Annotated in this window: 55 protein-coding genes and 1 pseudogene (1 of these 56 cut by a window edge); 27 read left to right on the top strand and 29 right to left on the bottom strand. The window is 63.5% G+C overall.

Going from position 1 to position 56,299, the window contains the following annotated elements; all coding sequences use genetic code 11:
* Together AB1384_11490 and AB1384_11485 are read right to left on the bottom strand one after the other, a co-directional pair.
* Window positions 1-63, bottom strand: the 5' portion of a protein-coding gene (locus AB1384_11490) for a 4Fe-4S binding protein (protein ID MEW6554896.1). The gene continues 1,140 nt to the left of window position 1, outside the view; the window shows 63 of its 1,203 coding nt (coding positions 1-63); it begins with the start codon at window positions 61-63; the stop codon falls past the left edge of the window.
* Window positions 64-271: 208 nt separating this feature from the next.
* On the bottom strand, window positions 272-1,888 hold the full coding sequence (locus AB1384_11485) for an alpha-amylase family glycosyl hydrolase (GenBank protein MEW6554895.1): 1,617 nt from the start codon (window positions 1,886-1,888) through the stop codon (window positions 272-274).
* Window positions 1,889-2,059: 171 nt separating this feature from the next.
* On the opposite strand from AB1384_11485, the gene AB1384_11480 reads away from it, so the two are divergent.
* From AB1384_11480 to AB1384_11470, 3 genes are all read left to right on the top strand, one after another.
* The gene (locus AB1384_11480; GenBank protein ID MEW6554894.1) at window positions 2,060-2,947 is read left to right on the top strand and encodes a dihydrodipicolinate synthase family protein; all 888 of its coding nucleotides are present in this window, start codon (window positions 2,060-2,062) and stop codon (window positions 2,945-2,947) included.
* Between the two features lie 83 nt (window positions 2,948-3,030).
* Window positions 3,031-3,258 (top strand): hypothetical protein, encoded by a 228-nt coding sequence (locus tag AB1384_11475; protein ID MEW6554893.1) that lies wholly within the window; start codon window positions 3,031-3,033, stop codon window positions 3,256-3,258.
* A 149-nt stretch (window positions 3,259-3,407) separates the two neighbouring features.
* The gene (locus tag AB1384_11470; GenBank protein ID MEW6554892.1) at window positions 3,408-4,280 is read left to right on the top strand and encodes a glutaminyl-peptide cyclotransferase; all 873 of its coding nucleotides are present in this window, start codon (window positions 3,408-3,410) and stop codon (window positions 4,278-4,280) included.
* Window positions 4,281-4,394: 114 nt separating this feature from the next.
* On the opposite strand, the gene AB1384_11465 is transcribed toward AB1384_11470, so the two are convergent.
* Window positions 4,395-4,976, bottom strand: coding sequence for a flavodoxin family protein (locus tag AB1384_11465; protein ID MEW6554891.1), 582 nt, complete (start codon window positions 4,974-4,976; stop codon window positions 4,395-4,397).
* Between the two features lie 299 nt (window positions 4,977-5,275).
* Between AB1384_11465 and AB1384_11460 the strand changes: the two genes are divergently transcribed.
* Window positions 5,276-5,548, top strand: coding sequence for an RNA-binding protein (locus AB1384_11460; protein ID MEW6554890.1), 273 nt, complete (start codon window positions 5,276-5,278; stop codon window positions 5,546-5,548).
* Between the two features lie 151 nt (window positions 5,549-5,699).
* Here AB1384_11460 and AB1384_11455 read toward each other — a convergent pair whose 3' ends face one another.
* Complete coding sequence (locus AB1384_11455) at window positions 5,700-8,168, bottom strand: hypothetical protein (GenBank protein ID MEW6554889.1); 2,469 nt, start codon at window positions 8,166-8,168, stop codon at window positions 5,700-5,702.
* A 188-nt stretch (window positions 8,169-8,356) separates the two neighbouring features.
* Between AB1384_11455 and larB the strand changes: the two genes are divergently transcribed.
* A complete protein-coding gene (gene larB, locus AB1384_11450; GenBank protein ID MEW6554888.1) occupies window positions 8,357-9,124 on the top strand; it encodes a nickel pincer cofactor biosynthesis protein LarB in 768 nt (255 codons plus the stop codon).
* Window positions 9,125-9,225: 101 nt separating this feature from the next.
* Window positions 9,226-9,918, top strand: coding sequence for an acetolactate decarboxylase (budA, locus tag AB1384_11445; protein MEW6554887.1), 693 nt, complete (start codon window positions 9,226-9,228; stop codon window positions 9,916-9,918).
* Between the two features lie 8 nt (window positions 9,919-9,926).
* Here budA and AB1384_11440 read toward each other — a convergent pair whose 3' ends face one another.
* Window positions 9,927-10,508 (bottom strand): GNAT family N-acetyltransferase, encoded by a 582-nt coding sequence (locus AB1384_11440; GenBank protein ID MEW6554886.1) that lies wholly within the window; start codon window positions 10,506-10,508, stop codon window positions 9,927-9,929.
* A gap of 227 nt (window positions 10,509-10,735) precedes the next feature.
* Between AB1384_11440 and AB1384_11435 the strand changes: the two genes are divergently transcribed.
* On the top strand, window positions 10,736-11,548 hold the full coding sequence (locus AB1384_11435) for a 4Fe-4S binding protein (protein ID MEW6554885.1): 813 nt from the start codon (window positions 10,736-10,738) through the stop codon (window positions 11,546-11,548).
* Between the two features lie 278 nt (window positions 11,549-11,826).
* Here AB1384_11435 and AB1384_11430 read toward each other — a convergent pair whose 3' ends face one another.
* From AB1384_11430 to AB1384_11420, 3 genes are read right to left on the bottom strand one after another with little or no spacing between them, the layout of a single operon-like run.
* Window positions 11,827-12,162 (bottom strand): hypothetical protein, encoded by a 336-nt coding sequence (locus AB1384_11430; GenBank protein MEW6554884.1) that lies wholly within the window; start codon window positions 12,160-12,162, stop codon window positions 11,827-11,829.
* 51 nt (window positions 12,163-12,213) lie between these two features.
* The gene (locus AB1384_11425) at window positions 12,214-12,663 is read right to left on the bottom strand and encodes a hypothetical protein (GenBank protein MEW6554883.1); all 450 of its coding nucleotides are present in this window, start codon (window positions 12,661-12,663) and stop codon (window positions 12,214-12,216) included.
* Window positions 12,660-14,198: an NAD(P)/FAD-dependent oxidoreductase gene (locus tag AB1384_11420; protein ID MEW6554882.1), complete on the bottom strand. Its 1,539-nt coding sequence runs from the start codon at window positions 14,196-14,198 to the stop codon at window positions 12,660-12,662. The genes AB1384_11425 and AB1384_11420 overlap by 4 nt, the downstream gene beginning before the upstream one ends.
* Before the next feature lie 182 nt (window positions 14,199-14,380).
* On the opposite strand from AB1384_11420, the gene AB1384_11415 reads away from it, so the two are divergent.
* Together AB1384_11415 and AB1384_11410 are read left to right on the top strand one after the other, a co-directional pair.
* Window positions 14,381-15,016: a TetR/AcrR family transcriptional regulator gene (locus AB1384_11415; GenBank protein MEW6554881.1), complete on the top strand. Its 636-nt coding sequence runs from the start codon at window positions 14,381-14,383 to the stop codon at window positions 15,014-15,016.
* A 160-nt stretch (window positions 15,017-15,176) separates the two neighbouring features.
* The gene (locus AB1384_11410; protein MEW6554880.1) at window positions 15,177-15,668 is read left to right on the top strand and encodes a type 1 glutamine amidotransferase domain-containing protein; all 492 of its coding nucleotides are present in this window, start codon (window positions 15,177-15,179) and stop codon (window positions 15,666-15,668) included.
* Here the strand turns inward: AB1384_11410 and AB1384_11405 are convergent.
* Window positions 15,646-16,332: a DUF1122 family protein gene (locus tag AB1384_11405; protein MEW6554879.1), complete on the bottom strand. Its 687-nt coding sequence runs from the start codon at window positions 16,330-16,332 to the stop codon at window positions 15,646-15,648. The genes AB1384_11410 and AB1384_11405 overlap by 23 nt on opposite strands.
* A gap of 276 nt (window positions 16,333-16,608) precedes the next feature.
* On the opposite strand from AB1384_11405, the gene AB1384_11400 reads away from it, so the two are divergent.
* Window positions 16,609-17,112 carry a rubrerythrin family protein gene (locus AB1384_11400; protein ID MEW6554878.1) on the top strand — a complete coding sequence of 168 codons (504 nt, stop codon included), beginning with the start codon at window positions 16,609-16,611 and terminating at the stop codon, window positions 17,110-17,112.
* Window positions 17,113-17,166: 54 nt separating this feature from the next.
* Entirely contained in the window at window positions 17,167-17,544 is a 378-nt protein-coding gene (locus tag AB1384_11395) for a desulfoferrodoxin (protein ID MEW6554877.1), read from the top strand.
* 132 nt (window positions 17,545-17,676) lie between these two features.
* On the opposite strand, the gene AB1384_11390 is transcribed toward AB1384_11395, so the two are convergent.
* Entirely contained in the window at window positions 17,677-17,958 is a 282-nt protein-coding gene (locus AB1384_11390) for a ferritin family protein (protein MEW6554876.1), read from the bottom strand.
* A 245-nt stretch (window positions 17,959-18,203) separates the two neighbouring features.
* On the opposite strand from AB1384_11390, the gene AB1384_11385 reads away from it, so the two are divergent.
* From AB1384_11385 to AB1384_11360, 6 genes and pseudogenes are all read left to right on the top strand, one after another.
* Window positions 18,204-18,629: an Rrf2 family transcriptional regulator gene (locus AB1384_11385; GenBank protein ID MEW6554875.1), complete on the top strand. Its 426-nt coding sequence runs from the start codon at window positions 18,204-18,206 to the stop codon at window positions 18,627-18,629.
* A gap of 5 nt (window positions 18,630-18,634) precedes the next feature.
* Window positions 18,635-19,390 carry a 4Fe-4S binding protein gene (locus tag AB1384_11380; protein MEW6554874.1) on the top strand — a complete coding sequence of 252 codons (756 nt, stop codon included), beginning with the start codon at window positions 18,635-18,637 and terminating at the stop codon, window positions 19,388-19,390.
* Window positions 19,391-19,397: 7 nt separating this feature from the next.
* Entirely contained in the window at window positions 19,398-21,251 is a 1,854-nt protein-coding gene (gene ftsH, locus AB1384_11375; GenBank protein MEW6554873.1) for an ATP-dependent zinc metalloprotease FtsH, read from the top strand.
* A gap of 14 nt (window positions 21,252-21,265) precedes the next feature.
* Entirely contained in the window at window positions 21,266-22,192 is a 927-nt protein-coding gene (locus AB1384_11370) for an FAD-dependent oxidoreductase (protein ID MEW6554872.1), read from the top strand.
* A gap of 50 nt (window positions 22,193-22,242) precedes the next feature.
* Window positions 22,243-22,308: pseudogene (locus AB1384_11365) on the top strand (zinc-ribbon domain-containing protein).
* A gap of 165 nt (window positions 22,309-22,473) precedes the next feature.
* Window positions 22,474-22,776: a DUF4190 domain-containing protein gene (locus tag AB1384_11360; protein MEW6554871.1), complete on the top strand. Its 303-nt coding sequence runs from the start codon at window positions 22,474-22,476 to the stop codon at window positions 22,774-22,776.
* 37 nt (window positions 22,777-22,813) lie between these two features.
* Here AB1384_11360 and AB1384_11355 read toward each other — a convergent pair whose 3' ends face one another.
* Window positions 22,814-23,494 carry an RDD family protein gene (locus tag AB1384_11355; GenBank protein MEW6554870.1) on the bottom strand — a complete coding sequence of 227 codons (681 nt, stop codon included), beginning with the start codon at window positions 23,492-23,494 and terminating at the stop codon, window positions 22,814-22,816.
* A 224-nt stretch (window positions 23,495-23,718) separates the two neighbouring features.
* Here AB1384_11355 and AB1384_11350 point away from each other — a divergent pair, with 224 nt between their 5' ends.
* From AB1384_11350 to AB1384_11330, 5 genes are all read left to right on the top strand, one after another.
* The gene (locus tag AB1384_11350) at window positions 23,719-24,807 is read left to right on the top strand and encodes an FAD-dependent oxidoreductase (protein MEW6554869.1); all 1,089 of its coding nucleotides are present in this window, start codon (window positions 23,719-23,721) and stop codon (window positions 24,805-24,807) included.
* A 123-nt stretch (window positions 24,808-24,930) separates the two neighbouring features.
* Complete coding sequence (locus tag AB1384_11345) at window positions 24,931-26,034, top strand: cytochrome D1 domain-containing protein (GenBank protein ID MEW6554868.1); 1,104 nt, start codon at window positions 24,931-24,933, stop codon at window positions 26,032-26,034.
* A gap of 150 nt (window positions 26,035-26,184) precedes the next feature.
* Window positions 26,185-27,777, top strand: a complete 1,593-nt coding sequence (locus AB1384_11340; protein MEW6554867.1) for a hypothetical protein — start codon at window positions 26,185-26,187, stop codon at window positions 27,775-27,777.
* Between the two features lie 87 nt (window positions 27,778-27,864).
* Complete coding sequence (locus AB1384_11335; GenBank protein MEW6554866.1) at window positions 27,865-28,275, top strand: hypothetical protein; 411 nt, start codon at window positions 27,865-27,867, stop codon at window positions 28,273-28,275.
* Window positions 28,276-28,395: 120 nt separating this feature from the next.
* Entirely contained in the window at window positions 28,396-28,812 is a 417-nt protein-coding gene (locus AB1384_11330) for a hypothetical protein (protein MEW6554865.1), read from the top strand.
* Between the two features lie 93 nt (window positions 28,813-28,905).
* Here the strand turns inward: AB1384_11330 and AB1384_11325 are convergent, their stop codons facing one another.
* The 11 genes from AB1384_11325 to glyQ form a co-directional block, all read right to left on the bottom strand.
* On the bottom strand, window positions 28,906-30,087 hold the full coding sequence (locus AB1384_11325; protein MEW6554864.1) for a glycosyltransferase family 2 protein: 1,182 nt from the start codon (window positions 30,085-30,087) through the stop codon (window positions 28,906-28,908).
* A 444-nt stretch (window positions 30,088-30,531) separates the two neighbouring features.
* Window positions 30,532-31,731, bottom strand: coding sequence for an RNA polymerase sigma factor RpoD (gene rpoD, locus AB1384_11320; protein ID MEW6554863.1), 1,200 nt, complete (start codon window positions 31,729-31,731; stop codon window positions 30,532-30,534).
* Between the two features lie 66 nt (window positions 31,732-31,797).
* Window positions 31,798-33,618: a DNA primase gene (gene dnaG, locus AB1384_11315; GenBank protein ID MEW6554862.1), complete on the bottom strand. Its 1,821-nt coding sequence runs from the start codon at window positions 33,616-33,618 to the stop codon at window positions 31,798-31,800.
* A gap of 71 nt (window positions 33,619-33,689) precedes the next feature.
* Window positions 33,690-34,688: a deoxyguanosinetriphosphate triphosphohydrolase gene (locus AB1384_11310; GenBank protein MEW6554861.1), complete on the bottom strand. Its 999-nt coding sequence runs from the start codon at window positions 34,686-34,688 to the stop codon at window positions 33,690-33,692.
* Window positions 34,685-35,308: a flavodoxin family protein gene (locus tag AB1384_11305; GenBank protein MEW6554860.1), complete on the bottom strand. Its 624-nt coding sequence runs from the start codon at window positions 35,306-35,308 to the stop codon at window positions 34,685-34,687. Before AB1384_11305 ends, AB1384_11310 begins: the two co-directional genes overlap by 4 nt.
* A 56-nt stretch (window positions 35,309-35,364) precedes the next feature.
* The gene (gene ppdK, locus AB1384_11300; protein ID MEW6554859.1) at window positions 35,365-38,022 is read right to left on the bottom strand and encodes a pyruvate, phosphate dikinase; all 2,658 of its coding nucleotides are present in this window, start codon (window positions 38,020-38,022) and stop codon (window positions 35,365-35,367) included.
* A gap of 494 nt (window positions 38,023-38,516) precedes the next feature.
* Window positions 38,517-39,764, bottom strand: a complete 1,248-nt coding sequence (locus AB1384_11295) for an ABC transporter permease (GenBank protein MEW6554858.1) — start codon at window positions 39,762-39,764, stop codon at window positions 38,517-38,519.
* Window positions 39,761-40,477 (bottom strand): ABC transporter ATP-binding protein, encoded by a 717-nt coding sequence (locus AB1384_11290; protein ID MEW6554857.1) that lies wholly within the window; start codon window positions 40,475-40,477, stop codon window positions 39,761-39,763. The genes AB1384_11295 and AB1384_11290 overlap by 4 nt, the downstream gene beginning before the upstream one ends.
* Window positions 40,461-40,982: a MarR family transcriptional regulator gene (locus AB1384_11285; GenBank protein ID MEW6554856.1), complete on the bottom strand. Its 522-nt coding sequence runs from the start codon at window positions 40,980-40,982 to the stop codon at window positions 40,461-40,463. Before AB1384_11285 ends, AB1384_11290 begins: the two co-directional genes overlap by 17 nt.
* Before the next feature lie 259 nt (window positions 40,983-41,241).
* Window positions 41,242-43,308, bottom strand: a complete 2,067-nt coding sequence (gene glyS, locus AB1384_11280; protein ID MEW6554855.1) for a glycine--tRNA ligase subunit beta — start codon at window positions 43,306-43,308, stop codon at window positions 41,242-41,244.
* A complete protein-coding gene (glyQ, locus tag AB1384_11275; GenBank protein ID MEW6554854.1) occupies window positions 43,308-44,183 on the bottom strand; it encodes a glycine--tRNA ligase subunit alpha in 876 nt (291 codons plus the stop codon). The genes glyS and glyQ overlap by 1 nt, the downstream gene beginning before the upstream one ends.
* A 151-nt stretch (window positions 44,184-44,334) precedes the next feature.
* Between glyQ and AB1384_11270 the strand changes: the two genes are divergently transcribed.
* Together AB1384_11270 and AB1384_11265 are read left to right on the top strand one after the other, a co-directional pair.
* Window positions 44,335-44,796, top strand: coding sequence for a GNAT family N-acetyltransferase (locus AB1384_11270; GenBank protein MEW6554853.1), 462 nt, complete (start codon window positions 44,335-44,337; stop codon window positions 44,794-44,796).
* Window positions 44,796-45,503: a class I SAM-dependent methyltransferase gene (locus tag AB1384_11265; GenBank protein ID MEW6554852.1), complete on the top strand. Its 708-nt coding sequence runs from the start codon at window positions 44,796-44,798 to the stop codon at window positions 45,501-45,503. Before AB1384_11270 ends, AB1384_11265 begins: the two co-directional genes overlap by 1 nt.
* A gap of 109 nt (window positions 45,504-45,612) precedes the next feature.
* Here the strand turns inward: AB1384_11265 and AB1384_11260 are convergent, their stop codons facing one another.
* From AB1384_11260 to AB1384_11235, 6 genes are all read right to left on the bottom strand, one after another.
* A complete protein-coding gene (locus AB1384_11260) occupies window positions 45,613-46,425 on the bottom strand; it encodes a hypothetical protein (GenBank protein MEW6554851.1) in 813 nt (270 codons plus the stop codon).
* 18 nt (window positions 46,426-46,443) lie between these two features.
* On the bottom strand, window positions 46,444-47,307 hold the full coding sequence (locus AB1384_11255) for a hypothetical protein (protein ID MEW6554850.1): 864 nt from the start codon (window positions 47,305-47,307) through the stop codon (window positions 46,444-46,446).
* Between the two features lie 255 nt (window positions 47,308-47,562).
* Window positions 47,563-48,063 carry a DUF488 domain-containing protein gene (locus tag AB1384_11250; GenBank protein MEW6554849.1) on the bottom strand — a complete coding sequence of 167 codons (501 nt, stop codon included), beginning with the start codon at window positions 48,061-48,063 and terminating at the stop codon, window positions 47,563-47,565.
* Entirely contained in the window at window positions 48,063-48,491 is a 429-nt protein-coding gene (locus AB1384_11245; GenBank protein MEW6554848.1) for an ACT domain-containing protein, read from the bottom strand. The genes AB1384_11250 and AB1384_11245 overlap by 1 nt, the downstream gene beginning before the upstream one ends.
* Before the next feature lie 2 nt (window positions 48,492-48,493).
* Entirely contained in the window at window positions 48,494-49,819 is a 1,326-nt protein-coding gene (locus tag AB1384_11240; GenBank protein ID MEW6554847.1) for a phenylacetate--CoA ligase, read from the bottom strand.
* Window positions 49,820-49,892: 73 nt separating this feature from the next.
* Window positions 49,893-50,735: a GNAT family N-acetyltransferase gene (locus AB1384_11235; protein ID MEW6554846.1), complete on the bottom strand. Its 843-nt coding sequence runs from the start codon at window positions 50,733-50,735 to the stop codon at window positions 49,893-49,895.
* Between the two features lie 148 nt (window positions 50,736-50,883).
* Here AB1384_11235 and AB1384_11230 point away from each other — a divergent pair, with 148 nt between their 5' ends.
* The 3 genes from AB1384_11230 (at window position 50,884) to AB1384_11220 (ending at window position 55,307) form a co-directional block, all read left to right on the top strand.
* On the top strand, window positions 50,884-53,598 hold the full coding sequence (locus AB1384_11230; GenBank protein ID MEW6554845.1) for a DEAD/DEAH box helicase: 2,715 nt from the start codon (window positions 50,884-50,886) through the stop codon (window positions 53,596-53,598).
* Window positions 53,599-53,804: 206 nt separating this feature from the next.
* Complete coding sequence (locus AB1384_11225; GenBank protein MEW6554844.1) at window positions 53,805-54,473, top strand: hypothetical protein; 669 nt, start codon at window positions 53,805-53,807, stop codon at window positions 54,471-54,473.
* Between the two features lie 135 nt (window positions 54,474-54,608).
* Window positions 54,609-55,307, top strand: a complete 699-nt coding sequence (locus AB1384_11220) for a hypothetical protein (protein MEW6554843.1) — start codon at window positions 54,609-54,611, stop codon at window positions 55,305-55,307.
* 259 nt (window positions 55,308-55,566) lie between these two features.
* On the opposite strand, the gene AB1384_11215 is transcribed toward AB1384_11220, so the two are convergent.
* Window positions 55,567-56,299, bottom strand: a 733-nt coding sequence (locus AB1384_11215; protein ID MEW6554842.1) for a hypothetical protein, incomplete at its 5' end; no start/stop codon positions are given.

Here is a 56,299-nt window from a genome sequence, read left to right as displayed (position 1 = left end):
AAGGCGGTCCATGAAATCCCGCAGCCTGATGTATACGTCATCACCGGTTATCACTTCCGCCATGATGTCCCCCCTAGGACTCGCAACCATCCGCTATCTATCATTAGATACCAATAGACCACCGAACACAAAGCCTTCCGCCGCCTGGCGATCAGGTTGCTGGCTTCTTCTCACGGTTGCCCGGCCCGGTCCCGGTCGCCCCCACCGGAGAAGACGGTGAAGACCGGTGCCAGTACTACCGCTGCTGCTGGTGGCGTTCCCGGTATCGGGCCTATTTGACGACCCCCAGTATCAATACCTCGCTGGAGGAAAGCCCTGTCTTTTCCCTCGATAACTCCGTCCCTACGGCGCGATGGGTGGACAGGAGCGCGCGGCAAGGCACCAGTCCCTCCACAACACTCGTATCTACCATCACGCCGCGATGGTTGAAGTTCAGAAACACCGCTACCTTGTCATCTTCGCTTTCCCGCAGGTAGGCGTAGACGCCTTTTGGTGCGCCCGTGATGGCACGGTAGCTCCCAGCCTGCAGGGCGGGCCTCTCCCGGCGCAGGCGGATGAGGCTGCGGTACCAGTTGAGAAGGGAACCCGGATCGCTATCCTGCCGCTCGACGTTCTTCTCTGCATAGGAAGGGTCGACGGGAAGCCAGGGCTCGCTGGAAGTGAATCCCGCGTTCCTCTCCCCGCTCCACTGCATGGGGGTGCGCGAACCGTCCCTGCCCACCGGGAGTGGCCAGAACTTCTTGCCGAGGGGGTCGTCCATAGCCCTGCGGGGCACCTTGCTCGCGGGCATCCCGATCTCCTCCCCGTAGTAGACGATGGGGGTGCCCCTCAGGGTGAGCAGCATGGCCGCGGCCACCTTGGCCCTGGCCTCGGCATCTCCGCCCTTGCCGAGACGTGAATAAGTGCGCGGCAGGTCGTGGTTGTTCAAGTAGTAGCAGGGCCATCCCTCCGCGGGGATATGCTCCTCAAGCCAGCCCACCGACCCACGGAAAGCTTCCGCCTTCCACCTGCGCTGCGCGAAATCGAGATAGAAGGAGAGGTGAAGGGCGTCGCCGCCGTCTCCGAGGTAGGCCACCGCGTCCGCGGGGTCGTCCGTGAACACCTCGCCCATCATCATGCGCTCGGGGTAGGCATCGGTGACGCGGCGCATCTCCCTCGCCGTCTCCAGGCTCTCGGGACGCGAGCGGTCGTAAAGGTGCCGCTGCCAGTCGTAAGGCCGCAGGCCGAACTTGCGGGGGTTGTCCCGCAGCAGCTCGTCCTCGTAGAGGAAGTTGATGAGGTCGAGGCGGAAACCGTCCACTCCCCTGTCCAGCCAGAACCGCAGCACGTCCAGCATGGCCTCCTTCACCTCGGGGTTACGCCAGTTGAGGTCGGGCTGAAAGGGCAGGAAGGCGTGGTAGAAGAACTGGCGGGTGGCGTCGTCGTATTCCCAGGCACTGCCCTCAACCACCGCCCGCCAGCGGTTGGGGGGCCTGCCTGGCGCCCTGCCGTCGCGCCACACGTACCAGTCGCGCCTGGGGTCGTCTCGCGAGGAGCGCGATGCCGTGAACCAGGGGTGCTGGTCGGAGGTGTGGTTGAGCACCATGTCCATGATCACCCTGATGCCCCGGCGGTGGCACTCCCCGAGCAGCGAGTCGAGATCGTCCATGCTCCCGAAGACGGGGTTTATGGAGTAGTAATCGCTGATGTCGTATCCGAAATCCCGCCTGGGAGAGGCGTTGACGGGGGTGAGCCAGATGGCGTCCACGCCGAGAGCGCTGATATAGTCGAGTCTTTCGATGATGCCGGGCAGGTCTCCGGTGCCGTCGCCGTCGGAATCGGCGAAGCTGGCTACCGAGACCTGGTATATCACGCCCCCCTTCCACCAGGGAAGCTCAGAGATCCCCATGGACGTCTCCAGTGCTCTCACGGGCGGCGGCATGTGTTTGATCCCGCCGCGATGGGAAAATGATACCATAACGGGAACGCGGCTCTGGGAGGCGTTAACCGAGACGGGGACGTGGCCGATATCTTTAAGACCAGTCGGGTAATGCATCTAGCGAATGCGGGGTGATGGTTGATGAAGCGATTCGAGGGCATCTACGCGGTGATGCTGACCGCCTACGACGATTACGGCAACGTCGATCGGGAAGCGATGCGGGACATGACCGATCATCTGGTCGACGGCGGCGTGCACGGCCTGGTGGTGTTGGGGAGTAACGGAGAAAACCCCTATCTCACCCATCATCACCAGAAGGACGCCATAGACACCGTGGTCAACGAGTGCGCGCAGAGGGTGCCGGTCATCGTCGGGGTCAACAAGCGGGGTACAGAGCCGGCCATCGATATGGCGCAGTATGCCGAGGACGCCGGCGCCGACGGCCTGCTCCTGGCCCTGCACCGCTTCTACAACCTGGACGAGGACGCCGTGTACGGTTTCTACGAGGACGTATGCGGCAGTGTGGGCCTGCCCGTGCTCTTCTACAACTTCCCCTCCAACACCGGCCTGTCCCTGCCGCCCGAGAGCATCGCCCGCATCGCCGACATCGACAACCTGGTCGGTGCCAAGGAGACCATCTTCGACGTGGACGAGGTCCGCGGTCTGGTGGAGGCGACCGGCGAGGACTTCTGCGTCTTCACCGGCATGACCTTCAACCTCGTGGACACCATGGCCGTGGGCGCGTGCGGCGCCATCTGCCCCGTGCCCAACATCATCCCCGAGAAGACGGTGGAGCTATACGAAGCCTGCAGGAGCGGCGACGCGGCGAGGGCCGACGCGCTGCAGAAAGAGGTCTACGCGGTGGCGCCCCTCATCGCCTCGACCCCCACGCCACACGCCATGCAGAAAGAGGCCATGCGGCTGCTGGGGCACCCTGTAAAGCCGCACGTCAAGGGGCCCCTGCCCCGGCTCACATCCGAACAGGCCAAACTGGTGCGCGAGACCCTGGAGAACGCCGGCCTGATCTGAGGCCGATATGACCCATGTCGGCGCTTTACGATACGACTGTGGGTAAGATATCCGTATGAGTTGCGGATACAAGTGAGGTGATCATGGCCAAGACCTGGGGACTTTCTTTCGGTGAAGCGGAACGCATGGAGCTGGAGCGCATCGTGATGGACGGGGACCCCGACGGCGCCCTGGCCTTCCTGCGGGAGGTCATCTACGCGCAGGTGAAGGAGAGCGAGAAGCCGGGGAGCTGTTTCCACGACACCGCCAAGCCGGTGGAGCAGCTCGACAGGCCCGTGGACAAACACAAGAAGATGGGCGATTTCCGCTGATGGGGATGGTGATGAGGATGGGGTCAGCCCCTGACATTTGACATTTCAGCAAATAAAAGCCTGTTGGGTATCTAAACCAACGAGAAATGTCACAGGTCAGGGGCTGACCCCATCCTTACGAGGGCTGATCTCATATATATGGAGGGGCCATGCTGTCTGGGCGCCTGAACTCGACCGCCGTGACCTCGTTCACGCTCATCCTTGCCGCCCTTTTCGTCTGCATCCCCCTTACCCTGGGTGGCTGCGGCAATACCGCCGTGAAGGACAGCGTGGAGGAAGCGGCTGAGAAGCGGCAAGACCGCAGCCTCGAGTTCCTCGCCGGGAGGGACGCCCCGGTATATACGTACGAGGTCATCCGCTCCTACGACCACGACATCGGGAACTTCACGGAGGGACTGGTCCTGGACGGTGGCGTCCTCTTCGAGGGGACGGGCCTCAACGGGCGATCAAAGCTCATCAAGACCGACTTCCAGACCTGGGAGGTCCTGGGAACGGTCGCCCTCGCTCCCGAGTATTTCGGCGAGGGCGTAACCGTCATGAGTGACGAGGTCTTCCAACTCACCTACACCACCAACCTGGGCTTTGTCTACGACCGTGAGAGTTTGCGGCAGACCCGCACCTTCTCCTACCCGACCCAGGGCTGGGGGCTGACCCACGACGGCACCTCGCTGATCATGAGCGACGGCAGCGACACGCTCCACTTCATGGACCCAGCCAGCGGGACCGAGACCGGGCGTGTCAGCGTGTACGACAACCTGGGACCCGTGGTCAACCTCAACGAGCTGGAATATATCGAAGGGGTGGTCTATGCCAACGTCTGGAAGACCGACCTCATCGTCATCATCGACCCCACGTCCGGCGAGGTCACGGGCTGGATAGACCTGGCGGGATTGAGACCGGACACCGCGGACCCGACGGGCGAGAACGTCCTCAACGGCATCGCCTTCGACGCAAGGACCGGCCATCTCCTGGTGACCGGCAAATCCTGGCCCCACATCTACGAGATCGGGATCAGCCCCTGACATGTGACATGCAGGGTAGGCCCGAAGCTCTGGCTGCCGCTACGCAATACAAAGCCACATATCAGGGGCTGACCCCGTTTTTACCCGGGCTGGAAACGCAACAGAGGAGGACCGTTACCCTGCGGCCCGGGCCGCAATGGTATTGACCAGCCAGGCGACGTTCTCCGCGAACCTCCGCACCACCAGGATACCCTCCTCGTCGTCCCAGACCTCTCCCGCATCGCGGCCGAAGACCATGTTCCAGTAGTAGGAACCGGGAACGATCATGTCGTTGATGAGATAGAACATCAGCAGTTCCTGGATGGTAGCGGTATGACCTCCCCGCCGGGCCACGGCAATGGGCCCTCCCACCTTGCGGGAGAGGAAGTTATCGGTCGATTTGGAGACCATGCCGATCCTCTGTAGGGCGGACATGAGGTCTCCCCTGGCGGTGCCGAAGTAGACCGGCGTGCCCACGACAAAACCGTCGGCCTCCTTGACCCTGGCGAGGATGCTGTTGAGGCCGTCGTCCTGCACGCACTCTCCCAGTTCGGCACACTTGCCGCAGGCCAGGCAGGAGCGTATTTCCATGCCCGCCAGGGAGACGACCTCGGTCTCCGTCCCGTTCTCCGCGATGACCCTGGCGCACTCCTCGACCAGTTGCGCGGTGTTCCCCTTTTTGCGCGGGCTGGCAGAGACCAGCAATACCTTTCCCATTGTCCGCCTCCATTTCCATCAACGCCTCAAGCCTGTCCTTGAACCATTATTCCCCCGGTTGGAATGGATGGAACCCGGCATCATCCGTGGTTGCCGTCTCTCCCCGGGACCATCTGGCGGAGGCGCAGCGGTACGGTTCGAAGGAGCATTTCAAGGAGGTCAGCGGGCCGCGATATTTCTTTTGCTTAATTGCCCGCTTTTCATTACAATGTTAGCGATGCCCGCACGGGGGGCATTCTCTCTGCGCTAAGTACTGGTTATGCAGGGAGGGGCTGAGAAAGGAGCTGAGAGGTCGCAAGATGAACATCTACGTAGGCAACCTGAGTTACGGATCGACGGAGGAGACCATACGTGGGCTCTTCGAGGGCTATGGAACGGTCGATTCGGTAAGCATCATCATGGACCGCAACACCGGGCGTTCCCGCGGTTTCGGCTTTGTGGAGATGCCGAACGACGAGGAGGCGAAGGCCGCCATCGCGGAGTTGGATAACAAAGAGTTCGAGGGGCGCCAGCTGCGGGTGAACGAGGCTCGCCCGAAGCCCGAGCGCAAGTCGAGCTACGAGAGCTGGTAGACCAACGGGTTTAGAATAATATCCTCTGTGGGGCGCGTACTCCGCGCCCCCCATATTCTATTGCTTCCCACTAAGCGGCGGTGATTCCGCCATGCCCTTCTTCCGCCTGGCAGCCCGTCTTCCAGTCCGCTCCCGTTGGAGCGGTATTGCTCTACCGCTCGTCCCTTCCCACCATGACGTGGCCGCCCTGCACGCCGCCACCGGTATCGAAATACATGGGGCGCTCCACTACGATGGGCCTGCTGGATATCACGCGCGTGGAAAGCTGGTACCCGTTGCCCGCGTGGTCGTTGACGAAGACGGTCAGGCGCGTTCCCGCGGGCAGGTCCAGCAGGCGCGGCTCCAGGGGCCCCTCTTCCTCGGTGTAATAGACCACCATGACCTGCGCGGCGTCGATGCCCGGGTTGTGCAGGCACAACCAGGTATGGTAGCCCCCGCCCGTGTACCCCTCCGCCAGGAACCACTCCACCGCGGTGCGGCCTGCCCCGATGACACAGTCGCCGCCGGGCCATTCCGCCCCGTAACCGGTGTAGAGAAAGTACATGGGGCGTTCGGCGAGGAAGTATGCGGTAGAGGCGAGCACCACGCTCACGTCCCTCTCCTTCCCCACCTCGTCAGGGACATAGACCGTGCTCCTCCGGCCCGCCGGCACCGTGTAGGACTTGTTCACCGCCGCGCCCTGGCCGGGGCCCATCTGGTAGGAGGCATTCACGACGATGCTGACGGGGTTGGGGTTCTGCAGCGTCAGCCACTCCTCGAACCCGGAACGGGTAGTGCCCTCGGCGAAGAAGTAGAGCTGCGACAGCTCGGTCGCGCCCATCGCGCAATGGCCACCCTGCCAGTGATGGTCCTGGGTGCCGCGGTAGTCGAAGTACATGGGGCGCTCCGCGACCACGGGCGCGGACGCCTCCAGCTCGAGGGAGTTCTGCAGGTCGGTTCCGAGGATGTCGTTGACAAGGAAGCTCGCACGGGAGCGGGGGGATACGGAGAAGCCCGTCCTCACCTGCTCCCCGCTCTCCTGGGTCTGGAAGCGGAAGGTGAGTTCGGACCTCGTCTCAGAGGGGTTGAGCACGCATATCCACTCGTGAAAACCGCTCCCGGTATAGCCTTCGGCGAAGTACCAGGTGGTGGAGGGGGACGGGGCCCCCATGGCGTCGTGTCCTCCCCTCCAGTCGCCGCCATAGGTAAAGTACATGGGACGCTCGGCGGCCAGGGCCAGGTCCGACTCCAGTTCCACCGCCACCTCCCTGTCCTCACTCACATCGGTGTTGACGAAGACGGTCAGGCGTGACTCGGCGGGGATCGCTACCTTTCTGGAAAGGCTGGTCGCGTCGGTGAAGAGGTAGGTGATGGACGCCCTCGCCTCCCGGGGGTGTGGGTTCCCCAGGCAGAGGTATTCCTGGAAGCCCCCGCCGGTATAGCCCTCCGCGAAATAGAGGTGGCTGGAGACCTGCGCTTCCCAGGCCTGGCACCCCTCCTCGCACTGCGTGCCCACCAAGAGGTCCGAGCCCGACAGGAGCATGGACAGCACCGCGACGTTACCGGCATCCCCGAAGCCGCCCTGGCCCTCCCGGTCCCATCCCGCGCCGTCATAGCGCCAGACCTCGCAGCCGGTGTCCTCGTTATAGGTGCCGGCGTAGAGGTCCAGCCCCCCGGCGACCAGGCACTCCGCCGCCAGGTTCGAGGTATCTCCGAAACCGCCATCGCCGGTTCTGGTCCAGTTGGCGCCGTCGAAGAACCACACCTGGCAGCCGCTGCCGCCCGACGAATCGTAGGTGCCGACATACAGGCCGTAGTCGTAGACGGCCATGGAGGCCGCCCTGCGGTTGTTGCTGTCCCCGAAGCCGGGGCCGATGGGCGTACCCGCGCCGCCCTGCCCCACCTGCTGGGTCCAGTCCTCGCCGTCATAGGACCACACCTGGCATCCGGAAGAATAGTCGTTGTTCAGGGTGCCCACGTAGAGGTCCTGGAAATAGACGGCCATGGAGGTGGCGCCGAGGTTGTCCGCGTCCCCGAATCCCCCTTCCGCCACGCGCTTCCAGGCAGTGCCGTCATACGACCACACCTGGCAACCGCCGGCATTGTAAGTGCCGGCGTAGAGGAGACCTTCCATCACCGCCATGCTGGTGACGTCGTTGTTGCCGCTGTCGCCGAAGCCGGGGCCGGTGGGGGTGCCGGCGCCGCCCCCTCCCACCTCCTGGGTCCAGCCCTCGCCGTCATACGACCACACCTGGCAGCCCTGACCCGGATTGCGCACTCCCGCGTAGAGCCTGGATCCGTAGACGGCCAGGGAAGAGACGTTGACGTTGCCGGCGTTCCCGAAGCCGGGGCCGGTGGGGGTCCCGGCGCCGCCCCCTCCAACCTCCTGGGTCCAGGAGATGCCGCTCGTTGACCACACCTGGCAGCCCCTGGCGTTATAGGTACCCGCGTAGATGCGCCCTTCGTATTCCGCCATGGCTCCAGCGGCGGTGTTGGCGGCCCCGCCGAATCCGCCCACGGCGGTGCGCGTCCATCCGAAGGCGGCAGCGGTCTCGGCATGCAGAAACGTGGGGCAGGCCAGGGCCACGAGCGCGATTATCACCCTGAGGCGAGCGGCGTATCCGCCTCGCTTCCTGGACATGCGTGTCCCTTCCGGTCTCTCCGATGGATACCCGTCACAGGGATTATTCCAGGCCCCCTCCGTCGATACCTTCGCCCGTCTTTCTCCCGGCTGATCGCAAACAATCCATCCACCAGGGCAGATACCCTATAATATGAGCAAGGACCCTGGCATGAGCGGGAGTCCTGTTTTCGGGCGAGGAGAGCACCATGCGCAAGGAGGAGCTGGCTGAGATACTGGAGAAGGTGCGGCAGGGTGAGATGGATCCCGGCGAGGCCGCATCGCGCATCGCTGTCGAGCCCGTTACCGATCTCGGTTTCGCCGTGCTCGACCACCACCGTGAGCTGCGCAAAGGTCTCCCGGAAGTCGTATATTGCGAGGGCAAGCACACGGACACCATCCGCCCCATCGTGGAAGCCCTGCTCGAGAAGAACCAGGGCAATATCCTGCTAACACGCGCCCGCGACGAGGTGTACGAGGAGGTGAAGAAGGCCTGCCCGGAGGCGGAGTACCATAGCCTCGCCCGTTTCATCCTCATCCGCAGGGAGAACAAGGAGCTGGTGGGAAAGATCGCGGTCATCACCGCAGGTACCGCGGACATCCCCGTGGCGGAGGAGGCGGCTATCGTGGCCGAGCTCACGGGGAACGCGGTGGAGAAGCTCTACGATGTGGGAGTATCCGGGATGCACCGCATCCTCACCCGTACCGATTCCCTTATCGGGGCCAACGTGATCGTGGTGGTGGCGGGGATGGAGGGGGCCCTTCCCAGCATAGTGGGGGGGCTGGTGGAATGCCCGGTGATCGCGGTGCCCACCTCCATCGGATACGGCGCCAACCTGGGCGGTATGGCGGCCCTCCTGGGCATGCTCAACTCCTGCGCCCTGGGCGTGGCGGTGATGAACATAGACAACGGCTTCGGGGCAGGCTATTTCGCCAACCTCATCAACCAGGCGGCCGTGAGGGGTGGAGGCAAGTGAGCCGTCACGCCCCGCATTCAGTCCTGCCTGCCCTGATATCGGCCCTGGTCCTGGCCTTCTCCGCCGCGGCGTTCGGCGGCTGCGCACGGGAGGCATCGCCTGTGGAAACGCAGGCTGACCGGGAGACCTTCTACCAGGTATCCACCTTGGGAGCGCTGAAGTCCGGCTTCTACGACGGCGTTGTCTCGTACGCGGAACTGGGCAAGCATGGCGATACCGGCATCGGCACCCTCGAGGGGCTGGACGGAGAGATGATCGCCGTGGACGGCTCCTTCTACCAGATAAGGTACGACGGTACGGTCCACGCCATCGACGGGTCGGCCATCACTCCCTTCGCCATGGTCACCTTCTTCGACCGCGATAGAGAGATAACCCCTCCTGCAGGCCTGGACTACGCCGGCCTGCAGGATCTCCTCAACGCCAACCTCCCGTCCGAGAACGTCTTCTACGCCATCAGGATCGAGGGCAGGTTCGAACACGTGCGGGCCAGGAGCGTGCCTGCCCAGGAGAAGCCCTATCCGCCCCTGAGCGAGGCCATCGCCGCGCAGGCGGTCTTCGAGCTGGATGACGTGGAGGGGACCATGGTCGGGTTCTGGTGCCCCTCATATATGGGGGACATCAACGCCCCCGGGTACCACCTGCATTTCCTCACCGCCGGCCAAGGGGCGGGAGGCCACGTGCTGGACCTGCTCCTTGGCGAGGTCAGGGTCTACCTCGACGAGACGCCGGGATTCCTCCTGCAGCTGCCGGAGATGGAGGAGTTTTTGGAAGCGGACATCACTCCCCCTTCATGAACGCCTGCTCACGTATAGAGCCTGGCTATCGACTGCCACTCGCATGGCCTGGCCACCTCCCTGAAGCCGGCTTTGACGAAGCTGGGCCTCAGCCCCATGTAGCCTTCTGCGCCCTTCAGTCTCTCCATGGGTTCCGTGGGATAACCCTCAACGATGGCCGCGCCGTTCTCGCGCGCGTACGCGACCGCCGCCTCCAGGAGCAGCTCCATGAGCCCCCGGCGGCGGTGTTCCTTCGGGACATAGAAGCAGACGATCGACCACACCGGCTGGCCGTCCACGCGTTTAAGCTTGGGCGACCTCTCCAGTGACGCGAAATCCTCCCGGGGGGCGACCGAACACCAGCCCACGGCCCGGCCCCGGTGATAGGCGAGGATGCCGGGGGCGGTGCCCGCATCGACGATGGCCTTCATCGCCCGTTTGTTCCCTTCCCCCGCGTCCCGGTTGAACTGGGCGCGGGTGGTCCTCCAGTACATGCACCAGCAGCCGCCGTAGGCGCCGTGCTCGCCGAAGAGTTCCTCGAAGTCATCCCACCTCTCCGGGGTCAGCGGGTGGTAACTCATGTCGCTTTTCGAAAAGCGCTCCTCGCCCATCTCTCACCTCCGCATTGAGCGCTGCGTGCTTTTACGTTACTAGATTATCCCCATTCCTCCCCGACCGGAACCTCTATGAAGAACACGGGGGAGCGGTAAGCCGCGGATCCGCGGATCAACTCCACCCGCGGCGCCGCCGTAGCATGGTATAAACAAGGTATCCATATACATAAGAGCTCGCATGGGAACGGTCCGAGGACCGCAGGCTTTCAAACGGGAGGGGTGTCATGTCCAGTCCGCTCTGGTTCGTGAAGATGATCAAGAAGACCTTTCCGCAGCGCTTCATCATGGCCAGGATGACCAGGCTGCCGATCATCGGCAGGGGCATCGAGTACCTGCTCTTCGAGGGAGACGACATGGTCTTCCTGCCCAAGGACAGCATCGTCGCCGTGAACGAGGACGTATCCTCGGAGGACGTCGTCCTGCCCTCGCAGGTGATCGAGGCCTTCGTCGAGAAGGCAAGCCACCTCTGGATCATGAACACCTGTATCTGCCGCGACGCCAGCGGGTGTGGGGATTACCCGATAGATCTGGGATGCCTGTTCATGGGCGAGGCGGTCCTTGACATCAACCCCGCACTGGGTCGACGCGTGACCAGAGAGGAGGCGCTGGATCACCTGAAAAAGTGCCGCGAGGCCGGGCTGGTGCACCTCATCGGCCGCAACAAGCTCGACCCAATGTGGCTGAACGTGCGCCCCGGCACCAGGCTGCTCACCGTCTGCAACTGCTGTCCCTGCTGCTGCCTGTGGAAGGTCCTGCCCGTGCTCTCTCACAAGATCAGCGACAAGATACAGCGCATGCCGGGAGTAAAGGTGAAGGTAACCGAGGTGTGCACCGGCTGCGGCACCTGCCAGAACAACATCTGCATCCCCAAAGCCATCACCCTGCAGGGGGGACGCGCCGCCATCAGCGACGAATGCCGGGGGTGCGGGAACTGCGTCTCCGTCTGCCCCAAGGGCGCCATCGAGCTGACCATAGAGGACCCCACGTTCATGGAAAGCCTCGTCCCCCGTATAACCTCGCTGGTGGACGTGACCTGAGCTGGGCGTCTATGCGCTGGCCCGCCTGCCGTCCATGGTGGCCAGGGGAGACGGGGCTCCGGTGCGCGCGATCTCGAAGCCCTTGCGTTGATAAAGGGCTAGCAGGGTTTTTGGGGTCCTTCCGACAACGCCGCTGTTGACCCTGAATTCGCTATCCTTTGATCCGCCGGATGTCGCTCTCATTCCACACCTGCGTTTCCTCACGGACCTGTGCGGACAGTCCTCGGCCGTACGTCTAGGATTTCGTTATACTCTCGGAATATCCTCTTTGCCCGGGCTCACTCACCCTGCAAGACCATCATCATCTCCATGAGCAGGTCCGTATCGACCCTTAGCACGATCTCCTGTACCAGCTCGCGGTTCTGGTCCACCATACGGCGTATGGTCTCGTGGGGCATGATCCGGGCCATCTTCGTGAACAGCTCCGGACGCTGGCTTATGGCCGCGGCAAGTGCCTGCGGCTCGAACGACCCCAGCATACCCACGATGAAATCGGGGTTCGTTTCCGCCGTCTTCGCAAGGAATTCCGGGTCCATGACCTCCATAGCCCTGGAGATGAGGTCCGCTTGCGGCGAGGCATCTCTTCTCTCCTGTTTTCCACCTTTTCTCTTCACCTTGACCCTCCTCATCCGGCTCTTTGTCCTCTCGGAAACACCCGCATACGCTCAGGTACGATAGCGGCAATACGCATATGGGAGCGCACGCAGGAAGTCGAACGCGTACACGCGGTAGACCCTCTGGGACAGGAAATAGTTGGCCACCCCGTTCATGGTCACAAACAGGCCGTATAATACGAGGGACGCAAGCAGCAACATCCTGTAGACTCCAGGGCTCACCAGCATCTCGACAAACGCGAAAAATACTCCCAGCAGGAGCATGCCCACGCTCAACAGGAGTATTGTCGTTGTGAAAGCTCCCCTGTAGTCCTTCGCGGTAAAGCGTGAGAACAACAGCCCGAGAACGAAGACCCCGGCGAACCCCGCTATGAGGACCAGGGAGACGGTAGGCCGGTATTGCTCCTGCCCCGCCCCGGCCTGCGCTATCCCGATGGTTATGAGTAAGATCCCGAGGGCGATGAGCAGCGTGGAAAGTATAACGGCGTAGGTCTTTCTCATCCTCTTCTCCTCTTCGAGTCCTCGAGCAGCGCGTCGGCGGCCAGCATCCCCCCGCAGAGGACACCGGGTACGCTGCCGCTGGGGTGGGCGCTGGCGCCGCACAGGTAAAGGTCCCTGATGCACTTGGAGCGGTTGCTCGGACGGAAGATCATCTGGCTCAGCACAGACATGGAATACGAATATATGGTACCGCCGGGGATGAGCAGCCTCCGCTCGAAGTCCTCGGGAGTGGCGATGGTCTTGAAGACGATGTGGTCCTTTATGCCGGGAACATACACGGCGTCGAGCATGCCTATCGCCTGCTCCAGGAAGTCCCATCTCATCTCGTCCCAGGGGGCGCCTCGCGGGTTGCGTGGCGCCATGGTGATGAAGGAGAGCGAGGCGCCCCCCTCGGGCGCGAGCGAGGGGTCCGTGTAGCTCGGGCAGGAGATCAGGCCCACGGACTGGGGCATGGCGATGTCCTGTTCGTATATATCGGACCAGTACATGTCGATGAACTCCGGGTCCGACAGCGCCATGATATGCTGCGACTGCATGGGTGGATGGTAGTCCAGGCCGAGGTAGCCGATGGCGCAGCTGGGAGAGAGTCCGTAGCTGCGCAGCCCTTTCGCCACCACTCGGGGTATGTTCTCCTCTCCGATCATCTCCAGGTAGAGGTTGGTGGCGTTGGCGTCACTAACAACCGCGCGGGAAGTAATGATGGTACCGTCATCGAGGACCACGCCGCGGGCCGCTTTCCTCTCCAGCAGCAGGCGGCCCACCCGGCATGAGAGCCTCAGCTCGCCCCCGACGTCCTCAAGCGCACGGGCCATGGCGCGTGGGACCGCTCCCATGCCGCCCCGTGGATAATACATGCCCGCATGCTCCGCGTAGGTCTGCCACATCAACATCCCGACCTGGCGGGAGGGGGGCAGGCCCCCGATCACAGCGGAGTTGCACAGCAGGCGGTGGGTCAGGGGATGGACGAAGAGGTCTCCCAGCACCTTGTTGTAAGGGAGCATGAGGCGGTGCAGGTTCGCGACGGCCCGCGGGTATTTCGCGAAGACCTTGAAGAGACCGGAGATGCCACCCTGGGGAGTGGTGAATACGGCATCGGTGAACCCGTCCATCATCTTTCCCTCCTCGCGCATGAAACGCAGGAAGGCACGGGCGTCAGCGGCGCTGTGCCGCCCGATGAGTTCCGCCATCCCCTGCGCGGAAGCGGGTACGGTGAACCTCTCGCCGCTCAGGATATCGACCAGCTCGTAGATGGGGTCATTGGGCAGGAAAGTGATGTAGTCCTTCATATCCAGTCCCAGCCTGTCGTAAAACGACTCGTGGGCCCTGAGCACCTCGATGATGCAGGCGCCGACGTCGAAATGGTAGCCGGAACGCTCGAAGGAGGAGGCGCAACCACCCACGAAATCGGCCTGTTCCAGGACCAGGGTCTTGAGGCCTTCCCGGGCCAGGACACCGGCCGCCGACAACCCACCCACGCCGGCCCCGATGACGATCACGCCGTAGTCGGATTGTGTTTGTACTTTTTTCAGTTCCAAGACTTGCTGCCTTTCCTCGCTGAGCAGGTATAATTCATATGTGTTACATATTACTACATTATTATTATTATATTTATAATATTATTACTTTCTGTGTCAATACTATATGATATATTCTATTGTTAGTCGCATTACGCTAGGATAGTGAATGAGGAGAAGGCCGTCTGCAAGGAGCGGGAACTATGGATGAGGACGAAGCAGTAGCAAAGGGAGGGCCGGCGGAAGCGGAGATGCTTTCAACGCGGGATAAGATAGTCCAGGCCGCCCTGGAGGTCTTCGCTGACAAGGGTCTGCATGGCGCGACCGTGGTCGAGATCGCCAAGGCTGCCGGGATCACCGGTGGAGCACTCTACCGCTATTTTGACAGCAAGGAAGAGATATTCAAGGCAGTGGTGGACGCACATACCACGACCATGCAGGCTTTAGACCTGGTGCGGGAGCTGATGCCGGAACTGGAGCCCAAGACCGCTCTCAAGTTCATAGCCAGGGGCATGTTCCTTTTCTTCTATTCCGACTGGGATTTCATCCGGATGGTCATCGGGGAAGCCGTCAAGAACCCGGAGGCCGCCAGCCCTTTCCTGGAAAAGATGCTCGACCCGGCACGAGATTTCGTCAGGCAATGCGTCGAGTTGTGGAAAGAGAAAGGGCTGCTCAAAGAGGATATGGACCCGGTCCTGGCCACCTCCGCATTCATGGGCATGATGGGGTATCTGCTGATCGAGAAGGACGTTTTCAGATACCCCGAGCTCGAGGGTGTCGAGCTGACGGACCTCGTGGACAGGTACATCGCGATCTTTTTGGAAGGGATCCTGAAGTAAGACCCATTACCGGGTTTCCCGCACTCCCCCGGGGGAATCATAGATGATCACGGGACTGTTTGTTCCTATCATACGCTCTACCAGATCAGTCCACATTGGTGATCGGACCGCATTTTTCGAGAAAGGCATTAAGATGGTTCTAAGCGGTAAAAGAGTCGTCATGGTGATTGGAAAGGGATTTCAGGACCAGGAGGCCACGGTGCCCATGGATTTCCTGCGGCAGGAGGGCGCGGAAGTGGTGGCCGTCGGTCCCGATACCGGGGAAATCAAGGGTCTGCACGGCGCGGTGATCAGGGTCGACAACACCTTCGGAGAACTCGATCCCACCTCGTTCGACGCCATGGTCATCCCGGGGGGGAGGTCCCCCGCCTACCTGCGCAAGTCCGAGGAGGCGCGCTCGTTCGTCGCCAACTTCGCGGCCACCGGAAAGCCCCTTGCGGCCATCTGCCACGGGGGACAGCTGCTGGCTGCGGCCGGCCTGGTGAAGGGCCTCACCATGACAGGCTACCCGAAGATCAGGGAGGAGATGCTGGAGGCGGGCGCGGACTTCGTGGACCGCGAGGTGGTGATAGACGGCAACATCATCACCTCCAGGGTACCGGAAGACCTCCCCGCCTTCAACGCCGCTCTCAAGGAGAAGCTGCTGGCGTGAGCCTGGAAAGGACGTCCTCTGCCCGCTCCAGGGCGTCCTTCTCCAGGGGGTCGAGGTCACGGTCCCGCAAGGCCGCTGCGAAAGCGCCCAGCTCCTCCCTGGCCTTCGCTTCCCTGCCGGCGCGCACCTCCTCGTTCAGGGGGCGGGTGGCCTGGAGCTTCATGCCCCCCTCCATCCAGCCCTCGGAGAAGTACCAGTCCTTGAACCAGCGCAGGCCGCTCCGCCAGAGGTAATATCCCAACGGAGTCGCCGCGGGTGGGAAGCTCTTCTTCAGGCCCTTCTCGGTATCGGAAGAGACGGCATGCGCCTCCGCTCCATAGATGACCATCAGGGATCCACCCGGTGGGACCAGGGAGGCCAGGAGGGAGAAGAGCCTGGGCGCCAGCCCTTTCTCCTCCAGGTCCACCACACTGCCATCGGCGAATACCGCAACGGGGTCGTAGCGGAACTCGACCCACGCCTTGATATAGTCTCCCCGGCCGGCGAAGAAGAGCCCCTGGACGGTGGGCGTGAGGGAGAGCCGGCCCTCCCGGGACAGGAAGAGATTGAAATAGACTTCCCTGTCCGTCCTGCCCCGCTTGAAATCCCGTGGCTCGAGCACGAGGCCATCCAGCTCTGCACCCGCCAGCTCCCTGGTCAGCACCTCCGCTGGCTCGTCGATCATCCGATCCCGGCCTCCTTCTCCGTATCATCGCCTTATCCGTCCCGCCAGCGGACCGCCCGCGGGACCGGGCCGACCGCCCTTGCGCGACTTCGCATCCATAATTATCCCCCCTCACCAACACCCCATACCGGGAAAGATCGACCATGATCCAGATGCTCGCCGGGAACGGATCGTTCTGCTATCATCGCGCGAAGGTGCCGGCGCAGGGTTTTATCACCGCGCGGCAAGGGAAACATAGACTTGCAACCGCAAGTACAGGAAGGAGGTCTTGAGAGCATGAGAGAGATGACGGAGAAGTTCCTGGGAGACGCCTTCGCCGGTGAGAGTATGGCCCACATGAAATACCAGCTGTTCGCGGACAAAGCCGAGGAGGAAGGCCTCACGGAGATGGCCAGGATGTTCCGGGCCATCTCCTACGCGGAGAAGGTACACGCCGGCAACCACCTGGAGGTGCTGGGAAGGGTCAAGGCTACCTCGGACAACATCCAGACCTGCATCGAGGGCGAGACCTTCGAGATCGACGAGATGTATCCTGTCTACAACGCCACGGCCAAGCTGCAGGACGAAGACGGAGCGGTACGCAGCACCTACTACGCGCTGGAAGCGGAGAAGATCCACGCCGACTGGTACAAGCAAGCCAAGGAAGCGGTGGACAGGGGCGAGGACGTCAAGGTGGGGACGATACAGATATGCAGCGTCTGCGGGCACACCCGCGAAGGCGACGCCCCGGACAAGTGCCCCATCTGCGGCGCCTCCAGGGACAAGTTCAGGCAGTTTTAACGGCCAGGCGGGCGCGGCAGGCCAGCCGCGCGGCAATAGGACAAGGAGGAAGTCATGGCTGAGAGGATGGAGATCTATAAGTGCGAGATCTGCGGCAATATCGTCGAGGTGTTGCACGGCGGAAAGGGCGCCCTGGTATGCTGCGGCGAGGACATGGTGCTGCAGGTCGAGAACACCGTGGACGCAGCGGTGGAGAAGCATGTCCCGCTGGTGGAGGTGCTGGAGGACGGCGTGCTGGTGAAAGTGGGCGAGGTGGCCCATCCCATGCAGGACGACCATTATATCGAGTGGGTCCAGATCATCATCGGCGACAGGTGCTCGCGCATCTTCCTCGCGCCGGGCATGGCGCCGGAGGGCAAGTTCACGCCCCCCAAGGAAGGCATAACCGCACGCGAATACTGCAACCTGCACGGCCTCTGGAAGTCGAGCTGACGCAGACCGGTATCTCGGTATCCGCCACCGACGAAGGGCGCCGGGAACGGCGCCCTTCTTCAACCCTCCACAGAAGGAGCGAGCCATCGCCGGGGCGGTCCTGCCGGACGGCGATGGGGCCTGTCGGAACGGTCAGCCCTTCAGCTCTTCGACCTCGGCCTTGCCCGCCTTCAACTCCTTTACCTGTTCCTTGTCCTCCATGAGCAGGAGGGCCTGGAACTCGCCCATGTGGGTCTTCTCCTCCTTGGCGATATCCAGGAGGACATCCTTGATTAGCTTATTGTCGGTCATGGCCGCCAGCTGTTCGTAGAGGTTCACCGCGTCGAGCTCCGCGATCATGCCCACCCTGCAGATCTCCCTGTCCAGCTCCTTCTGGCTCATCTTGGCAAGGTCCTTCGGGATCTCGGAAAGCATACGAACACCCCCTTCTCCGTTTCCGCCCGCATCACCGCCTCCTCACCGCCGCGAGGCCCGCGGCGGCATAAAGGACAGTATTCCCCCGAACGGCAATGGGATAACGCCGGTAGCAGACACCTCAACCGCCACGGCATGGAACTCGCCGGGCCCGGAACGATCCCATGGGAGAGGTTGACCTTAAAGCCTATTATGGTATTATGGTATTGTTTTACTACTATGTCAGTATAATCGGGAGGACGGACATGAAGAGCATCATGAACATATCGGAGGCCTACTCCCTGGCGCTGCACGCCATGGCCATGGTAGCGGCCAGTGGCGAGGAAACGCCGGTGACCGCCCACGCCATCGCCACCAGGCTGGAGGTCTCGGAGTCACATCTCTCCAAGGTGATGCAGCGTCTGGTACGCAGCGGGATACTGGGATCATCCCGTGGCCCGGGTGGAGGTTTTTCCTTGAACCGTCCCGCCAGCGAGATCACCCTGCGGGACATCTACGAGAGTGTCGAGGGGCCGCTGAAACTGGACGACTGCCTCCTGGGCACTCATGTATGTGGGGAAAAAGGGAAGAGTTGCGTGTTCGACGACCTCATCAACAAGGTCAACGGGGATTTCCAGCATTACCTGGAGCACACCTCCGTGGAGAGGATCAAGGAAGTCTTTAAGGAGTGAAGGCCATGATCAGGAAGATAATCGAGATAGACGAGGAACGGTGCGACGGCTGCGGGCTGTGTGCCTCGGCCTGTGCGGAAGGCGCCATACGCATCGTGGATGGCAAAGCCAGGCTGGTGAAAGACAGTTACTGCGACGGCCTGGGGGCCTGCATCGGTGAGTGCCCGCGGGACGCCATCACCATCGTGGAGAGGGAGGCGGAAAAGTTCGACCAGGAGGCGGTGGAGCGCCACCTCGCCGCGGAGAAGGACAACACCGGCCATGCCGGGGGCGGAGAGACCCTCGCCTGCGGCTGTCCCGGCTCCATGGTCCGCGAGCTGCACGCCGGCGCGGAGGAGACCGGCGGTGAGTCCGCCGCCATACCCTCACAGCTGCGTAACTGGCCGGTGCAGATGCACCTGGTGCCGGTGAAGGCGCCCTACCTCAAAGGGGCGAGCATCCTGCTGGCCGCGGACTGCGTGGGCTTTTCATATCCGGACTTCCACCGTGGTCTCCTCAAGGGAAAGACCCTCATCGTCGGCTGCCCCAAGCTGGACGACGCAGCCCTCTACCGCGAGAAACTCGCCGCCATCCTGCGCGAAAACGACGTCCGCGACCTCACCGTGGCCTTCATGGAAGTGCCCTGCTGCTCCGGGCTGGTGAACCTCGCGGTCCAGGCCCTGGCGGACTCCGGCAAGAAGATCCCGTTCTGCACGGTCAAGGTGGGCATCGAGGGAGAGGTACTGGAGGACGCAAGGCCCGCACTTCCCGTGCGGGTATAATGTTCATATGGAAGAGACCAAGAAGAAAAGGGTATGGCTGTACGCCCTTTATGCGCTGATCGCGCTGGCGATCATCCTGAGCATACAGTTCGCCAACCCCTTCGAGGCGCCGGAGATAAGCTACAGCGAGTTCCTCGCGCGCCTGGAGGCGGGCCGGGTCACCAAGGCTACCGTCACCGACACCCGGATCGAGGGCACGTCCATCACCGAGGACGGGGAAAGCGGTTTTGTGACCAGCCGCATCCCCAATACCGATGACCAGGAACTCATCAACCTGCTGTCAGAGAATGGGGTCGAGTTCTCCGGCCGGGTGGAGAACACCTTCTGGCGCGACTTCCTTCTGACCTGGATGCTGCCCCTGGCCCTGATCGTCTTTATCTGGTTTTTCGTCTTCCGCCGCCTTTCGCGGCGTATCGGAGGGGCCAGCCCCATGTCCTTCGGACAGTCCAAGGTGAAGCTGTACGACCGCAGCGTAGACCGCGTCACCTTCGACGACGTGGCCGGGCTGGACGAGGCCAAGGAAGAGCTCCGCGAGATCATCGATTTCCTCCGCAACCCGCAAAAATACCGCAGCATAGGCGCCCTGATCCCCAAGGGCGTGCTCCTGGTGGGAGCGCCGGGCACCGGCAAGACCCTCATGGCCCGCGCCGTGGCGGGGGAGGCGGACGTGCCCTTCTTCTCCATCAGCGGCTCGCAGTTCATGGAGATGTTCGTGGGGGTGGGGGCGGCGCGGGTGCGCGACCTCTTCGAGCAGGCCAAGGCCAAGGCCCCCTGCATCGTCTTCATCGACGAGATCGAGTCCATCGGCAAGGTGCGGGGCGGCATCGTGGCCAGCGGGGGCACCGAGGAGCGGGAACAGACCCTGAACCAGCTCCTCTCGGAGATGGACGGCTTCGACCCCCAGACCGGGGTGATCATCCTGGCCGCCACCAACCGGCCAGAGGTGCTGGACAGCGCCATCCTGCGGCCGGGGCGCTTCGACCGCCAGATCATGATCGACCGGCCGGACATCAAAGGACGCGAGGAGATCCTCAAGGTGCACGTGAGGCGGGTGAAACTGGCCGGGGACGTCGACCTCAGGAAGATCGCCGCCCGCACCCCCGGTTTCGCCGGCGCGGAGCTGGCCAACGTGGTCAACGAAGCCGCCCTGCTCGCAGCGCGCAAGGACAAGAAACAGGTGTACGAAGAGGACTTCGAGCAGGCCATCGACCGCGTCATCGGGGGCCTGGAGCTCAAGAGCCGGGTGATGAGCGACAAGGAGAGGAGGGTCGTGGCCTTCCACGAGGTGGGCCACGCGCTGGCGGCGTCCCTGCTCGATCACGCCGACCCGGTGCACCGCATCACCGTGATACCCCGCGGCATCGGCTCGCTGGGCATGACCATGCAGCTGCCCGAGGAGGACCGCTACATCATGACCCGCGAGGAACTGGAGGACCGCCTGGCCGTGCTCCTGGGGGGCCGCGCCGCCGAGGAGATCGCCCTGGGCCAGATCTCGACCGGGGCTCAGAACGACCTGGAGAAGGCCACCATCCTGGCGCGCAAGATGGTGGAGGACTACGGCATGAGCGAGAGGGTGGGGCCAGTATCCCTGGGGCTGGAGAGGGGTGCGCGCCTGCTCATGGGCGATTACTCCTACGGCAAGGAATCCAACTACAGCGAGGCCACGGCGGAGCTGATCGACCAGGAAGTGAAGAAGATAATCACCGGCAACTACGACCGCGTGAAAGAGGTCATCGAAAAGAGCACCGAGGCGCTGCGGGGCATCGCCGAGGTGCTGCTGGAAGAGGAGACCCTCGAGGGGGACGACTTCCGCAGGCTTATGGAGGAGTACCGGCCTGGGCGTCAGCCGGCGACGGCCTGAGGACGGGAGCGCACATGCACGACGTGGTGATCATCGGGGCGGGACCGGCGGGCCTGTCGGCAGGGGTTTATTGCGCGCGCAAGATGCTCGACACCCTGGTGGTAACGAGCAACGTGGGCGGCCAGGCCACGTGGTCCTGGGAGGTCGAGAACTACCTGGGGTACCAGCTCATCACCGGCGTCGAGCTGGTCGAGCGTTTTCGGGAACACCTGGACAACTTCAAGGTCGAGCTGCGGGAAGGCCTCAACGTCACTTCCCTGGTGAAGGGGGACGGCGGGTTCGTCGTCGGCACCGACAAGGACGGCGAACTGGAGGCGAGGGCGGTCGTCGTGGCCTCCGGCAAGGTCCCGCGCCTTCTGGGCGTGCCCGGCGAGGACACCTACCGCGGCCGTGGCGTGGCCTACTGCTCCACCTGCGACGGCCCACTCTTCCGGGGCAAGAAGGTGGCGGTGGTCGGCGGGGGCAACTCCGCCCTTGACGCCGCTCTGCAGCTCAGCCATATCGCGGAAAGGGTCTACCTCGTCGCCGCCGAGGAGGCCCTGGGCGGAGACGAGATCAGGCGCCGGCAGGTGCTGGCATCCAGCAAGACCGAGGTCTTCCTCGCGCACCGGGTAAACGCCATCCGCGGCGAGACCTTCGTCAAGGCCATCGATATAGAGGGCGGCGGCGAAACGAGGTCCCTGGAGGTCGCGGGGGTGTTCATCGAGGTCGGGAGCATCCCCAGTACGGCCTTCCTCCCCCCCGAGGTGGAACTGAACGGACTCGGCGAGATCGTCATCGACTCCAATAACCGCACCAGCGTCCCCGGCCTGTTCGCGGCCGGAGACGCCACCAACGTGGTGGAGAAGCAGATCATCATCGCCGCGGGCGAGGGGGCGAAGGCGGCGCTTTCGGCCTACGCCTGGCTGGTGGAGAGCGGCGGCACCGCCGCGACAGCTTGAACACGCGGCGCGGAAAAGGTCCGGACATGCCGAGGGAAAGGGGATGAGCGATGAAGAATTGCGCGAGATGCGGGACGGAGAACCAGGACCATGCGGCGTTCTGTTCCAACTGCGGCGGCGCTTTTACCACCGAGGCGGAAGCCCCGCAAACCGCGGCCCCTCCTCCAACACCCTATGGCTGGAGCCCGCAAGCCAGAGCCGTCCCTCCACCGTCCCCATATGGCCAGCCTCCGGCAGCATATCCCCCCCAGGCACCTCCACCAGGCGTACCTTACGCACCCATGCCCTACCCGGTGGCAGGTCAGGTCAACAACAGTAAAGCGACCGCCTCCCTCATCCTGGGGATCATCGGGCTCATCATATGCCCGTTGATCTGTTCGGTCCTGGCAATTATCCTCGGCTTCACGGCCAAGAATGAGATCGCGGCGAGCGGCGGCTACCAGACCGGAGAGTCCAACGCGAGGGCCGGGATAATCCTGGGATGGATAGGACTGGCCCTGGCCGTGATATGGGTGGTGATCCTGATCCTCGCCGCGGCCAGCAATTCCGCGATTCCCGCTACACCCGTCCTGGCCCTGCTGTAGAAGCGGCCCGCCCAAAGGAGCCCGGGAGGCCGGGTCCTCAAGGGCCGGTCCTGATCACGAAAGTCTTGGCGAGCTTGTCGTGCCAGGCCTGCTTACGGCCGTCGAAACCGGCCCAGAAGTAACCCAGGAGGCAGGGTATCGCGGATATCACCTTGCCTATGGTCTCCCGCAGGGCTGCCGTCCCGTAGCCGATGAGCTGCATGTCCTCACCGACCACCCTGAGGTTAAGCAGCCTCTTGCCCAGGGTCGAACCGCTCCTGGCGGTCATGATGATGAAGTAAGCCCAGATAAGGGACAGCCGCACCAGGTTGAAGAAAACCATGATCTGGGAGCTGACCCCCTCGGGCCAGATCCACAGGCCCCAGAAGAAGAAGTAGATGGGGATGCGGTGGTCGATGGCCGTGAAGACGACGTTTATGGGAAGGAACGCGAGGGAGATCACCATATAGTCCAGCAGGTAGGCAGCCAGCCTTATCCAGAAACCGCCGTAGCTCGGGAAGGTCTGTTGATAGGGCTGGTGCCCGGGTGGGTAGTACTCCGGCTGCTGTTGCGGGGGCCCTCCCGTGGGCGCAGGGTATTGCGGCTGTCCGGGCTGAACCTCACCCCCGAACCGAAAGGCGCAGTTGGAGCAGAAGGCGGCGTCGTCCGGGTTGGCGGCTCCACAATCCGGGCAGTTCTTCACGTCCCATCCCCCCTTACCATTAAGGCTCGCCAGCATGGCTCCCCATATGCGCCGGGCGTGAGGTCGCGGCCCCCGGTCGGACCGTACGTGTTTTCCCAACAGTCTTCGCTCCGGGTCAGATGATTCCCTTTCTGCTATCATTGTCGTTGAACGCACAGGGGTCTATGGTCCCATCGGGGTGGCTGCCCCCATCGCGGTGGACGGCCCAGCGGCGCACCATGGCTTTCGTCCTGGGAGGGGTTCCGACAAGGGGGGAGCACATGGGAGAACACATCGTAGTCGGCGCCGGTCTCGCGGGACTCTGCGCCGCCATCAACCTCAGGCGCGATGGCCACGAGGTAAGGGTGCTGGAGAGGCGGGACGGTGTCGCCGGCCCGGCACGCGACATGTCCACCGGCGAACTCACCTACGTCATGGCCGACGGCACTCCCATGCAGGCGGAGAAGCTGTCTCGCTACATCGGCATAGATATCGCCCCGGCCTGCGAGCCCCTCACCACCACCCGCATGTACGCCTTCGGCAAACGCTACGATACCGATTTCCCGAGGAACGTGCCCGCGGTACTGGTGGAACGCAGCTCGCGCAAGGGCTCCCTGGACATGCTCCTGTACCGCGTCGCGGTGGAGGAGGGCGTGCGGTTCGAGTTCAACCACCCGCTGACGGCGCGTAAAGACTTCGACGACCTGCCGCCCAAGAGCATCATCGCCTCCGGCCTCTTCGAGGACGCCTATAAGGCCCTGGGCATCCCTTACATCCATGTGGACGGGTTCATGGGGCAAGGCCTGGACACGAGCGGCTATAACGGACCCAGCGTGATCCTGTACATGGACCGCTACTCCTGGGACTACGCCTGGTTCTCCACCATCCATGGGCTGGGGGGCGCGGTGATGTTTCAGCGCAAGAAGCCCCTCTCGCGTGAGGCGAAGGAGTGGTTCCCGGCGCAGCTCTACGAGGACGAGGGCATCGAGCTGCCGGAGTGGCACGACCTGGACGTGGGCGTCCTCCCCATGGCCTCCTTCAACAACCCGCGGCTGTTCCACGACAAGTTCATCCTGGCCGGGACCCTGGCGGGGGCCCAGGACCCCGTGCTGCTCTTCGGGGTGCACGGTGCACTGGTCACCGGCAAGATAGCGGCCATGGCCCTAGCCCGTCCGGAGGATGCCTACCGGGAGTTCCGCAAGATCAACCTGTTGTGGAAGTTGAGCTACATGAACCGCCTGCTCATAGAGGCCACCCACCCCTACGGCCTCAAGGCCGCGACCCGGGTGGGGCTTGGGCTGTACCCGCTGCACGCCTGGTTCTCCATGCGCCTCGGCTTCCTCTTCGTGCCCGGCTGGCTGCGGGTGTGACCGTCGCGGGCCCACGAGGAACCCCGGTGGCAGGCGGCCCGTCCGAGCACTGCAGGTAACCCGGCGCGGCGGAACGAAAGAATATTTGACGGCGGGCCTAACGTGGAAAGATGGGAGGAAAGCTTGGCGGGGAGCACGATCGGCGGGGAACGGCCACTTGCGCTCATGGTCCTTGCGGCGGTGCTGATGGTCCTTCTGTGCCTGCCGCTCGTCGCGGGCTGCGGGGCCTCGCAGGGCGGCGGTGAGAACGCTGTCCCGACGGTGCAGGACGGTGCCGTCACGCCGCAGGAAACCCCGCAGGAGCCGCCGCCGCCCGTGTACGCCACCGGGACGGTGACGGGGCTGCGTCCCCTGAAGACCCTCTACGTGGAGGCCGGCCCCAAGTCGGTGGAGCTGATGCCGGGCGGCGACCGCATCTTCGTCAACGATCTCTACGCCCACAAGAACTTCATCTTCGACGCCGCCACCTACGAAATGCTCAAGGAGATACCCCTCCCCGACGAGCCGGTGGAGACTGATTTCTCCCCCGATGGCAGCTATGCCTGGGTGTCGCTGTACAACTCATCCAGGGTGGTGGTGGTGGATACCGAGGCGGGCAGGGTGATAGCGCAGGTGCCCACCGGCAGCATCCCCAAGGAGATCGCCGTGAGCCCCGACGGCAAGTGGGTCTACGTGGCCAACTGGGAATCGAACACGGTGACGGTCATCGACGGGCTGGCCCTGACCAGGGTCAAGGACATCTCCATGTACGGCACCCCCCGCGGCATGGTCTTCTCCCCCGACGGCGGCAAGGTATACGTGTGCGTCATGGGCGGCAACACCCTGGCGGAGGTGGACGTGGCGGGCGGCCACGTGGTGACGCGCCAGATATACTGCGGCGAGAACCCGCGCCACGCCGTGCTCTCACCCGACGGCAAGACCATCTACGTGAGCAACAACATGCCCGGCACCGTCACCTACGTGGACCGCGTGGCTGGCACGGTCACCGCCACCGTGAAGGTGGGCAGCAAGGCGCGCACCATCGCCATCACCCCCGACGGCGCCTACCTCTTCGTCTGCAACTACGACGACGGCACGGTGGGCTGCATCGACATCGCCGCGCGCAGGCAGGTGTTCACCTACCAGACACCCGACCCCATCGGCATGACCGTCGACGCCACTGGAGAGCGCCTCTTCGTATCCAACTACGCCCCCCCGCAGATATCCGTCCTGGAGATCGTCCGTTAGGGTGACAGTCGTGGGGGGGCGGGGTTTCACCTTACCGCTTGAGAAACGCTCATTATGATGTTAGATTAGCTTCCACCTCGGCTCGTGCTTCCAGGGAAGTACGGCCTTGGTATCAACAACAGGCGGTTTGCCGTAAGCGGGTAGGAGCAGATGGAATACTGGTCCCGGCGCAGCAGGTTGATGACGCGGTTGCTCCTGTCCGTGAGCCTGCTTTTCGCCGCCGGTGTCATGGCCTTACTGACCTGGCTTCTGTTGAGCGTGATCGCCGGTGAAAGCGATAAAGAGAGTTATATCTTCCTCGTCATCCTCCTTCTCCCCGTCCCCTACTTGCTCATCTACCTCCTGGGCAGGCGGAGGGGACCGTCCTTCCCGGCGAAGAGAAAGCTCAAGAAACGCCTGCGCGAATCGCCGCCGGCATCCGCCAGGGCCGGAGCGGTGCAGGTATGGGATTGTCTTCCTTTCAAGCGCAGCTCGAGCGCGGGCGAGCTCACCGCTTCCCTTGCGGCAAGCGATGATGAAGGGTGGCCCAGGCTGGACGAGGCCAACCGGGACGTACGCCTGGCAACCGGCGTAAGTTTCGATTTTCCGGTGCTACTGAAGGATGGCGCGCTGAACTTCGTCAGCGGCGAACTGCCCGGCATCGGCACCTGGGTCTGCGTGCCGGGAAAGCTGATCGAGGGACTCGGCCACGAAGAACTGATGGCGTCGATCATCCATGAGATCTGGCATGCAGAGGCCGGGGAACTGGAGACGAAGAGGATCGCCCTTGCGCTTTACGATTTCGGCCTCTTCGCCAGTGCTTTCCTCATCTACTACCTCTCCTTCGCCATAATCGTGAACTCCCTGCCCCTGCAGTTCAGCGTCCCCCAGCTACCCTGGTTTGCCCTGCTGGTTCTGGTCTTCTGGTCCGCGGTCAAGATCTTCTCCTTGTGGGCGGTCTGCGGCCTCTTCCCACAGGGCTCCCGCCTGGCTGCCGACGATTATGCCGCCAGGGTCCTGGCCGATCCTCTGGTCGTAGCGGGGGCTATCTCGAAAGCGCTTGACTACAGCGCAGGAAATGCGGCGGTCAAGAGCCTCCTCTCCGGACGGACGTACTACACCATCTCCCGTTTCATGTTCTCTCCCCTGCTGCGCGGGCGGAATGGCAGGAAGAGCACGCTCGAGAGGTTGGATTCGCTGCGCCTGGAACCTTCGCCCCTGGACGCCGAACTGCTGCCGCAAGTGGAAGCGATGAACCTCGAGATCGCGGCGATCTCGGGAGAGGTCCGAGAAACCTACGACAAGCTCCTGGGTGGCGCTCCAAGCCGTCTTGTCTCCGTCTTTATCTATGCCTTCATCGTCTGCCTGGTGTTGGGCTTCCTGGCTTTTGCCACCGGGAGGAACTTCCTGCCGGTACGATGGTTCCTGGATACCTTCTCGGGGAGCCCTAATGCCGCTGTTGACCATGGGAGCGACTCCGCGGCCACCGTATATATCATCGATATTGGATCGGCCGCGTCCGGGATGGGCTGTTCCTTCCGCCCCCTGAGCGTCGAAGTAAGAGTGGGCGAGACGGTCACCTGGGTCAACCAGGACGATGAGGACCACGTCATCTCCGGAGAAGGTATCCCAACCTCACCACTGCTGAGGCCGGGTGAAGGTTACACCGTCGTCTTCAACCGCAGTGGGAGGTGCGAGTTCCACATCGAGGATGGCGGCGAAGACCAAACGTTGGAGGAGGGCGAGGTGTTCGTTTACTACTAGTACCTTTCCGCGCAGCAGGTGATAATCAATATGATGCTTCTTGAACCGGAGGAAAGAGGAGCCATGGTCGTCGAACGGAGGTTCCGGATGAAGAGGGTGTTGCTGATCTCGTTACTGGCGTTGTTCCTGGCCGTGGCGCTCATGGCCGTGGGCTGCGGCGGTTCGGACGGAGGGAAAAACGGCGAGGAGGGGCCGGCGGGAGTCGGATCCCCAAACGCCGGCGGCGGGAGCGGAGAACAGGCACGGTTCAACGCGGTCGGGACCTTTGAGTCCCCTGACGGAAAATCCATCGTCCTCGAGGAGGATGGAACCTTCGAGTCCGATGCCTGGGGCACCGCCGTGAGCGGAACTTACCTCTGCTCCGATGACGAGCTGGGGAAGTGGGTGGACCTCGCCTTCGAGGACGGTTCGTCGGTGAGCTTGAGCGTGATGACCGGCAACGACGAGGTGGCGGCGATCGTCGATAACGATACCGGTATCCAGTACACCAAGAAGTGATCAGCTGTGGGAAAATGATGCGGGTGCCCCGGGGGTGATGGTGGAATGGCACGAGGACTGCTCTCCAGGTTCTTTAGGCCAAAATACGAGCGTTCTGGGTCACGGGCGGCCGGCCTGGCGATGGTCAACGCAGACGTTTTCACCTCCGATACAACGAAGCCCCGCGCCCGGGCGGTGGCGGTCAAGGACGGGCGCATCACCTACGTAGGAGCCGGCGCGACCTGGCCTGGTGGAAGGAGCTGGGAAGAGAGTCGGGCTCCCGCCTGGCCCTGGGGGACTGCATCAGGACCTGCATGGATGGTGTCGTCCGGCCACACCTCCTACATGTTCAAGCCCTTCAGCGACGCCCCGGGGGAATACGGCGACGTCAACTGGAGCAGGGACGGATGGAACCGCGTCATGGAGATCATCGACGGCATGGGGCTGCAGGCCTGCACCCATGCCTGCGGTGACGCCGGGATCCACCGGGTGATCGCCTCTGGTTCCTGCTCACCCACAAACTGGAGCTGGGGGCCATGGACGGCTGCGTGGACCTGACCATCGTCGGGGGAGAGGTCGTCTATCGCAGGCCATGATCCGCCCGGGCCGTCCCGACCGGAGCGATGCCGAGGCCACCGCGGCCGCCCCGCATCAGCGGTAGCTGAACCTGCGCCCCATGCGCAGCATCTCCGTGGGGTAGAAGTCACCCTGCCACCACAGCCCCCCCCGTGCCGTCCCCACTATCCCCGCCCTCAGCAGGATATAGACCACGACGAAGAGGTCTATGGGAAAGTAGAGCGCGGCCATCAACGGCAACCTGGTCCACCTGCATACGAGGATGGATACTGCCATGCCCAGCGATACCGCCACGGTACCTATCAGCTCACCGTATGGGATCCCCAAGGGGAAGAAGAAGAGGTAGGGCCCGAATTCGACCGCGAAGAAAAGCAATGTGAGCCAGAAGATGCGTGGCAGGCTGAACCCGCCCAGGGTGGCGAACACCCCCCTTTCCATGTCCACGGCCATCTCCCGCAGTCTCGGAGGGAAGGCCGCCCCCACGTAGCCGCGCCCGTTAACGACTCCGCATCGCCCTCCCGCGCCCTTTATCATCTGGGCCAGTGCGACGTCCTCCGAGGGCTCCATGCGCAGCTCCGCCAGTCCTCCCGCCTCCTCCAGGATGGAGCGGCGTACCAGGGCCAGCGACGGGGAGCCCACGGCGGCGCTGCTTCCCTCTTTCTCCGCCGCCCAGGCCCGTTCGCTTATCAGCATGACGCGCAGCAGCACCTGGGACACGGAATCCACGAGTGATCTGCCGCGGTGGAGTCCGGGTATGACCGCAAGGTAGTCCAGGCCCCGGGACTCGCAATGGGAGATCGCCCTGGGGATGGCGCCGGAGGATACCTCCGCGTCGGCGTCGCTGAAACCCAGCCACTCACCGCCGGACGCCTCGACCCCCCTCTGCATGGCGTACACCTTGCCCAGCCATCCACCGGGGAGGTCATCTATGTGCACGGCTCTCACCCTCGCGTCCGAGGCGGCCAGCTCGTCTATGAGGGAGGCGGTGCCGTCCGTGGAGCGGTCATCCACCAGGATGAATTCCAGGCCTGGATATTCTTCCTTCAGGCGCTCGTTCAACGGGCCGCTCGCGTCATCCGCCCCGTCGCGCAGGGGGACGATGACCGACACCCTCGGCCATTCGTCCCTTTGGGGTTCGGGCAACTCCTCCAGCAGGGGGACCGTCTTGATGATGCGTATGGTCAGGAAGAGCACCGCCAGCCAGTACAGGCAGCCGGCGGCCATCCACGCCACCAGGAGGATATCCAGTACTACCATCTCGAATTATGCGTCGGAGCATGGGGCAAGTCCCTTTAATCCCAGTTCCCGGCCATTAGAGAGAACCATGGGTCGGTCCTGGCAACCCATCTACGCTGCCACCAGCCCGGGAAATCCCAGGTCAGGCACGGCGTGCGCGCAGGCCCGTGCATATAAGTGGTTAGAGAAACGGTACCCGCCCCGCGTGTCGCCTGTATAACCCCACCTTCCCGAGAACCGTGGGTCGGTCCTGGCAACCCATCCGCGCAACCCCTGCCCGAGAACTACCAGGTCGGGCGCAGCGGCGCGCAGGCCCGTGCATAGCAGTTGTTAATGGAGCAGTACATGGGCGCGGGTGTCGCCTATAAAATATCACCTGCCCGGGCTCGACTGGGTTGGTCGGAGCGGAGCGTGTATAGCGGAGCGAGACCATTACCCAGCGGCCCGGGCACCCAAGTGTAAGCCTTATTCGAGGTAGTCGCGGAGCTTGGCGGAGCGGGTGGGGTGGCGCAGCTTGGCCAGGGTCTTGGACTCGATCTGGCGGATCCTCTCGCGGGTTACGCCGAACTCCCGTCCCACCTCTTCCAGGGTGCGCGGGTGGCCGTCGGTGAGCCCGAAACGGAGGCGGATGACTTCCTTCTCCCTCTCGTTCAGGGAGTTCAGCACGTCCTCGAGCTGCTCCTGCAGGAGGATGAAGGAGGCGGCGTCTATGGGCACCACGGCATCGGCGTCCTCAATGAAGTCCCCCAAGTGGGAGTCCTCCTCCTCGCCGATGGGGGTCTCCAGGGACACGGGTTCCTGGGACACCTTGATGATCTCGCGCACCTTCTCCGGGGTGAGCTCCATCTGCTCGGCTATCTCCTCGGGAGTGGGCTCCCGGCCCAGTTCCTGCAGGAGCGAGCGCTGTACGCGGATGAGCTTGTTGATGGTCTCAACCATGTGTACCGGGATGCGGATGGTGCGGGCCTGGTCGGCGATGGCCCGGGTAATGGCCTGCCTGATCCACCAGGTGGCGTAGGTGGAGAACTTGTAGCCCTTGCGGAAGTCGAACTTCTCCACCGCGCGGATGAGGCCCAGGTTGCCCTCCTGGATGAGGTCGAGGAAGAGCATCCCCCGGCCTACGTAGCGCTTGGCGATGGACACCACCAGCCTGAGGTTGGCCTCCACCAGCTTCCTCTTGGCCTCCTGGCCGGTACGCTCCTGGCGCCGCAGCGTCCGCAGCTCCTCGCGGGAGAGCTTGTCGCCCTTCTCACGCAGCTTTGCCGAGGCCTCCTCCCCGGCCTCTATCTTCTTGGCCAGGTCGACCTCCTCGCTCGCGGTGAGCAGCGGTACTTTTCCGATCTCCTTGAGGTACATGCGCACGGGATCGTTGGTCGGGGTCTTTCCCGCCATTTCCATGTCTTTTTCCAGGGTCTCTTCCTTCTCTTCCTCGGCCTCCTCGGCCTCTTCCTCCTCCATCTCGCGCAGGTTTTCCGCGGACGGTCCATCCAACACTTCCACGTTCATCTCCTCCAAGAGAGAGTAGAAGTGGTCCATCTGCTCCGGGCTCAGGTGCAGTGCCTGCAGCGATTCAGTGATCTCGTCCTGGGTGAGTACGCCTCTGCCTTGGCCCTTAGAGAGCAGTTCTTTTATCTCTTCGTAGTCGAGGTCTTTCCAATCTTCCACTTTTTCCACCTGAGAGAGGATTACCTTATGGATAATCGAGCGAACCGCTGATTCCCTTTAGCGCCCCTATCTCAACTCCCGTTTCAGGCGCTCAAGAGCGAAAATCTCCTCCGTGAGTTCCTGCTCGCGCGCGTGATCTCTCTGGGGTGCGGCCGTGTGGTCTTCCAACTCTTTCTTCAATCTCCTTATTTGACGCTCAAAATAGAATTCCTTCAGGGAAAGGAGAAGGTCCCCGTAGATAGCCCGAGCGTCCTCGTCACCTATACTATCAACATTCCCACTTTTCTCGAAAACTAACGCCGTAGCGGTGCTGATTACCTGCTCGGACTCCAGGTCCTCGATGAGTTCCGAGAGCAGCCCTTCTCCGCCGTAGGCCGCGGTCCCGTCCGCGCCGGACCTGTCCAGGAGCGCCTGAAGGATTATACGGTACCCGGGGTCGCTGAACAACCCCATATCCAGATCTTCCTGCGCTTTCTCCAGCAAGTAGGGATGATGCACCAGGAGCCGTAAAAGTTCCCGTTCCGCCTTCACCTGGGGGGGAAGGGCTATGTAGGCCTCCGGTGTCCTGGTTCCCGTTGCCGCGGCCCCGCCCCGTTCGCGCCGGTACAGGTCGTAAACAGCCTGGTAACCCGAGCCCGCCCAGTCGGCTATCTCCTTGATATGGCGTTCGTTCTCGATGTCGCTCCCCAGCCCGCCCAGCAGGTGGACAGCCTTGCGTACGCCGCGCAGGCGGGAGTTCGTATCCGAGGGGTCGTGCTCTTCGAGGACCTTTTGCAGGCAGAAATCCACCAGGGGCACGCTCTCCTTCGCCCGTTGAAGAAACTCCTCCGGTCCGCGCGAGGATACGAAATCCGCGGGGTCCATCCCCTCCTCCAGGACCATGACCCGCAGGTCAAGGTCGAAATCACCGTGGAACTCCAGGCCCCTCTCGCTGGCATTGACGCCGGCCGCATCAGCGTCGAACGCCAGCACTACCCGTTCCGTGAGGCGGGAGAGCAGCTTGATATGCTCCTCTCCAAGGGCGGTACCCAGGGTGGCCGCCACGTTGCGGACGCCCGCCTTCCACAACCCGATGACGTCGGTATATCCCTCCACCAGCACCGCGAACCCGTCGCGCACGATCTCCCGCCGTGATAGGTTGAGGGCATAGAGATGGCGGCTCTTGGTGTAGATGGGGGTCTCGGGCGAATTGAGGTACTTGGGCTGTCCCTCACCGATCACCCTCCCCCCGAAGGCGATGACGCGGTCCTGCAGGTCGTGGATGGGGAAGATAAGGCGGCCGCGGAAGCGGTCGTAGATGCCTTTCTCCCCTTGCAGGCCCAGCCCCACCGCCATGAAGTCCTGCGCCGCGAAACCCTTGCGGGTGGCCTGCCGGTACAGGAAGTCCCAGGATCCGGGGGCGTAACCCAGCCGGAAGGCCTTGGCGGTCTCGCGGTCGATACCCCGGGAGGCCAGGTAGTCCCGGGCCGGCCTCCCCGCCTCATGCGAGAGCAGCATCTCGTGGTAGATATCGGCCGCCCACGAGTTGAGGCGGTAGAGCCTGCCGCGCCGGGTCTCCACCTCCCCCGCCTCCTTGGTCACCCCCTCGTAGTGCAGGGTGAACCCGGTGCGGGAGGCCAGCCTCTCCGCCGCCTCGCGGAAGTCCAGCCCCTCCTTCTTCTTGAGGAAGGTGAAGACGTTCCCCCCCTCGCCGCAACCGAAGCAATGATAGAGCTGCTTGGAGGGGTCGACCATGAACGACGGGGTCTTCTCGTCGTGAAAGGGGCACAGGCCCTTGAAGTAGCGACCGGCCTTCTTGAGCTGCACGTAGTCGGAGATGACGTCGACGATGCTGGCCTGCTCGCGCAGCCTGTCGATGTCCTCGTCCCTTATGCGTCCTCTGCCCATGGACCTTCCTTATCTGTCCGCAACTGAGCCCGCCGGAAAGCGGTCCGGCCCCCGGGGCATCCCCGGCGAAGTCAGCCCTCCCAGCTGCGGGGGACGAAATGCTCCTTGTATTTGCTGTCAGCGTAGCGGTCGGTCATTCCCGCCACGTAGTCGCAGACCCTTATGCTCAGCGCCTCATCCCCGCCCTGGAACTCCCCGGGCATCTCCTCCGGATGCTCCAGGTAGAACTCGAAGAGGCTGCGCAGCATGGTAACCGCCTTGCCTTCCTCCAGCTTGGCCACGGAGCCGATATATACCCGGTCGAAGAGGAAGGCGCGCAGCTCGTCCAGGGCGGTCTCCACCTCCGCGCTGAGGAGGATCTCAGCCGAGCCCCTGCTGCGCTCGACCATGTCGTTGACCAGCGTGTTTATGCGTTGGCTGTGGTGGCGCCCCAGCACCTGCAGGGTGGAAGCCGGCAGGTCCGCCTCCTCCAGTATGCCCGCCCTGATGGCGTCGTCTATGTCGTGGTTGACGTAGGCGATACGGTCCGCCACGCGCACGATCTTTCCCTCCAGGGTGGCGGGAGGAGCGCTCTTGCCGGTATGTCCCCGGATACCGTCCCTCACTTCCCAGGTGAGATTGAGCCCCTTGCCGCCATACTCCAGCCTCTCCACCACCCGCAGGCTCTGCTCGTTATGGCGGAAAGGGGACGGGGTCAACCCCTGCAGGGCGTCCTCACCCATATGCCCGAAGGGGGTGTGCCCCAGGTCGTGGCCCAGGGCCACGGCCTCGGTGAGGTCCTCGTTCAGGTGCAGGGCGCGGGCGATGGTTCGGGATATCTGGCTCACCTCCAGGGTATGGGTGAGCCGGGTACGGTAATGGTCGCCCTCGGGGGCAAGAAAGACCTGCGTCTTGTGCTTGAGACGGCGGAACGACTTGCAGTGGATGATACGGTCGCGGTCGCGCATGAAACAGGTGCGCAGCGGATCGGGCGGCTCCTCCCTCTCCCGGCCCCGGCTGTCACGGCTGCGCACGGCATGGGGGGAGAGCCATGCGTCTTCCCAGCCCTCGATCTCCTCGCGCACGTTCATGAAGCGGCCTTCTTGACCTCCCGCGCCAGGCGCTTCCCGAGGATGCGCGCCCTCTCCAGGGCGTAGTGATCCTCCGCGGCCGGCTTCTGCGCGCACACCCCGTGGTGCCCGCCGTCGGTGTCGTCGCTGCCGTCGCCCACGATGCTCATGCCCTGGACGAGGAGCATATCGTGGAGGGCCCGGAGCGTTGTCTCCTGGCCACCGAAACGCGCGGCCCCCACGCTAACCGCGGCCGCCGGTTTCCCCACCAGAGAACGCCTGGCGCGGATGGCGCGCGTCTTGTCCCAGAGGGCCTTGAGCTGGGCCGATACCGTGCCGAAATATACCGGGCTGCCCAGCACCACCGCCGCCGCACCCTCCAGGTCGTCGCATACCTTCCTCAGTCCAGCGTCCTTGTCGTGGCAGGCCTCTTTGCAGGGGCTGGAGCAGGCCGTGCAGAAGGGCATCTTCTGCCCCTTCACGGCTTCCATGACCTGGATGAGCCGGCCCTCTACGCCCTCCTCGCCCGCCGCCTCGAGCACCTCCCGCAACAGCACGGCGGTATTGCCGTTGCGGTTCGGGCTGCCGTTGATAGCCAGTATGAACACGGTCTTCACCCCCAGGCCAAAGCGTACGTACACCTCTATATGATTCTACTCCGCGGCGGTGTCAGTCTTTTATCCGCTGTGCGAGAAGGTCACTTCGTCGCGTCGGAAGCACCGCCCATGGCCGCGTGGGCCGCCGCCAGCCTCGCCACCGGCACCCGGAAGGGGGAGCAGCTGACGTAGGTCAGTCCCACTTCGTGGCAGAACTGGATGCTGCGCGGGTCGCCACCGTGTTCGCCACAGATGCCCAGCTTGATCGACGGGTTGACACCTCGCCCCAGTTCGCATGCCATGCGCACCAGCTTGCCCACGCCCTCGACGTCCAGGGTCTGGAAGGGGTTATCCGCGATGATGCCCTGCTCGATATAGAGCGGGAGGAACTTGGCCTCCGCGTCGTCGCGGCTGAATCCAAGCGTCGTCTGGGTGAGGTCATTGGTGCCGAAGGAGAAGAAATCGGCGACCTCGCCGATCTGGTCCGCGGTGAGCGCGGCGCGCGGCAGCTCGATCATGGTGCCGACCATGTATTCCAGGTCGACCCCCATGGCCGAGATGACCCCGTCGGCCACCTCTTTCACCTTGGTCTTCTCTATCTCCAGCTCCCGGCGGAAAGCGACCAGGGGGATCATTATCTCCACCCGCGGGTCCCTACCCTTTTGCTTGAGGTCACAGGCCGCCTTGATGATGGCCCTCACCTGCATCTCGGTGACCCCGCCCATGGTGCACCCGACACGGCAGCCACGCATGCCCAGCATGGGGTTGGCCTCGGCCTCGGCCCGCACCCGGGACAGCAGCTTCTCCTTGGCGTCCATCTCGTCCCTCTCGCCGGGGACGTGCTTGAGGCTCTCTATCTCAACCCTGAGGTCGGCGAGGTTGGGCAGGAACTCGTGCAGCGGCGGGTCGAGGAGGCGGATGGTCACCGGCAGGCCGTCCATGATCTCCAGGATGCCCTCGAAGTCCTGGCGAAGCAGGGGCTCAAGCTCCATGAAGGCTTCCTCGCGCCCCTCGTCGTCCTCGGCCAGGATCATGCGCCTGACGATGGGCAAGCGGTCCTCGCCGATTAGCATGTGCTCGATGCGGCAGAGCCCGATGCCCTCGGCGCCGAAATCGCGCGCCCGTTGCGAGTCCTCGGGGGTGTCGGCGTTGGTGCGCACCCCGAGGCGGCGCAGCTTGTCCGCCCATGCGAGCACCTTCTCCAGGTTCTCGTCCACCTTGGGCTCGATGAGGGTGACCTCGCCCAGGATGACCTTGCCCGAGGTGCCGTCAATGGTAATGGTCTCGCCCTCGCGCACCACCACATCGTTGACCTCGAATATCCTCTCCGCCTGTTTGATCTTGATGGCCTCGGCGCCGCTGATGCATGGCTTGCCCATGCCGCGGGCCACCACCGCCGCGTGGCTGGTCATGCCGCCGTGGCTGGTGAGCACGCCCTGGGCATTGATGATGCCGTGGATGTCGTCGGGGGTGGTCTCCCAGCGCACCAGGATCACCTTGTCCCCGCGAGAGCCGCGCATCTCCGCGGTATCGGCGTCGAAGACCACCTCGCCAACGGCGGCCCCGGGCGAGGCGGGCAGACCCCTGGCGATGACGTCGTAGGAAGCATCGGGGTCGAGGCGCGGGTGCAGGAGCTGGTCGAGCTGATCCGGCTGCACTCTCGACACCGCCTCCTCCTCGCTGATGAGGCCTTCGCCCACCATATCCACGGCTATCTTTAGGGCAGCGGAGGCGGTGCGTTTACCCGTCCTGGTCTGCAGCATGAACAGTTTGCCCTGCTCGATGGTGAACTCTATGTCCTGCATGTCGCGGTAGTGTTTCTCCAGCTTGTCCATGACCCCGGTGAGCTCCCCGTAAGGTCCGGGCATCTCCTTTCCCAGTTCCTCCAGGGTGTTGGGGGTGCGGATGCCCGCCACCACGTCCTCGCCCTGGGCGTTGATGAGGTACTCGCCGAAACGGCGCGCCTCGCCGGTGGAGGGGTTGCGGGTGAAGCACACCCCGGTGGCGGAGTCCTCGCCTTTGTTCCCGAAGACCATGGACTGGACGTTCACCGCCGTGCCCAGGTCGTCGGGGATGTCGTACTGCTTGCGGTAGGTCCTGGCGCGGTCGCTCTCCCAGCTCTTGAAGACCGCCTGGATGGCCAGGTCGAGCTGCTCGCGGGGATCGGCCGGGAAATCGCGCCCGGCGTGCTCCCTGGTTATGGCCTTGAACTTCTCCGAAAGCTCCTTCCATGCCGCGGCGTCCAGCTCGACATCGAGCTTCACTCTCAGGCTCTCCTTCTTGCGCGTCAGCTCCTCCTCGAAGTACTTGCGCTCCACCCCCATGACGATGTCCGAGAACATGGTGATGAAGCGGCGGTAGGCATCGTAGGCGAAGCGCTCGTCGCCGGTGAGAGAGGCCAGTCCTTTTACCGAATCGTCGTTGAGGCCCAGGTTGAGCACGGTGTCCATCATCCCGGGCATGGAGATGGCCGCCCCGGAGCGCACCGACACCAGGAGGGGGTCGCCGGGGTCCCCCAGCTTCTTCCCCATCCTCTTCTCCAGGGCCTGCAGGTGCTCCTCGATCTCCTCCGCGAGGCCCGCGGGATAGCCGCCTTCCCGGTAATAGTAATTGCAGGCCTCGGTGGTGATGGTGAATCCCGGCGGCACCGGCAGCTCCAGCCTGGTCATCTCCGCCAGGTTGGCGCCCTTGCCCCCGAGCAGTTTCTTCATGCCGGTTTCGCCCTCGTCGAAATCGTAGACGTACTTCGCAGGTGCCATGATGCCTTCCTCCTAACAGGTTTCCTCAGAAGCGGCCGTCCCGTTAAGACCGGATGATCTCGTGGGAAGATAGAAAACAGTGAAATTATAATTGATTTTCACCCCGAATACACCTGGATAAACGGCCTTGGCTTGTGATCCGGGGATACCCAAACGATATCGCAAACCCGAGATGCCGAGATGCCAGGGCCGACGCTCTCTCGACGTCCGGGGGTCCAGGTCTTGTTTCTTGGATTATAGGTAGTTGCGTCCTTGCAGTTAGAGGTATATTAAAATGGCGCAACATACCGGGGTATCCAAAGGACAAGGCCTGAGAGCCTGTTGCGCAAACCAAGTGGCGGGCTGAAAAAGTGGGGTCGTGTCTTCAGAATCCAATTCCTTCGCAGGCAGGCGGGAAGACCGGCCGTCTCCTGAAACGGGATTTGTGAAGACACGACCCCTCACGCGCCGTATCCGAGATTGCGCAACAGGCTCCTGACCCTTTGCATCGGTGTTTATTCATAACGTAGCGCCTCTATGGGGTCAAGACGGGCCGCTTTGGCCGCTGGATAGATCCCGAATACGATGCCGATCACCGCGGCCACGAAAACGGCGAGCAGCACGGAGCCGCCGGTGACGACGGTGGAGAACTCAAGCATGTGTCCGGCAGCCACGCTCAGGACCTGCCCGAACAGGATGCCGAGGATCCCACCGGCAAAGGTGAGCATCACCGCTTCCGCGATGAACTGCACGAGGATGTCGATGGTCCTGGCCCCTACGGCCTTCCTGAGACCGATCTCCCGCGTACGCTCGGTAACCGAGACGAGCATGATGTTCATTATCCCGATCCCCCCGACCAGCAGGGATATCGCCGCTATGCCCGCCAGGAAGGCGGTCATGATGTCGGTGATACTGGAGATCGTGGCCAGCAGGTCCTGGGAGGAACGCACGGTGAAATCCGCCAGTTCCTCGTCCTCGATACCGTGGTTGGAGAGAAGGACCCCGGTGGCTTCTTCCTTTACCGCATCGACGCTCCCCTCGTCCTGCGCCTGGATGACGATGGAGGAGAAATATTCCGTGTCGAAACTGGTCCTTGCCGCAGTGTAAGGGATAAAAGCCCCCTCGTTGGGATTGGTTATGCCGTTCTCTTCCGCCACCCCGAGGACGCCTATCACCGTGTACTGGTCGCCCCCCACCTGCAGGCTCTTTCCCATGGGGGTCTCTCCCCCGGATACCGCCCCCGCCAGGTCGCTGCCGAGGACGATCACCGCGGCTCCGGACTCCACGTCCTGCTCGGTATACCATCCGCCCTCGGCCACCTCCAGGTTCATTATCCCTGGGTAGTGCTGCGAGGTGCCGGTCACCTGAAAACGCCGCTCGCCCTGCTGTGTTTCGAATATACTGGTGGCAGCGATATTGCCCGAGACCGCGCTGATCCCCGACGATCCGGTCATGGCCGCGAGCGCATCGAGGTCACCCTGCGTCAGGGTGGACATCTCTCGGCCTCCGGTGATCCCCTGACCCTGTCCGCCATGGGATCCCAGAGGTCCCGTACCGCTGCTGACCCCCGGCGTTACCGTGATGTTGGTCGTGCCGAGGATCGAGACGCTCTCCGTCAGGTCTTTCTTCGCGCCGTTTCCCAGCGACATCAGGGCGATCACCGAGGCGATGCCGATGACGATGCCCAGGACGGTGAGGAAGCTCCGCGCCTTGTTGGCGAAGATCGCTCCGAGGGACTGCCTTACCACTCTGGCCGCTTTCATGACCCGATGCCTCCCGGCGCCACTATCCGGCCGTCGCGCAACATCACCGTGCGATCGGCCATGGCCGCCATCTCCGGCTCGTGGGTGATGAGGACGATAGTGGCGCCATCGCCGTTGATCTCGCGAAAGACGCCGATGATCTCGGCGGAGGTCACGGAATCGAGATTTCCGGTAGGCTCGTCGGCGATTATTATCGCCGGGTCCATGATCAGAGCCCGCGCGATGGCCACCCTCTGGATCTGTCCGCCCGATAGCTGGTTGCTCCTGTGGTGCGCGACGCTCTCCAGGCCGAAGCGTTCGATCAATTCCATTGCCCTTTCCCGCCTGCCGTCGCTCTTGCCGTAGATGGCAGGCAACAGCACGTTGTCCAGCACCGTGGTACGGGGGAGGAGGTTGAAGGCCTGGAAAACGAACCCTATCTTCCGGTTCCGGATGCCTGCCTGCTCCGCTTTGCCGATATCGCTCACGCTCTTTCCGTCCAGGTAATAGCCGCCCGAAGAGGGCTTGTCCAGGAGTCCGATGATGTTCATGAGGGTGGTCTTGCCGGAACCTGAAGGGCCCATGATTGCCACGAATTCGCCTTTTCCAATCTCGAGCGACACGCCCCGCAGCGCGTGCACATCCTCGCCACCCATGTTGTAGAGCTTGTGGATGTCCTCGAGCTCGATACGGTTCATGCCGTTCCGCGTCACGCCGTTATCGTTTGTCTGCACCGCCTGCCTCCTTTGCCTCCCGCATTTGCGTCGACGTTATTTCGGAGAAATGCTCCAATGGAAAATCCGCTGCCATCTTCTCGATGATCAGTGAGAGTACGCTACAAAATATTTTGAAATCGTCGCGATCGATCTCCCCCAGGGCCTTGTTCAGGCTCTCGCTGCCGGCCTTGATCAAGTCGCCTGCCATCCGGTTTCCTTCGTCGGACAGCCTTACCAGGACGACCCTGCGGTCCTTCTCGTCCGGTACGCGCTCGACCAGCCCCTTGCCTTCAAGACGCTCAATAAACCTGGTGGCCACGCTGACGGTCACGTTGGTGAACTTTGAGATCGCGCTCATGCTGAGCGGGCCCGCTTCATGGAGGAAGCCGAGAAACGCTATCTGGGGCGGCCTGAGCCCGGCGTCCCTTAAAATATGCGAGCCGAATCCGTGTAGAAGCCTGACGCATAGATGGAGCAGATAATAGGTTTGCTCTGCCTCCGCGTTCCTCGCTCTGTCCCTCATGTTATATATCTTCCTTATTACAATTGTTGTATTATTGCAATAATATCTCCACCCATGTGTTCTGTCAAGGGGTCGTATCCTCAGTCTTCAATTTTCCGACAGAGAATCGACTAATTGAAAGATGGGGTCGTATCTTCAGATTTCGATCCGTGAGTCCGCGATATAGGGTCTTCATGGGGTCGTATCTTCGGTCTTCAATCCGAGAGTCCGCGATATGGGAAGCTAAGGGTGATTGAGTTGAAGACCGAAGATACGACCCCTACTCGGTCACTATCTCCGTGAAGTCGGCGAACTCCAGGAAGAGCCCCGCCACCATGGAGAGCAGGGCCAGGCGGTTGTCGCGCAGCCTCTCGTCGTCGCCCATGACGAAGATGGTCTCGAAGAAGCGGTCGACGTCGGGGGCCAGCTCCAGCAATATCCCCAAGGCGGCGGCGTGCTCGTCCGAGTCCAGGTGGTCCCGGAGTGGTTGCTGGGCCCATACAAGGCGAGAGTAGAGGTTCTTCTCCGCCTCCTCCGTGAGCAGCGCCTCTTCGAGGCCGGTCTCCCCCGCCTTGCGCGAGAGGTTAAAGCAGCGTTCGAACCCGGTATAGGCCTTCTGCAGGCGGCCGCCGCGGCGCGCCTCGCTCATGGCCTCCAGGCGGCAGCGCGCGTCGTAGGGGTCCTCCGGAGCGCCGGAAAGAGCGGCGGCCACCAGGTCGTAGTCGAAACCCTCGCCGATCAGCGCCTGCCTCCAGCGTTGCCGGCAGAACTCCGCCACCTCCTGCGCGACCCCGGATGGATCGGAGAAGCCCAGCCTGGATGCCGCATCCTCCACCACCGCCGCGAAATCCAGGTGCATGCGTACTCCGACCAGGAGCGGCATCACCGCCTGCGCCTGGCGGCGCAGCGCGTAGGGGTCCTCGGAGCCGGTGGGGGCCATCCCGGCGCCGAAGCACCCCGCCAGGTTGTCCGCCTTCTCGGCCAGGGAGAGGACGATGCCGGTGGTGGTCGAGGGCGGTTCGTCCCCTGAGAAGCGTGGCCGGTAGTGCTCCTCGATGGCCATGGCGGTGTCCGCCGCCTCGCCGCTTGCCAGGGCGTAGATGCGTCCCATGATCCCCTGCAGGGAGGGGAACTCCACCACCATGGAGGTCACCAGGTCCGATTTGCACAGCAGGGCGGCGCGCTTAGCCGCCTCCTCCACCCCGGGATCGAGGTGGGCCTTGCGGCAGATGAACGAACAGAGCTCGCGCAGGCGCTGGCACTTTTCGTACATCGAGCCCAGCTTGGCCTGCCAGATGACCGCCTTCAGGCCCTCCAGGCGGTCCTCAAGGGATACCGCGAGGTCCTCGCGGTAGAAGAAAGCGGCGTCCTCGAGCCTGGCGCGCAGCACCCGCTCGTTGCCCCTGGCAATGGTCTCCGCCATGGCGGGGTCGCCGTTGTGCACCACCAGGAAGGCGGCGGCAAGGGAGCCCTGGGCGCCCTCCACCGGAAAATAGCGCTGGTGCTCCTGCATGGCCGTCTCCAGGACCTCCCGCGGCAGCTCCAGGAAGCGTTCCTCGAACTCTCCCACTATGACGTGGGGATATTCGACCAGGTCGACCACCTCGTCCAGGGTGTCGTCGCCCGGCACCGCCCGAAGTCCCCGGGCGGCCATGGCCTCCTCGACACCCGAGAGGACAGCCCGGCGGCGTTCCTCCTCGTCCGCCAGCACGAAAGATGCCCGCAGTCTGTCCAGGTAATCCCCTGGTCCTCCTATCTCCACCTCGCCCACCGAGAGGAAGCGGTGGCCGCGGCTCGCGCGTCCCGCCTGCAGGCCCTCGAAGGCCAGAGGCACTACGTCGTCTCCGTAGAGCGCCATCAGCCAGCGTACGGGGCGGGCGAAGCGGAACTCGCCCTCCCCCCAGCGCATGGACTTGCGGAAGGAGAGGGAACGGATGAGGGCATCCAGGACCCCGGGGAGCACCTCCAGGGCGGGTCTTCCCTCCTCGCGCACCACCGCGAAGACGAAATCGCCTTTCTCGGTGGAGCGGACTTCCAGCTCCTCCACCTTCAGCCCGCGAGAGCGAGCGAACCCCTCGGCCGCTTTGGTGGGCATGTTGTCAGCGCCGAATGCCGCCTCGCGCGACGGCCCGCGCACTTCGGCCTCCACGTCGTCCTGCCTCTCCTCCAGTCCCTTGACCAGCAGGGTGAGGCGGCGCGGCGTGGAATAGACGGCGATATCGCCGTGGCGCAGCCTCTCTTTATCCAGCATGGTGGCCGCGTTCTCGGCGAGCTGGCGGCGCCCATCTTCCACCGCTCCCCACGGGAGTTCCTCGGTGCCTATCTCCAGCAGAAGGTCCCTGGCCATCAGGCACCCCCCTCCAGCATGGGGAAGCCCATCTCCTCGCGCTGCGCCAGGTAGGCGGAGGCCGCCCCCCGGGCGATGTCCCTGACCCGCGCGATGTAGCCGGTGCGCTCGGTGACGCTGATGACCCCGCGCGCATCGAGGATGTTGAAGAGGTGAGAGCACTTGAGGACGCAATCGTAGGCCGGGAGCACCAGGCCTTTATCCAGCAACCTCTTGGCCTCGGCCTCGTTGCGGTCGAAGAGGTCCAGGGTCATGTCGGTGTCCGCCTGGTCGAAACAGTACGTGCTCCACTCCACCTCCGCCCGGTGCTGCACGTCGCCGTAGGTCAGGGTCTCGTTCCAGCGCACGTCGTAGACGTTGTCCACCTCCTGCACGTACATGGCCAGCCTCTCCATGCCGTAAGTCAGCTCCACGGAGACAGGGCGGCAGTCCAGGGAACCCACCTGCTGGAAGTAGGTGAACTGGGTTATCTCCATGCCGTCCAGCCACACCTCCCAGCCCAGCCCCCAGGCGCCCAAGGTCGGGGACTCCCAGTCGTCCTCGACGAAGCGCACGTCGTGTCGGTTGGGGTCGATGGAGATGGCCCGCAGCGAGTCCAGGTAGATGTCCTGGATGTCATCGGGGGAGGGTTTCAGGATCACCTGGAACTGGGTGTGCTGGTGCAGGCGGTTGGGGTTCTCGCCGTAGCGCCCGTCGGTGGGCCGCCGCGAGGGCTCCACGTAGGCCACCCGCCACGGTTCAGGTCCCAGGGCACGCAGGAAGGTGGCGGGATTGAAGGTGCCCGCCCCCACCTCGACATCGTGGGGCTGGACGAGGATGCAGCCGCGCCCCGTCCAGTAGGACTGCAGGGCTATTATCATGTCCTGAAAAAACATGCTAAGCTTACCTCCGGCTTTACGATTACGGCTATGATATCAAATAGCGGCATGCACCTGATAGCTGGGGCCGTATCTTCATGCTTCAGTTTTCCGACATGCAATCGTTTAATCGAAGAGTGAAGACACGGCACCAGAAAATGGAGGAGAAATGGGCGTAGCGATCAGGGAGGCAAGGCGGGAGGACTTCGACGCGGTCTTCACGCTGTTGGGGCAACTGCGGGACCAGTTCAAAGAAGAGAAACGGGCGGACAAGGCGGGGGTGCTCGCCATCTACGAGCGCTACCTGGAGAGCGACGACCACCAGGTCTACGTGGCCGAGATGGACGGCCGCCTGGTTGCCGTGATGAGCACCTCGATACTGCAGTCCCTATACGGCCATTGCCCGTACTTGATCGTGGACGAGCTGGTGGTAGACGCCGGCCACCGGGGACGCGGCACCGGAAAGCGCCTCCTGGACGAGGCCTTCAGCCTGGCAAGGGATCGGGGATGCTGCGAGGTCTGCCTGGACACCACGTCCGACAACGAGCGGGCGATCCGCTTCTACCGGGCCTACGGCTTCGACCGTGAGAGCATCCTGTTCGAGAAGGAACTGAAAGACGGAGAGGGATGATGGCCGACTGGGACGAGATGGCGCCGGGGTTCGACGAGGCCTTCTTCAAGGACCCCATGTACGCGATGATCCTCGCGGCGGTGGTAAAGAGCGCGGCCGGTGGCAGGATCGAGAGGGCGCTCGATATAGGGTGTGGCACTGGCAACCTCATCGCGCTCCTTCTGGAGGAGTCCCCGGACGCGAGGTTCATCGGGATCGATCCCTCCAGGGGCATGCGTGAGGTCTGCGCGGAACGGTTCGCCGGGAAGCCCAACGTGGAGATAATGGAGGGCGACGCGCTTTCCATCCCTTACCCGGACGGCAGCTTCGACCTCATCGTGTCCTCCCTCGCCCTGCATCATGTACCCACGGAGGACAAACCGGGCATGGCGAGAGAGCTGGCCCGCGTCATGGAGCGCGGCGGGCGCTTCATCCATGCCGACCCCTTCTGCCGCGTGGCCGGCGACTTGGACGACCCGGAGAAGGTGAGGGACGTCATCGAGCTGCTGGTGGCGAAGGCGCTCTACTCTCTCGACCACGGCGCCTGGGCGATGATGTTGGGGGAGCTGCAGTCCATCCCCCACCTGCTGCGGGGCGATGGTGAATACATCACCACGGTGGGGGAATGGGAGGCGGTGCTCTCTGGCGCCGGCTTCCGAGGTTTCGAAGTGATCGACCTCCCGCCCGTCGACCTCGTCAAGGTCATAAGCTGCAAATTGGTTGCGTAGCAAACATTGCCCTGTCTCGAATGAAACATCCGCAGTGGAGCCCAACCCGGAGGTCCGGGCCGGAAAGCGCCGCGAGCGGAGACCATTGCCCGGTCGGCCCGGGAAACACCTACAGGCCTTCGAAGGGTTTTGCGTCCTCGGGGGCCTTCACGTCCACCTCGACGCCGTACTCCGGGAAGTCCACGGTGACCTCGATGCGCGCCACTTCAGGGAGTAGCGGGATGCCCACGATATCTCCCATGGCAGGCAGCTCCATGGTAGCGGCCAGGTACGCTCGGCGGATCACCGGTTCGTCTTTCTGGATATATACCTCGATGGCGATGTCTGCTTCCTCGAGGTACTCGAGCGCTTCGTCCTCGCTCATGTCCAGCTCGCCGACGAGCTTGCGCACGGGGTCCAGGGCCATGATGGCCGGCAGGTCTGGCACCAGCTCCACTTCCACGCACTCGTAGTCCCCGACCGACTTCTCTCCCACCTCGTTCAGCTCCACCGTGGAGGAGATGATCTCCGGGATGGAGGAGAGCAGTCCCACCAGGGCATCGATGGTGCCCTCGTCGATGTCCTCCATCAGCTCCCCCTGGAGCACGTACCACCCGCCCCCGAACTGCACGTAAGCGGTGCCGTCCACGTAGCGCAGCGAGACTTCCATGCCCAGGACCGTGAAGCGCGCCTCCAGGGCGCCGGCATCCATGTCCATCCAGGCATCCCCCTGGACGTTAAGGCCCATGCCTCCCTCTCCCTCCAGGGGAGAGAGGGACGCGTTGATCTGGGCATGCGCGCTGCCGGCGTCCCGGGCGGCCTGGGTGGCCGCCTGGAAAGACTCATCGAGGCTCTGCTCCTTGCCACCGCAGCCGGCCAGCGCCAGGACCACGGCGAGCAGGGTGGTCAGGGTTATGGCGAGAAAGAACGCTCTCTTGGTCAAGCCCAACACCTCCGGACGTTATTCCTTGTAGAGCAGGGCCTCCTCGGGCTTGGTGATCTCGACTTCCTGGTTGTAGGTGGGGAAGTCTATCTCCATGATCATCTTCACGGTATAGGAGGAAGACTGTTCGCTCGCCGCCTGCACCATCTCGATGTTGTACACGGTGCGCCTGAGCACAAGGTACTCCTTGTCGAACCAGTACTCGTAGTTGACGCTGGCCTCCTTCAGGGACGACTTGATCTCCTCCAGCCTGCTCAAGGTCTCTTCGTCCAGCTGTTCCTGGTCACCCCTGAGCATATCCAGGAACTCCTGGTTCTCCATGATGGCATCGAAATTGGGCACCATGGCGATGTGATAGCAGTCGCGGTCGTTGACCATGGCGTCCTCAAGGCGGGTTATCTTCTGGAAGTTGTCCATGTATTCGGCGGTATTGCGGGTTATCTCGGACACGCTGGGAACGCTCAGCGAGGAACCGGCCGGGAGTTCGTACCAGGGTCCGTTCTCATCGGCGCGGTAATACTGCACGCCGTCATAGAGCACGTAATCGAACTCGAGCTCGAAGGAGGGCCATATCATGTGGGCCTGGGCGTTTCCGCTCCCGGCATCGTAATCCCCCTCGCCATTGAGCGCCACTTCGCTGGTGTACGCCTGCTGACCGGTGGGGGGGACGATGAAGGAATAGTCGAAGATGTAGTGGAGGGTCTGGGCCGCGTCGGTGGCGTTCAACCCGTCGAGCATGATCTTCTCCGGCGTGGCGTTTTCAGGCATCTCCCTCTGCGGCAGTCCCTCGGCGCCGCCACCGCCACACGCGGCCACAAAGACGGAGACCCCCAAGACCAGGCAGACCATGAGCGCCGCGGCCCCAGCCGTTATTCTACGCATATTCCCTCGCTTTCATCACCGCGCATTCCCGCTCGCACTAAAAATAACACAACCCCGGGGCTTTAGTCCCGGCTCTACCATTTATCGTACCGTCCATCAATCATTTATCGTACCGTCCATCAATCGCTTAAGACGAGGCAAAAGGTAGCGCTGTTCCTGGGGTCGTATCTTCAGTCTTCGATTTTCCGACAACTATCGCTTATCGGAACGGTCTTCAATCCGTGATTCCCAATGGGTTCGTATGGGGCCGCGCCTTCATTCTTCTGTAAGGGAGTCCGGACCTGTTGACGGCAGGGTTGGTTGGACTGAAGACTGAGGATACGACCCCTTCCAGTCGCGGGAGGCGTCGATGACGTGCACTACGTCCCAGCCCCGCTCCTCCAGGACCCTGGCGATGAAGCGGCGGTGGCATTTCCAGGGCAGAGCCTCCGCGCATACGATGGCCGTAGGGGCCTCAGCAGCGAGGTGCTCCAGCTCCGAGATGCCCGCAACAAAGGCTTCGGTCTCCATATGGGCCTCGTAGCCCCCTTTGCGGTAGCCCCCCAACCGCTCCCCCAGCCATACGTAGTCCAGCCCCGCCTCGCGCAGGGAAGCGGCCAGGTTTTCCCGGGAGAAATGGGGATACCTGCGGCTGCCGGGGAAGGAGCGCACGTCGCATACCCTGGCGATGCCCCAGGCCAGCAGTACGTCCAGGAACCTTTCCCAGGTGCGCGTGCTCGTCCCCAGAGTGTAGACGGTCTTCGCGGGGCCTTCCATCACAGGGAATAAAGCTCGGCGTCGGAGAGGAACTCGAGGCCCTTGGCGCTGAGGATCTCCTCCGCCTCGGCCACCCGGTCCACCTCCACCACGAGGATAGCCGTCTTGCGGTCCTGGAAGACGAAACCGTAGGCGTCCTCCACGTTCACCCCGCTCTCCCCGAGGACCCTGCAGATACGGTGTAGTCCGCCCGGCCGGTCGTCCATGACCACGGCGATCACCTCTTTGAGGAAGGCGGAAAAGCCCTCGCGCTGCAGCGCCCCGAAGGCCTTGTGGGGGTCGTCCACGAGCAGTTTGATGACGCCGTAATCCTCGGCGCCGGAGATGGTGATGGCGCGGATGTTTATGCCCTCCTCGAGGAGCACCTCGGTCAGGCGTTCCAGCCTGCCCGGCCGGTTCTGGGCGAAGACGTTGACCTGGTTGGCCATGCTCAATCCCCCCTCGCGTGATCTCTCCTGTCCACTACCCGCACCGCCTTGCCCTCCCCCGCCGGCAGCGAGCCGGGCTCCACCAGCTCCACAATGGGGGTGAGGAGGACCTCCTGGCGCAGCTCCTCGGTGATCCTGCGGCGCAGGCTGTTGAGCTCCCGCACCTCGCCGTGCCAGAGCTCGCCCGCCACCTCCACCAGCACGCGCATCTCGTCCATGGACCCCACCGTGTCCAGGACGATCTGGTAGTTGGAGCCCACGCCCAGCACGCCCAGGAGCACCTTCTCCACCTGCATGGGGAAGATGTTCACCCCCTTGACGATGAACATGTCGTCGCTGCGCCCCTTGATGCGCGAGATGCGGCGGTGTGCCCTGCCGCAGGGGCAGGGGCCGGGGACGGTCGCGGCCAGGTCGCGCGTGCGGTAACGCAGCAGGGGCATGCCCTCGCGGTTGAGCGAGGTGAACACCAGCTCGCCTTCCTCCCCCTCCTCCACCGGCTCCAGGGTGAGCGGGTCCAGCACCTCCATGAGGAAGCTGTCCTCCCACACGTGCATGCCCTGCTTCGCGGGGCATTCGAAGGCCACCCCCGGACCGCACATCTCCGAGAGCCCGTAGGAGTTGAAGGCGTCCACGCCATACGATCTCTCGACGCGGCGCCGCAGCCCCTCGGTGTGCGGCTCGGCTCCGATGAAAGCGATGCGCAGTTCCGTGTCCTGGCGCGGGTCCAGCCCCATCTCGGCGAAGACCTCGAGCAGGTAGAGGGCGTAGGAGGGGATGATATGCACCACGGTGGTGTGGAACTCCCGCATCAGCTGGATCTGGCGTCTGCTGTTCCCGGAGCCGGCGGGGATGACCAGGGTGCCGATCCTCTCGGCGGCGTAGTGGAAACCGAGGCCGCCGGTGAAGAGCCCGTAGCCCATCATGTTCTGGAAGACGTCCGAGCGGCGGACGCCCACCATGTACATGCATCGGGCTACCAGTCCGGCCCACGCCTCGATGTCGCGGGCGGTGTGGAAGATGACCGTGGCCTGTCCCGTGGTGCCCGAGGAGGAATGCATGCGCACGATATCGTCCATGGGGACGGTGAGAAAGCGGGCGGGGTCCCCGCCCCTCAGGGTGTTTTTGTCCATGCAAGGCAGGCGCCGGATGTCCTCCAGAGAGGTAACGCCGCCGGGATCAAAACCCGCGTCACTGAACCATGCCTGGTAGAAGGGGCTGCGGCCGCACCGCTCCAGGGTCTCACGCAGGCGCTGCAGCTGCAGGCGCTCCAGTCCCTCCCCTGCCAGAGTCTCCATTTCCGGGTCCCAGTGCTCGCTATCCGGGGCCATCGCCCTCCTCCACTCCAAGGGTCGTATCTTCAGTTTTCAATTCTAGGGGCCGCATCCACGGTCTTCAATGGGGTCAATATTGATGGAACCTGACCACCAGGTGGGGGAAGAGCTCCTTGAAACCGAGGCCCCTGTAGAGGGCGATGGCGGCCTCGTTGTCGCGCTGTGTCTCCAGGCGCACCGTCTTGCCGCGAGACAGGGACCATTCGCACACCACCGTACAGGCCGACGCCGCGAAGCCGCACCTGCGCCTGTCACCCACGGTGATGACCCCGCCGAGTTCGTCCGCCAGGGGAGTTGCGGCCTCGATCTGCGCCTTGGCCACCGGTCTGCCGTCCCAGCGCACCAGCGCCGCCGCTCCGTCTTCGAGGGCACGCCGCAATTGGGTACGTATGACCCAGTTCTCGGGGGCGCTCCCCAGCAGCTCCTCGTGGAGCAACTTCTCCAGGGTGGCCAGGGAGTCGAGGTCCTCGTCCCCCGCTTGCTCCGCTCTGCCCCAGAAAGGGATGAAGTCGCCGCGAGAGAGCACCAGGCTGACCTCCTCCTCGCGGTGCACAACCGACTGCGCCAGCCCTCCCACTCCATCCAGCAGCTCCTCGACCTCTTCCTCGGGCCCGGCCAGCACCTCCGGCATGTCCAACTCCGAGAGCGCCCCCTCCACCAGCGCCCGGGCCGTCTCGCCCTTCGCGGCCACCCTCATCATCCCCTGGTTGTTGAGCAGCAGCAGCCCCTGCATGCCCCTCTTTCCCCAGGCGGCAAGGTAGGCGCCCTGCTCCGCCAGCCCGAGATCGAAGAGGCCCCAGCGGCGCAGGGCCCAGATGATACGCAGGTTGGTCACGGGATCCTGCTCCAGGAAGGCCAGCGCCTCTTTCTCCCTGCCTATCTCCAATTCGGCGATGCGTATGCTTGACGCCAACTGCCCTGCCCTCCGACCTCCTTCTCAGATGACCGTATCCAATGTCGCAGTATATATTAAGCCGCAGGACGGCGCGAGACACGGGCCGCCTGCTCTCCTCTTCCAACACGGGCCTGATAGCAGCGATGCCTTCTGCTACAATGGTGGCGTGAACAGTGAGAGAGAGACGAGCGCTATAGCCGAATTCGAGTCGCGATACGCCTTCCCCCTCGACCGCTTCCAGCAAGAGGCCATCGAGTGCCTGCACGAAGGGCGTTCCGTCCTGGTCGTCGCCCCCACCGGTTCCGGGAAGACGGTGGTGGCGGAGTACGCGGTATGGGCGGCCGAGCAGACGGGGGACAAGACCTTCTACACCACCCCCCTCAAGGCCCTGAGCAACCAGAAGTACCGCGATTTCTGCTCGGTCTACGGATCGGAGAACGTGGGGCTGCTCACCGGCGACAACAGTATCAACGGCGACGCCCCTGTGGTCATCATGACCACCGAGGTACTGCGCAACATGATCTACGAGCGCTCGGACGCCCTATACGGGCTGCGCTACGTGGTCCTGGACGAATGCCACTACCTCATGGACCCCTTCCGCGGTCCGGTGTGGGAAGAGATAATCATCCACCTGCCGGTGGAGGTGAAGATCATCGGGCTCTCCGCCACCGTCTCCAACTACCGCGAGTTCGGCGAATGGCTCAACGACCTGCGCGGCGACGTGGAGACCATCTACCACGACAAGCGGCCGGTCCCCCTGCGCCACTACTACATGATCGGCGGCATCATGGTCAACCTGCTGTCCGGCCGTTCCCCCCAGGTGGTGGACGAATACGAGAAGTCCATGACCAAGCGAGGCGGGGGCGGCAGGACGCCGCGCACCAGGCACCTCATCCCGCGACGTGCGGACGTGGTCATGCGGCTGTACAAGTCGGGAATGCTGCCGGCCATCTACTTCATATTCAGCCGTGCGGGGTGCGATGCCGGAGTCACCCACTGCCTGGAGGACGGGGCCGATCTGACCACCCCCGAGGAGAAGAAAGCCATCGAGGAGCAGGTGCTGGCGCGCATGGCCTGGCTGCCCGAAGAAGACCTTAAAGTGTTCGGATTCGAGCAGTGGCTGGAGGCTCTGAAGATGGGCCTCTCCTCCCATCACGCCGGGCGCCTCCCCATCTTCAAGGAGATAGTGGAGGACCTCTTCGGCCAGGGGCTGGTGAAGGTGGTCTTCGCCACCGAGACCCTTTCCCTGGGCATCAACATGCCCGCGAAGACGGTGGTCATAGAGTCGCTGTACAAGTTCAGCGGCGAGAGCCACGAGTTCCTGACCTCCACCGAGTACACCCAGTTCACGGGGCGCGCCGGCCGTAGGGGCATCGACAAGGTGGGCAACGCGGCCACCCTCTACAACCCCATGGTGCAGTTCTCGCAGGTGCAGAAGCTGGCGGAGATGGAGAGCCTGCCCATCCGCTCCAGCTTCACCCTCTCCTACAACATGGCCGTAAACCTGCTGCGATACTACGACATGGAGAATGCCGTGCACCTGCTCAACTCGAGCTTCGCCCAGTTCCACGCCGACCGCGACGTGGTGAGGCTGGAGCGTTCGAAGGGGAAGATGGTGAAGAGGTTGCGCGCCCACGAGAAAAAGGTGGAGTGCGAGCGCGGAAACGCGTGGGAGTATTTCGTGCTGCGCTCCGAGGTCTCCCGCATGGAGAAGGAGATGGCGGAGGAACGCAAACGCCGCAGAAAAGAACTGATCAACCGCGAGCTGGAAGAGCTGCTCGAGGGGGACGTCATCGTGCTGCACCGCAAAGGCTCACGCCGCCCCGCGGTGGTCCTGGGCATCTCCGAGGACAAGTACGGCAACCCGCGCATCTCAACCATGGACGACCGCGGCCACTTCCTCAAGGTATCCTACGGTCAGTTTCCCCTGCCGCCCCAGGCCATAGGCCACCTGGGCTCCTCCTTCCTTCCCGCCGACAGCAAGGCCAAGGAAAAGAAGCTGCGGCAGGCCCTGACCGGGTTCCGCATCCCGCCCCCCGAGGAGTGGGAAGGGGAACATACCCTGCCGCACCGCGAGGAACTGGCAGCCGCCCGGGACGACCTCGCCTGCCGGGAATGCCACACATGCGAGAACCGCGAACAGTGCATGGAAACCTGCCGCCAGATGCAGAACATCAAGGCCGAGATGGAGCGCGTCGAGAAGCAGATGGAGGCGCGCAGCGATGTCTCCTCCCGCCGCCTCTCGGACATCATGAAGGTGCTCACCCGCCTGGGATACCTGGAGGACGAAAAGCCCACCGCCAAGGGCCTCGTGCTCAGCCGCGTCTACAACGAGTGCGACCTGGTGCTGGTGGAATGCCTCCAGGAGGCGGTCTTTCACCACCTGGACGCCGCCGAGACCGCCGCCTTCGCCTCCGTGTTCGTCTTCGAGACCAGGGAAGGCCCGGCGACGCGCCGCGGCGGACGCGGCCGGGGCAGGGGGCGTGAACCCCTGCCTGTCCCCTCCATACCCACCCCGGCGCTGGAGGAAGCCATCGCCAGGGCACGCTCCCTGGCCGGGCGCATCAAGATCACGGAGTCCAGGGAGAGGCTGGACCTCATGCGCCAGCCCGACGCCGGTTTCGTTCGCGTGGTCCACGAGTGGGCCAGCGGCGAGGACCTGGAGTACATGGCGTCAAACTACCCCCAGTACTCGGCCGGCGATTTCGTGCGCTCCATGAAACAGGTCCTGGACATCCTGCGCCAGATCAAGGAGGTCGCCGAGGACCCCCTTCTCTCGCGCAAAGTCTCCGAGGCCATGGACCTCGTCCACCGCAGCATCGTGGCCTATACCAGCGTGGTGGACACCCTCGAGGGAGACCTTCTGGACGAAGAGGATTGAGATACCGGCCTGCCCTGAAAATAGCGACCAGCATTTTCGTCCTCGGTGGTGTAGCGGCCGCGCGACATGGGTGACTGACCCCCGATCAGGGCTCACCCATGCAGCACCACCAAAGCCGTATTTCATTACTACGTTTCGCGACGTCTCTGCTATGATTTGTCTGGATGCGTGATCCGGTCGAGGACGCTGCGTTGCGGGAGACGCCATTGAGAGGTCTGAGAAACGCGAAAAGCCTGCTCGCCATCCTGTCATGCGGGCTGTTCATAGCCGCGGCGCTGGTCCTCGCCTCGTGCTCGGATGGCGCGAAGATGGAGGAGGCCCCCGGCGAGAGTTCGGCTGGCGCGGATGCCGTGCAGCGGACGGAGGAGCAGCCGGACGGCGAGGGGGTGGTCGCCGGAGAAGAGACGTACCCCTACGTCGACTGGTACGACTACCGCTACACCTTCCTGGGCGCCTGGAGGGACCGGGACCTCAACCCCACCAGCGAGGTGGTCGATTACGGCGGCGACTACGTCCACCTGCGCGTGAGAGTGACCATGACCGGCGACGAGCACCCCGACCTCAAGGCCCCGTTGCAGGTCCTCCTCGACTGCAAGGGCAGGGAATACCGCATCTTCGGCAAGGACTACAGCAAACACTCCTACATCTGGCGGGATTACACCGATTTCCCCGACGGCATCGGGGAGAGCCACGTCTATATCGTGACCATGGAGCTGATGCCCTATTCCCGCGCCTTCAATTCCTCCTTCGCCATGGACCAGGCCGAGCTGGTGCTGAACGGCATCGACTGGACCGACCTGCAGCAGCCACAGACGGTGCCGCTGAGCCGCCTCCCCCTCATCCAACTGGGCGCGGCAGGGTCCACCAGCCCCTGAAACGGAACGGGTGAGAGCGGGCGTGGATGGAGCAGCAAGCGGTTCAAGGGGCCGCGGCGAAATGCCGATATGTTACAATTGACAAGGTGTTTCCTTATTAAGGTAAGTCGGAAATCGGAGAGAAGGGGGCCGGGTATGAAAAGGGTGGTGCTTATCGCCCTCCTCTGTTTTCTCATGTCTGGATTGCTGGTGGGATGGGCTTGGGCGCAGGACGACCAGGCAACGGAGGAGGAACAGACCGAGACCGAGGAAGTGGTCGTAGAGGAACCGGTAAAACCGAACATCCTCTGGGGCGATTACAAGTACACCTTCACGGCCGTAAGCCCTTCATCCGACATAGACCCCCAGAGCGTGATCATGAACTGGTTCACGCCGGATATCTACAACGCCAACTGGAGCGCGGCCAACTACGTGCACCTCGGGGTGACCGTCGACTGGCTGGCCAACGAGCGCTCCCTGGACTACATGCCCCTGCAGCTCATCCTGCACAGCGGGGGCCGCTCGTTCATACTCTTCGGCAAGGCGGGAGCCAGCCAGTCCTACCTGTGGAGGCGCGGCAGCCATTACGGCAACGACGTAGGGGCGCGCTACCCGGACCATGTCGGGGACAATGCCAAGGTGATCTTCACCTTCGACACCAACGGCGCGGCCATCGACCCCTACAGCGCCTACATCGAGGTGAAGGGGATGCTCGAGGTGTGGAACTGGGACGAGGAAAGCCAGCTCTACTACACCGAGGCCATGACCGACCATTACTGGGGCCGCCTGGGCAGCTCCTATTTCACCTATACTCATCTCGTGGACATCCCGCTAACGGAGATCCTGCCGAAGTAACTAAAAGAACCTGCAGCGGGGGCGGGCTACGTGCCCGCCCCCGTTTACTGTCCCGCCTCGGCCCCGGAAGTGGCGTCGGCCTCAACTGATAGGTACGGCTATCGACCGAGGCCAAGCGGGAGGTAACGGCGACTGGGCGGATTAGTTTCCGTACGTCCACGTACCAGGCCTGGCCGATCGGAGTCGGCCGGGCGACTGGCACCGCCGCGCCGAAGACGGCGCTATCGCTTACGCGATGCAGGCTGTCGAAGTTATTGGATTAGTCCGAGAGGTTGACTTGCAGGTGGGCGTGGTTGCCCTCGTCCCCGGTATAGTAGGTGCCGATATCGCTGCGGAAATAGAGGGAGAGGGCGCGCACCCTGCCCAGCACGGTCCGGCCCGCCTCCACCCGCGCGCCCGGGCCGATGTCGGCCTCGATATGGAGGACGATAAACCTCAGGCCGGCTTCACCATCGGGGATGATGGCCACGCGCTGGTCGGGGTATGAGCCGTAGAGGGCATAGGCTTCGACGCTCTCCACCACGCCGTCCACCGGAGACAGCACCTCGCTCCCGGCCTTGGCCCCCACGTCCACCGCCGTGGTGGAGAAGGTGCCGCGGCCGCGCGAGTCCTGCACCCAGTAGTAGGGGTCGCCCCCGGCCACGGGCGACCACCCCGGGTAGCGCGCGGCGGGGTTGTCGTCGCGGAGGCAGCCGCCCCGTGGGACCATAACCCGGGCGCGCGCCAGCTCGCCGTGTATGTCATACAGGCCTGACTCGTGGAACATGATCCCCACCGTCTCCTGGTAGCTGACGGGGCTGACCACCTGGATGCCTCCCACATCCGCCAGGACATAGGGGGCGGGCGGCGATGGGCTGTTGTAGGCGAAGTACATGGGCCTCTCCGCCACCACCGCGAGGTCGCTCGTGAGCAGCATGGAGACGTCCTGTCCCGTGCCCACCACGTCGGCCACGTTCAAGGTGTAGCGGGAGAGGGGCGCCACGGTGGCGGTG

The organism is Actinomycetota bacterium, from assembly GCA_040757835.1.
Classification (GTDB): Bacteria; Actinomycetota; Geothermincolia; order Geothermincolales; family RBG-13-55-18; genus SURF-21.
The sequence above is the reverse complement of the archived record's forward strand: the minus strand, read 5'-3'. Positions and strand labels throughout refer to the sequence as shown.

Excerpts from the sequence above, each read along its gene's own strand:
- AB1384_11485 (MEW6554895.1), bottom strand. The coding sequence starts at position 1,888 with ATGGGGATCTCTGAGCTTCCCTGGTGGAAGGGGGGCGTGATATACCAG.
- AB1384_11480 (MEW6554894.1), top strand. The coding sequence starts at position 2,060 with ATGAAGCGATTCGAGGGCATCTACGCGGTGATGCTGACCGCCTACGAC.
- AB1384_11475 (MEW6554893.1), top strand. The coding sequence starts at position 3,031 with ATGGCCAAGACCTGGGGACTTTCTTTCGGTGAAGCGGAACGCATGGAG.
- AB1384_11470 (MEW6554892.1), top strand. The coding sequence starts at position 3,408 with ATGCTGTCTGGGCGCCTGAACTCGACCGCCGTGACCTCGTTCACGCTC.
- AB1384_11465 (MEW6554891.1), bottom strand. The coding sequence starts at position 4,976 with ATGGGAAAGGTATTGCTGGTCTCTGCCAGCCCGCGCAAAAAGGGGAAC.
- AB1384_11460 (MEW6554890.1), top strand. The coding sequence starts at position 5,276 with ATGAACATCTACGTAGGCAACCTGAGTTACGGATCGACGGAGGAGACC.
- AB1384_11455 (MEW6554889.1), bottom strand. The coding sequence starts at position 8,168 with ATGTCCAGGAAGCGAGGCGGATACGCCGCTCGCCTCAGGGTGATAATC.
- larB (MEW6554888.1), top strand. The coding sequence starts at position 8,357 with ATGCGCAAGGAGGAGCTGGCTGAGATACTGGAGAAGGTGCGGCAGGGT.
- AB1384_11440 (MEW6554886.1), bottom strand. The coding sequence starts at position 10,508 with ATGGGCGAGGAGCGCTTTTCGAAAAGCGACATGAGTTACCACCCGCTG.
- AB1384_11435 (MEW6554885.1), top strand. The coding sequence starts at position 10,736 with ATGTCCAGTCCGCTCTGGTTCGTGAAGATGATCAAGAAGACCTTTCCG.
- AB1384_11425 (MEW6554883.1), bottom strand. The coding sequence starts at position 12,663 with ATGAGAAAGACCTACGCCGTTATACTTTCCACGCTGCTCATCGCCCTC.
- AB1384_11415 (MEW6554881.1), top strand. The coding sequence starts at position 14,381 with ATGGATGAGGACGAAGCAGTAGCAAAGGGAGGGCCGGCGGAAGCGGAG.
- AB1384_11410 (MEW6554880.1), top strand. The coding sequence starts at position 15,177 with ATGGTGATTGGAAAGGGATTTCAGGACCAGGAGGCCACGGTGCCCATG.
- AB1384_11405 (MEW6554879.1), bottom strand. The coding sequence starts at position 16,332 with ATGATCGACGAGCCAGCGGAGGTGCTGACCAGGGAGCTGGCGGGTGCA.
- AB1384_11400 (MEW6554878.1), top strand. The coding sequence starts at position 16,609 with ATGAGAGAGATGACGGAGAAGTTCCTGGGAGACGCCTTCGCCGGTGAG.
- AB1384_11395 (MEW6554877.1), top strand. The coding sequence starts at position 17,167 with ATGGCTGAGAGGATGGAGATCTATAAGTGCGAGATCTGCGGCAATATC.
- AB1384_11390 (MEW6554876.1), bottom strand. The coding sequence starts at position 17,958 with ATGCTTTCCGAGATCCCGAAGGACCTTGCCAAGATGAGCCAGAAGGAG.
- AB1384_11385 (MEW6554875.1), top strand. The coding sequence starts at position 18,204 with ATGAAGAGCATCATGAACATATCGGAGGCCTACTCCCTGGCGCTGCAC.
- AB1384_11380 (MEW6554874.1), top strand. The coding sequence starts at position 18,635 with ATGATCAGGAAGATAATCGAGATAGACGAGGAACGGTGCGACGGCTGC.
- ftsH (MEW6554873.1), top strand. The coding sequence starts at position 19,398 with ATGGAAGAGACCAAGAAGAAAAGGGTATGGCTGTACGCCCTTTATGCG.
- AB1384_11370 (MEW6554872.1), top strand. The coding sequence starts at position 21,266 with ATGCACGACGTGGTGATCATCGGGGCGGGACCGGCGGGCCTGTCGGCA.
- AB1384_11360 (MEW6554871.1), top strand. The coding sequence starts at position 22,474 with ATGCCCTACCCGGTGGCAGGTCAGGTCAACAACAGTAAAGCGACCGCC.
- AB1384_11355 (MEW6554870.1), bottom strand. The coding sequence starts at position 23,494 with ATGCTGGCGAGCCTTAATGGTAAGGGGGGATGGGACGTGAAGAACTGC.
- AB1384_11350 (MEW6554869.1), top strand. The coding sequence starts at position 23,719 with ATGGGAGAACACATCGTAGTCGGCGCCGGTCTCGCGGGACTCTGCGCC.
- AB1384_11340 (MEW6554867.1), top strand. The coding sequence starts at position 26,185 with ATGGAATACTGGTCCCGGCGCAGCAGGTTGATGACGCGGTTGCTCCTG.
- AB1384_11335 (MEW6554866.1), top strand. The coding sequence starts at position 27,865 with ATGAAGAGGGTGTTGCTGATCTCGTTACTGGCGTTGTTCCTGGCCGTG.
- AB1384_11330 (MEW6554865.1), top strand. The coding sequence starts at position 28,396 with ATGGTCAACGCAGACGTTTTCACCTCCGATACAACGAAGCCCCGCGCC.
- AB1384_11325 (MEW6554864.1), bottom strand. The coding sequence starts at position 30,087 with ATGGTAGTACTGGATATCCTCCTGGTGGCGTGGATGGCCGCCGGCTGC.
- dnaG (MEW6554862.1), bottom strand. The coding sequence starts at position 33,618 with ATGGGCAGAGGACGCATAAGGGACGAGGACATCGACAGGCTGCGCGAG.
- AB1384_11310 (MEW6554861.1), bottom strand. The coding sequence starts at position 34,688 with ATGAACGTGCGCGAGGAGATCGAGGGCTGGGAAGACGCATGGCTCTCC.
- ppdK (MEW6554859.1), bottom strand. The coding sequence starts at position 38,022 with ATGGCACCTGCGAAGTACGTCTACGATTTCGACGAGGGCGAAACCGGC.
- AB1384_11295 (MEW6554858.1), bottom strand. The coding sequence starts at position 39,764 with ATGAAAGCGGCCAGAGTGGTAAGGCAGTCCCTCGGAGCGATCTTCGCC.
- AB1384_11285 (MEW6554856.1), bottom strand. The coding sequence starts at position 40,982 with ATGAGGGACAGAGCGAGGAACGCGGAGGCAGAGCAAACCTATTATCTG.
- glyS (MEW6554855.1), bottom strand. The coding sequence starts at position 43,308 with ATGGCCAGGGACCTTCTGCTGGAGATAGGCACCGAGGAACTCCCGTGG.
- glyQ (MEW6554854.1), bottom strand. The coding sequence starts at position 44,183 with ATGTTTTTTCAGGACATGATAATAGCCCTGCAGTCCTACTGGACGGGG.
- AB1384_11270 (MEW6554853.1), top strand. The coding sequence starts at position 44,335 with ATGGGCGTAGCGATCAGGGAGGCAAGGCGGGAGGACTTCGACGCGGTC.
- AB1384_11265 (MEW6554852.1), top strand. The coding sequence starts at position 44,796 with ATGGCCGACTGGGACGAGATGGCGCCGGGGTTCGACGAGGCCTTCTTC.
- AB1384_11255 (MEW6554850.1), bottom strand. The coding sequence starts at position 47,307 with ATGCGTAGAATAACGGCTGGGGCCGCGGCGCTCATGGTCTGCCTGGTC.
- AB1384_11250 (MEW6554849.1), bottom strand. The coding sequence starts at position 48,063 with ATGGAAGGCCCCGCGAAGACCGTCTACACTCTGGGGACGAGCACGCGC.
- AB1384_11245 (MEW6554848.1), bottom strand. The coding sequence starts at position 48,491 with ATGGCCAACCAGGTCAACGTCTTCGCCCAGAACCGGCCGGGCAGGCTG.
- AB1384_11240 (MEW6554847.1), bottom strand. The coding sequence starts at position 49,819 with ATGGCCCCGGATAGCGAGCACTGGGACCCGGAAATGGAGACTCTGGCA.
- AB1384_11220 (MEW6554843.1), top strand. The coding sequence starts at position 54,609 with ATGAAAAGGGTGGTGCTTATCGCCCTCCTCTGTTTTCTCATGTCTGGA.